We start from the raw sequence: 54186 nt of genomic DNA, 5'->3' as shown, positions 1-54186 counted from the left end.
TAGTTTCGGTTGCAGCGTCGCTGATCCCGTTCCTGGAACACGATGACGCCAACCGTGCGTTGATGGGTTCCAACATGCAGCGTCAAGCTGTACCGACCCTGCGTGCTGACAAGCCGCTGGTAGGTACCGGCATGGAGCGTAACGTAGCCCGTGACTCCGGCGTTTGTGTCGTGGCTCGTCGTGGCGGTGTTATCGACTCTGTTGATGCCAGCCGTATCGTGGTTCGTGTTGCTGATGACGAAGTTGAAACTGGCGAAGCCGGTGTCGACATCTACAACCTGACCAAGTACACCCGCTCCAACCAGAACACCTGCATCAACCAGCGTCCGCTGGTGAGCAAGGGTGATCGGGTTCAGCGCAGCGACATTATGGCCGATGGTCCGTCCACCGACATGGGTGAGCTGGCGCTGGGTCAGAACATGCGTATCGCGTTCATGGCCTGGAACGGTTACAACTTCGAAGACTCCATCTGCCTGTCCGAGCGTGTTGTTCAGGAAGACCGCTTCACCACGATCCACATTCAGGAACTGACCTGTGTGGCACGTGACACCAAGCTTGGGCCAGAGGAAATCACTGCAGACATCCCGAACGTGGGTGAAGCTGCACTGAACAAGCTGGACGAAGCCGGTATCGTTTACGTAGGTGCTGAGGTTGGCGCAGGCGACATCCTGGTTGGTAAGGTCACTCCGAAAGGCGAGACTCAACTGACTCCGGAAGAGAAGCTGTTGCGTGCCATCTTCGGTGAAAAAGCCAGCGACGTTAAAGACACCTCCCTGCGCGTACCTACCGGTACCAAGGGTACTGTCATCGACGTACAGGTCTTCACCCGTGACGGTGTTGAGCGTGATGCTCGTGCACTGTCCATCGAGAAGACCCAACTCGACGAGATCCGCAAGGATCTGAATGAAGAGTTCCGTATCGTTGAAGGCGCGACCTTCGAACGTCTGCGTTCCGCCCTGGTAGGCCGTAAGGCTGAAGGCGGCGCCGGCCTGAAGAAAGGTCAGGAGATCAGCGACGAAGTACTCGACGGTCTTGAGCACGGCCAGTGGTTCAAACTGCGCATGGCTGAAGATGCTCTGAACGAGCAGCTCGAGAAGGCTCAGGCCTACATCGTTGATCGTCGCCGTCTGCTGGACGACAAGTTCGAAGACAAGAAGCGCAAACTGCAGCAGGGCGATGACCTGGCTCCAGGCGTGCTGAAAATCGTCAAGGTTTACCTGGCAATCCGTCGCCGTATCCAGCCTGGCGACAAGATGGCCGGTCGTCACGGTAACAAAGGTGTGGTCTCCGTGATCATGCCGGTTGAAGACATGCCGCACGATGCCAATGGCACCCCGGTCGACGTCGTCCTCAACCCGTTGGGCGTACCTTCGCGTATGAACGTTGGTCAGATCCTTGAAACCCACCTGGGCCTCGCGGCCAAAGGTTTGGGCGAGAAGATCAATCGTATGATCGAAGAGCAGCGCAAGGTTGCTGACCTGCGCAAGTTCCTGCACGAGATCTACAACGAGATCGGCGGTCGCAACGAAGCGCTGGACACCTTCACCGACCAGGAAATCCTGGATCTGGCGAAGAACCTGCGCGGCGGTGTTCCAATGGCTACGCCGGTGTTCGACGGTGCCAAGGAAAGCGAAATCAAGGCCATGCTGAAACTAGCAGACCTGCCAGAAAGCGGCCAGATGCAGCTGTTCGACGGCCGTACCGGCAACAAGTTTGAGCGCCCGGTTACTGTTGGCTACATGTACATGCTGAAGCTGAACCACTTGGTAGACGATAAGATGCACGCTCGTTCTACCGGTTCGTACAGCCTGGTTACCCAGCAGCCGTTGGGTGGTAAGGCTCAGTTCGGTGGTCAGCGCTTCGGGGAGATGGAGGTCTGGGCACTGGAAGCATACGGTGCTGCATACACTCTGCAAGAAATGCTCACAGTGAAGTCGGATGATGTGAACGGCCGGACCAAGATGTACAAAAACATCGTGGACGGCGATCACCGTATGGAGCCGGGCATGCCCGAGTCCTTCAACGTGTTGATCAAAGAAATTCGTTCCCTCGGCATCGATATCGATCTGGAAACCGAATAACACGTGACGCGAATCGAGAGCGGGGCTGTTTAGCCCGCTCTCTGCTCCGCCAGGAGGAAAGGCCTTGAAAGACCTACTGAATTTGCTGAAAAACCAGGGTCAAGTCGAAGAGTTCGACGCCATCCGTATTGGGTTGGCATCGCCTGAGATGATCCGTTCGTGGTCGTTCGGTGAAGTTAAAAAACCGGAAACCATCAACTACCGTACGTTCAAACCTGAGCGTGACGGCCTGTTCTGCGCCAAGATCTTTGGCCCGGTAAAGGATTACGAGTGCCTGTGCGGTAAGTACAAGCGCTTGAAGCACCGTGGTGTGATCTGCGAGAAGTGCGGCGTTGAAGTCGCACTGGCCAAGGTTCGTCGTGAGCGCATGGCGCACATCGAACTGGCTTCGCCGGTTGCTCACATCTGGTTCCTGAAATCGCTGCCGTCCCGTATCGGCTTGCTGATGGACATGACCCTGCGTGATATCGAACGCGTTCTCTACTTCGAGAGCTACGTTGTTATCGATCCAGGCATGACCACCCTTGAAAAGGGTCAGTTGCTCAACGACGAACAGTACTTCGAAGCGCTGGAAGAGTTCGGCGACGATTTCGATGCCCGCATGGGTGCTGAAGCTGTCCGTGAACTGCTGCACGCTATCGACCTAGAGCACGAGATTGGCCGCCTGCGTGAAGAAATTCCGCAAACCAACTCCGAAACCAAGATCAAGAAGCTGTCCAAGCGTCTGAAGTTGATGGAAGCCTTCCTGGGTTCCGGCAACTTGCCAGAGTGGATGGTGCTGACCGTTCTTCCGGTTTTGCCGCCAGACTTGCGTCCACTGGTACCTTTGGATGGCGGTCGCTTCGCGACTTCCGACCTTAACGACCTGTACCGTCGCGTGATCAACCGTAACAACCGCTTGAAGCGCCTGCTTGATCTGTCCGCTCCGGACATCATCGTGCGCAACGAAAAGCGTATGTTGCAGGAAGCTGTCGATGCCTTGCTCGACAACGGTCGTCGTGGCCGCGCTATCACAGGTTCCAACAAGCGTCCTCTGAAATCCCTGGCTGACATGATCAAGGGTAAGCAGGGTCGTTTCCGTCAGAACTTGCTCGGTAAGCGTGTTGACTACTCCGGTCGTTCGGTAATTACCGTAGGCCCGACCCTGCGTCTGCACCAGTGCGGTCTGCCGAAGAAGATGGCTCTCGAGCTGTTCAAACCGTTCATTTTTGGCAAGCTGGAAATGCGCGGTCTCGCGACCACCATCAAAGCGGCCAAGAAAATGGTCGAGCGCGAGCTGCCAGAAGTTTGGGACGTTCTCGCTGAAGTGATTCGCGAACACCCGGTTCTCCTCAACCGTGCACCGACCCTTCACCGTCTGGGTATCCAGGCGTTTGAACCGGTACTGATCGAAGGTAAGGCTATCCAGCTGCACCCGTTGGTCTGTGCTGCGTACAACGCCGACTTCGACGGCGACCAAATGGCCGTGCACGTGCCGCTGACGCTGGAAGCCCAGCTGGAAGCGCGTGCGTTGATGATGTCGACCAACAACATTCTGTCGCCAGCCAACGGTGAGCCAATCATCGTTCCGTCGCAGGACGTTGTATTGGGTCTGTACTACATGACTCGTGAAGCGATCAACGCCAAGGGCGAAGGTCGTGTGTTCGCGGATCTGCAGGAAGTTGACCGTGTGTTCCGTGCCGGCGAAGCCGCTCTGCACGCCAAGGTCAAGGTCCGCATCCACGAAACCGTCAACGATCGTGATGGTGGCAGCGTCAAGAACACCCGTATCGTCGACACTACCGTCGGCCGTGCGCTGTTGTTCCAGGTTGTTCCACCTGGCCTGTCGTACGACGTGGTCAACCAGCCAATGAAGAAAAAGGCGATCTCCAAGCTGATCAACCAGTGCTACCGCGTGGTTGGTTTGAAAGAGACCGTTATCTTCGCTGACCAGTTGATGTACACCGGTTTTGCTTATTCGACCATTTCCGGCGTTTCCATCGGTGTTAACGACTTCGTTATCCCGGACGAGAAAGCCGCCATCATCAGTGCTGCTACCGATGAAGTGAAAGAGATCGAAAGCCAGTACGCCTCTGGCCTGGTAACCCAGGGCGAGAAGTACAACAAAGTGATCGACCTTTGGTCCAAGGCCAACGACGAAGTGTCGAAGGCGATGATGTCGAACCTCTCGAAAGAGCGTGTTATCGACCGTCATGGCGTAGAAGTCGATCAAGAGTCGTTCAACTCGATGTACATGATGGCCGACTCGGGCGCACGGGGTTCTGCTGCGCAGATCCGTCAGCTCGCCGGTATGCGTGGCCTGATGGCCAAGCCGGACGGTTCCATCATCGAAACGCCAATTACTGCGAACTTCCGTGAAGGTTTGAGTGTACTTCAGTACTTCATCTCTACTCACGGTGCACGTAAAGGTCTGGCTGATACCGCGTTGAAAACCGCTAACTCCGGTTACCTGACTCGTCGTCTGGTAGACGTTGCGCAAGACTTGGTTGTGACTGAAGTCGACTGCGGTACCGAACGCGGTCTGCTGATGACTCCGCACATCGAAGGCGGCGACGTTGTAGAACCGTTGGGTGAGCGCGTACTGGGTCGAGTAATCGCCCGTGACGTATTCAAGCCAGGTACCGAGGAAGTTATCGTTCCTGCCGGCACTCTGGTTGACGAGAAATGGGTTGAATTCATCGAACTCAACAGCATCGACGAAGTGATTGTACGTTCGCCGATCAGTTGCGAAACCCGTTATGGTATTTGCGCCAAGTGCTACGGCCGTGACTTGGCTCGTGGTCATCAGGTGAACATCGGTGAAGCGGTCGGCGTTATCGCTGCCCAGTCCATCGGTGAGCCGGGTACCCAGCTGACCATGCGTACGTTCCACATCGGTGGTGCGGCAAGCCGGACCTCCGCTGCGGACAGCGTTCAGGTGAAGAATGGCGGTACCGTTCGTCTGCACAACTTGAAGCACGTTGAGCGAGTGGATGGCTGCCTGGTTGCTGTGTCCCGCTCCGGTGAGCTGGCAATCGCTGATGACTACGGTCGTGAGCGTGAGCGTTACAAACTGCCGTACGGTGCTGTGATTTCGGTCAAAGAAGGTGACAAGGTCGACGCTGGCGCAATCGTGGCCAAGTGGGATCCGCACACTCACCCAATCGTTACCGAAATGAAAGGGACCGTGACCTACGTGGGCATGGAAGAAGGCATCACGATCAAGCGTCAGACTGACGAATTGACCGGTATGACCAACATTGAAGTACTCGACGCCAAAGACCGTCCAGCTGCCGGTAAAGATATCCGTCCTGCTGTGAAGATGGTTGATGACAACGGCAAGGATCTCTTGCTGCCAGGTACCGACGTAATTGCCCAGTACTTCCTGCCTGCCAACGCCCTTGTCGGTGTGGCGGATGGTGCGAAAATCGCGATCGGTGATGTTATCGCTCGTATTCCGCAAGAAACTTCGAAAACTCGTGACATCACCGGTGGTCTGCCGCGTGTTGCCGACTTGTTCGAAGCTCGTCGTCCGAAGGAAGCATCGATTCTGGCTGAAGTCAGCGGCACCATCGCGTTCGGTAAAGAGACCAAAGGCAAGCGCCGTCTGGTCATTACCCCGAACGACGGTACCGATCTGTACGAAGAGCTGATTCCGAAGTGGCGTCACCTGAACGTCTTCGAAGGCGAACAGGTAAACCGCGGCGAAGTTATCTCTGACGGCCCGAGCGATCCACACGACATCCTGCGTTTGCTGGGTGTGAGTGCGCTCGCCAAGTACATCGTTAACGAGATCCAGGACGTTTACCGCCTGCAAGGCGTGAAGATCAACGATAAGCACATCGAGACCATCCTGCGTCAGATGCTGCGTAAAGTTGAGATCGCTGAATCCGGCGATTCGACTTTCATCAAGGGCGACCAGATGGAGTTGACTCACGTACTGGTAGAAAACGAGCGTCTGGCTGGCGACGAGAAATTCGTTTCCAAGTTCACTCGGGTACTGCTGGGTATTACCAAGGCGTCGTTGTCCACTGAGTCGTTCATCTCGGCGGCCTCCTTCCAGGAGACCACTCGCGTACTGACCGAAGCAGCGGTAACCGGCAAGCGCGATTACCTGCGCGGCCTGAAAGAAAACGTGGTTGTGGGTCGTCTGATCCCAGCCGGTACCGGCTTGGCTTACCACAGCGAGCGCAAGCGCCGCCGTGAGCTTGACAAACCGCTGCGCGTAAGCGCCAGTGAAGTGGAAGCTGCACTGACCGAAGCGCTGAACTCAAGCGGTAACTGAGTTCTGCGATAAATAAGTCCGGGCCCTGGCAGCCCCGTTCGTCGGATCGAGATAGTTTTATCCCGGTTCGATGGAAGGGGAGGTCGGGGCCTTGCCTTGACTGGGGGCAAGATCCTCTTTAGACTCTTGTACCCCTAAATTTGGCTGGAATTCGTTCCTGCCATTTTGCTTTTCTTGCAAGACAATAGCGTCGCAAGACAACAGTGGAGCTAGTAGATGGCAACTATCAACCAGCTGGTACGTCAGCCGCGTAAGCGTATCGTCGAGAAATCCGACGTGCCTGCGCTGCAGAACTGCCCGCAACGTCGTGGCGTATGCACTCGCGTGTATACCACTACGCCGAAAAAACCTAACTCGGCACTGCGTAAAGTATGCCGTGTGCGTCTGACCAACGGTTTCGAGGTTTCCTCGTACATCGGCGGTGAAGGCCACAACCTGCAAGAACACAGCGTGGTACTGATCCGTGGCGGTCGTGTAAAAGACTTGCCAGGTGTTCGTTACCACACCGTGCGCGGCTCCTTGGATACCTCCGGCGTTAAAGGTCGTAACCAGGGTCGTTCGAAGTACGGTACCAAGAAGCCTAAGTAGTAGTGGCTTTTTGTAAAACTGAATCATCTTATTTTCTGAGTCGATAAGAGTAAGGTCGGAGGCGTCCCGCAAGGGCACCGATTCCGAGCGAACCTGAAGACCGTTTGAGGGCTTATCCATGCCAAGAAGACGCGTAGCAGCCAAGCGCGAAGTGCTTGACGATCCAAAATACGGAAGCCAAATTCTGGCCAAGTTCATGAACCACGTGATGGAAAGCGGCAAAAAAGCCGTTGCCGAACGTATCGTTTATGGCGCGCTGGAAAAGGTTAAAGAACGCAAGAACAGCGACCCCCTGGAAATCTTCGAGAAAGCTCTCGACGCCATCGCTCCGCTGGTCGAAGTGAAGTCGCGCCGTGTAGGCGGTGCTACTTACCAGGTTCCGGTCGAAGTTCGCCCGTCCCGTCGTAACGCCCTGGCAATGCGCTGGTTGGTAGACTTCGCCCGTAAGCGCGGCGAGAAGTCTATGGCTCTGCGTTTGGCTGGCGAGCTGTTGGATGCTGCCGAAGGTAAAGGTGCTGCTGTTAAGAAGCGTGAAGACGTGCACCGTATGGCTGAAGCCAACAAGGCTTTCTCGCACTACCGCTTCTAATTTCAGCTTCACTAATTTTGCGAGGGCTTTATGGCTCGTACTACTCCGATTAGTCGCTACCGTAACATCGGTATCGTCGCTCACGTGGATGCTGGTAAAACCACCACCACCGAGCGCGTCCTTTTTTACACTGGCAAAAGTCACAAGATGGGCGAGGTGCATGACGGCGCCGCGACCACCGACTGGATGGTGCAAGAGCAGGAGCGTGGTATTACCATTACTTCTGCTGCTATTACCACCTTCTGGAAGGGCTCTGAGAAGCAATACGCGGACAATCACCGCTTTAACGTCATCGACACCCCGGGCCACGTTGACTTCACTATTGAAGTTGAGCGTTCCCTGCGTGTACTCGATGGCGCGGTAGTTGTGTTCTGTGGTACCTCAGGTGTTGAGCCGCAGTCGGAAACCGTATGGCGTCAAGCCAACAAATACGGTGTTCCGCGTCTTGTTTACGTGAACAAGATGGACCGTGCTGGCGCGAACTTCCTGCGCGTGATCGAACAGATCAAAAAGCGTCTGGGTCACACTCCGGTGCCGATCCAGCTGGCTATCGGTTCCGAAGACAACTTCCAGGGTCAGGTCGACCTGATGCGTATGGAAGCTGTGTATTGGAACGATGCGGACAAGGGTACTGTTCCTCGTCGCGAGGCTATTCCTGCGGACTTGCAGGCGCTGGCTGAAGAGTGGCGTGACAACATGGTGCAGGCTGCGGCCGAATCCAGTGACGAACTGATGAACAAGTACCTTGAAGGTGAAGAACTCACCATCGAGGAAATCAAGGCCGGTCTGCGTCAGCGTACTATCGCTGGCGAAATCGTCTTGGCTGTTTGCGGTTCTTCATTCAAGAACAAGGGTGTTCCCTTGGTTCTCGATGCTGTTATCGACTACCTGCCGGCCCCAGTCGACATTCCTGCCATCAAGGGTACTGACCCGGATGACGAGACTATCGAACTGGAGCGTCATGCAGACGACAGCGAGCCGTTCTCGGCGCTGGCGTTCAAGATCGCTACTGACCCATTCGTGGGTACTTTGACCTTCGTTCGAGTTTACTCGGGCGTGTTGAGCTCCGGCGACGGCGTGATCAACTCGGTTAAAGGCAAGAAAGAGCGCGTGGGTCGTATGGTGCAAATGCACGCAAACGCCCGTGAAGAGATCAAGGAAGTGCGCGCTGGTGACATCGCGGCCTTGATCGGCATGAAGGACGTCACCACTGGTGAGACTTTGTGCACCGCTGACAAGCCAATCATCCTGGTTCGCATGGACTTCCCGGAGCCGGTTATTTCGGTTGCCGTTGAGCCAAAGACCAAGGATGACCAGGAAAAAATGGGTGTCGCTCTGGGCAAGCTTGCTCAGGAAGATCCATCTTTCCGCGTCAAAACTGATGAAGAGACTGGTCAAACGATCATCTCTGGCATGGGCGAGTTGCACCTGGACATCCTGGTTGACCGGATGCGCCGTGAGTTCAACGTCGAAGCCAACATCGGTAAGCCTCAGGTTTCCTATCGTGAGCGCATCACGAAGAGCTGTGAGATCGAAGGCAAGTTCGTTCGTCAATCCGGTGGTCGTGGCCAGTTTGGTCATTGCTGGATTCGTTTTGCTCCGGCTGATGAAGGTCAGGAAGGTCTGCAATTCGTGAACGAAGTCGTGGGTGGTGTGGTTCCTAAGGAATACATCCCGGCGATCCAGAAGGGTATCGAAGAGCAGATGAAAAACGGCGTTGTTGCCGGTTATCCGCTGATCGGCCTGAAGGCAACCGTTTTTGATGGTTCTTACCACGACGTCGACTCCAACGAGATGGCGTTTAAGGTGGCTGCCTCTATGGCAACCAAGCAGCTGGCCCAGAAGGGCGGTGGTGAGTTGCTTGAGCCAATCATGGCGGTAGAAGTTGTTACGCCTGAAGACTATATGGGTGATGTCATGGGCGACCTTAACCGTCGTCGCGGCATGATCTTGGGTATGGAAGATACGGTTTCCGGCAAAGTGATTCGTGCTGAGGTTCCGTTGGGCGAGATGTTTGGTTACGCAACCGACGTTCGCTCCATGTCCCAGGGTCGCGCAAGCTACTCTATGGAATTCAAAAAATACAATACAGCTCCGTCGCATATCGTCGAAACTGTTACCAAAAAACAAGGCTGATTCAGTCCTTTAGGCAAGGAGTTAATTGTCGTGGCTAAAGAAAAATTTGTACGTGACCTCCCGCACGTCAACGTTGGCACTATCGGTCACGTTGACCATGGTAAAACCACGCTGACTGCAGCTCTGACTCGCGTCTGCTCCGAAATTTTCGGTTCGGCCGTTGTTGCTTTCGACAAAATCGACAGCGCTCCGGAAGAAAAGGCTCGTGGTATCACCATCAACACTGCGCACGTTGAATACAACTCGCTGGTGCGTCACTACGCTCACGTTGACTGCCCAGGTCACGCTGACTATGTGAAGAACATGATCACCGGTGCTGCCCAGATGGACGGCGCGATCCTGGTTTGCTCGGCCGCTGATGGTCCGATGCCACAGACCCGCGAACACATCCTGCTGTCCCGTCAGGTAGGCGTTCCGTACATCGTTGTCTTCCTGAACAAGGCTGACATGGTTGACGACGCTGAGCTGTTGGAACTGGTTGAGATGGAAGTGCGCGATCTGCTGAGCACTTACGACTTCCCGGGCGACGACACTCCGATCATCATCGGTTCCGCTCTGATGGCTCTGAACGGCCAAGATGACAACGAAATGGGCACCACTGCCGTTCGTAAGCTGGTTGAGACTCTGGACAGCTACATTCCAGATCCAGTTCGTGTTATCGACAAGCCGTTCCTGATGCCAATCGAAGACGTATTCTCGATCTCGGGTCGCGGTACTGTTGTGACTGGTCGTATCGAGCGCGGTATCGTTAAGGTTCAGGATTCGCTGGAAATCGTAGGTCTGCGTGACACTGTTGTCACCACCTGCACTGGCGTTGAAATGTTCCGTAAGCTGCTCGACGAAGGTCGTGCTGGCGAGAACTGCGGTGTTCTGTTGCGCGGTACCAAGCGTGACGACGTTGAGCGTGGCCAGGTTCTGGTCAAGCCAGGTTCGGTCAAGCCGCACACTACCTTCGAAGCTGAAGTGTATGTGTTGAGCAAAGAAGAAGGCGGTCGTCACACTCCGTTCTTCAAAGGCTACCGTCCACAGTTCTACTTCCGGACCACTGACGTGACCGGTAACTGCGAACTGCCGGAAGGCGTTGAAATGGTAATGCCAGGCGACAACATCAAAATGGTTGTCACCCTGATCAAAACCATCGCAATGGAAGATGGTCTGCGTTTCGCTATCCGTGAAGGCGGTCGTACCGTCGGCGCTGGCGTCGTAGCCAAAATCATCGCTTAATAAGCGATGACTTGAAAAAGCCCCCGCTTAGCGGGGGCTTTTTTATTGGGTTGACACTGTGGTGGCCCGTCTATAGAATTGCGCCTCCTTTTAACGGGCGTATTGCGTCCGGTGGGAATAGCAATCTGGAGTCTGAAATCCAATGCAAAATCAGCAAATCCGTATCAGGTTGAAGGCTTTTGACCATCGCCTGATCGACCAATCCACCCAGGAAATCGTGGAAACCGCGAAACGTACTGGTGCTCAAGTGCGTGGTCCAATTCCACTGCCTACCCGTAAAGAGCGGTTCACCGTTCTGGTCTCCCCGCACGTCAACAAAGACGCGCGTGACCAGTACGAGATCCGTACTCATAAGCGCGTACTGGACATCGTCCAGCCAACGGATAAAACCGTTGATGCACTTATGAAGCTTGATCTGGCGGCCGGTGTGGAAGTGCAGATCAGCCTCGGCTAAGACTTGGGTCTTAGTCGTGTAACGCTCTGAAATGGGCGGCCATAGCGGGTGAAAGCCCCGTACACTCATGAGGTTTACAACATGACTATTGGTGTAGTCGGTCGTAAATGCGGTATGACCCGTATTTTCACCGAAGAAGGTGTCTCCATTCCGGTTACGGTCATTGAGATCGAGCCGAATCGCGTCACCCAGTTTAAAACTGAAGAAACCGATGGCTATCGTGCAGTGCAAGTCACTGTCGGCGTGCGTCGTGCTTCGCGTGTGACTGCTGCTCAAGCAGGTCACTTCGCTAAAGCAAACGTTGCAGCTGGTCGTACTGTCATGGAGTTCCGTCTTGAAGATGGCGACTACCAGGCTGGCGATCTGATCAACGCTGAAATCTTCGCCGCTGGTCAACTGGTTGATGTAACCGGTCAGTCCAAGGGTAAAGGCTTCCAGGGTACGATCAAGCGTTGGAATTTCCGTGGCCAAGACAACACTCACGGTAACTCCGTTTCCCACCGCGTCCCGGGCTCTATTGGCCAGTGCCAGACTCCTGGTCGTGTATTCAAGGGCAAAAAAATGTCCGGTCATATGGGCGCTGAGCGCGTGACCGTGCAGTCCCTCGAAGTAGTGCGCGTCGACGCTGAACGCAATCTGTTGTTGGTCAAGGGTGCTGTTCCTGGCGCTACTGGCGGCAACCTGGTTGTACGTCCAGCGGCCAAGGCTCGCGGTTAAGGGGAAGCTGACATGCAATTAAATGTAAATGACGCTCAAGCGATCGAAGTTTCCGAACTGACATTTGGCGGCGAATTCAACGAGACGCTTGTTCACCAAGCAGTCGTGGCCTACATGGCTGGCGGCCGTCAAGGTAGCAAGCAGCAAAAGACCCGTTCCGACGTTCGTGGTGGCGGTAAGCGCCCTTGGCGTCAGAAAGGTACTGGCCGTGCTCGTGCCGGTACTATCCGTAGCCCAATCTGGCGTGGCGGCGGTACCACTTTCGCAGCTCGTCCGCAGGATCACACTCAGAAGCTCAACAAGAAGATGTATCGCGCAGCACTGCGCTCCATCCTTGCTGAACTCGTGCGTACTGATCGTCTGGTCGTGGTTCAGGACTTCGTAGTTGAAGCGCCGAAAACCAAAGATCTGCTGAACAAGCTGAATGGCATGGGTCTGACTGATGTCCTGATCGTGTCCGAAGCTGTTGATCAGAACCTGTACCTGGCTGCTCGCAACCTGCCACACGTCGATGTCCGTGACGTGCAAGGTTCCGATCCAGTTAGTCTGATCGCATACGACAAGGTGTTGATCACCGTGTCGGCCGTGAAGAAATTCGAGGAGCTGCTGGGATGAACCAGGAACGCGTATTTAAAGTTCTGCTCGGCCCGCACGTTTCCGAAAAGGCTACGGTTCTGGCTGACAAGAAAGGTCAGTTCGTTTTCAAGGTTGCTACTGACGCAACCAAGCTGGAAATCAAGAAGGCCGTCGAAAGCCTGTTCAGCGTGAAAGTAGAGCGTGTTACTACCCTGAATGTTCTGGGTAAGAGCAAGCGCACTGCTCGCGGTCTGGGCAAGCGTAATGACTGGAAGAAGGCAGTTATCTCCCTTCAACCAGGCCAAGATCTCGATTTCAGCAGCAGTGCTGAGTAAGGAAGGGGTGCATCATGGCAATCGTTAAATGCAAACCGACTTCCCCTGGCCGCCGTTTTGTGGTCAAGGTGGTCAACCAGGAGCTGCATAAAGGCGCTCCTCACGCACCGCTGCTCGAGAAGAAATCGAAGACTGGTGGTCGTAACAACAATGGTCGCATTACCACTCGTCACATCGGTGGTGGCCATAAGCAGCATTATCGTTTGGTCGATTTCCGTCGCAATGACAAAGATGGCATCTCCGCCACTGTCGAGCGTATCGAATACGATCCAAACCGTACTGCTCACATCGCTCTGCTGCTGTACGCAGATGGCGAGCGTCGCTACATTATCGCCCCTAAAGGCGTGAGTGCTGGTGACCAGCTGATCGCAGGTGCTCTGGCGCCGATCAAGCCGGGCAACGCTCTGCAACTGCGTAACATTCCAGTTGGTAGCACCGTACACGGCATCGAATTGAAGCCAGGTAAAGGCGCGCAAATCGCTCGTTCCGCTGGTGCTTCGGCTCAGCTGATCGCTCGTGAAGGTGTCTACGTGACCCTGCGTCTGCGTTCTGGTGAGATGCGTAAAGTATTGGCTGAATGCCGTGCGACCCTGGGCGAAGTCTCGAACTCCGAGCATAGCCTGCGTTCGCTGGGTAAAGCTGGTGCCAAACGCTGGCGTGGCGTTCGCCCAACCGTTCGTGGTGTTGCCATGAACCCGGTTGACCACCCACATGGTGGTGGTGAAGGTCGTACCTCTGGTGGTCGTCATCCGGTATCGCCGTGGGGCTTCCCGACTAAGGGCGCGAAGACTCGTGGTAATAAGCGTACCGACAAAATGATCGTCCGTCGTCGCAAGTAAATAGAGGGATACGACAGTGCCACGTTCTCTGAAAAAAGGTCCTTTTATTGATCTTCACCTACTGAAGAAGATCGAAGTGGCGGCGGAAAAGAACGATCGCAAACCAGTGAAAACCTGGTCGCGCCGTTCGATGATCCTGCCACAAATGGTCGGTTTGACCATTGCTGTGCATAACGGTCGTCTGCATGTCCCAGTTCTTGTGAACGAAGACATGGTCGGCCACAAACTAGGCGAGTTTGCCGCTACCCGCACTTATCGTGGGCATGTGGCAGACAAGAAAGCCAAGCGTTAAGGGGTAAGGAATGATGGAAGTAGCCGCTAAGTTGTCGGGCGCTCGAATCTCCGCCCAGAAAGCCCGCTTGGTCGCCGACCAGATCCGCGGGAAGAAGGTGGGCGAAGCGCTCAACCTGTTGGCTTTCAGCAGTAAGAAAGCCGCCGAGATCATCAAGAAAGTGCTGGAGTCGGCCGTAGCCAACGCCGAGCATAACGAAGGCGCAGACGTTGATGACCTTAAGGTCAGCACCGTTTTCGTCAACGAAGGGCGTTCGCTGAAGCGCATCATGCCTCGTGCCAAAGGCCGGGCTGATCGCATCGTCAAGCGGTCTTGCCATATCACTGTCAAGGTTGCTGACAAGTAACGGAGTCGAAGAGATGGGTCAGAAAGTACATCCCATTGGCATTCGCCTGGGAATCGTCAAGGAGCACACCTCCGTCTGGTACGCAGACGGTCGGACTTATGCGGACTATTTGTTCGCTGATCTGAAGGTGCGCGAGTATCTCCAAGACAAACTAAAAAGCGCGTCCGTAAGCCGTATCGATATCCATCGTCCGGCCCAAACTGCACGTATCACCATCCACACTGCTCGTCCAGGTATCGTTATCGGGAAGAAAGGTGAAGATGTTGAGAAACTGCGTCAGGACCTGACCAAGCAAATGGGTGTGCCTGTGCACATCAATATCGAAGAGATCCGCAAGCCGGAGCTCGACGGTATGCTGGTTGCGCAGAGCGTAGCTCAGCAGCTGGAGCGTCGTGTAATGTTCCGTCGCGCTATGAAGCGCGCTGTACAGAACGCCATGCGCATTGGTGCCAAAGGCATCAAAATCCAAGTGAGCGGTCGTCTCGGCGGTGCTGAAATCGCACGTACTGAATGGTATCGCGAAGGTCGTGTGCCACTGCACACCCTGCGTGCCGACATCGACTATGCCAACTACGAAGCTCACACCACTTATGGTGTGATCGGTGTAAAGGTTTGGATCTTCAAAGGCGAAGTAATTGGTGGTCGCCAAGAAGAGCTGAAACCACAAGCACCAGCGCCTCGTAAAAAAGCTGCTAAGTAAGGGGTACGCCAAATGTTGCAACCAAAGCGTACGAAGTTCCGCAAGCAGATGACAGGCCACAACCGTGGTCTGGCTCAGCGCGGTAGCAAAGTCAGCTTCGGCGAGTTCGCGCTGAAGTCTGTAGCTCGTGGTCGTCTCACCGCTCGTCAGATCGAGTCAGCGCGTCGTGCACTGACCCGTCACGTTAAACGTGGCGGCAAGATCTGGATCCGTGTATTCCCGGACAAGCCTGTAACCAAGAAGCCACTCGAAGTTCGGATGGGTAAAGGTAAGGGTAACGTGGAATATTGGGTTGCCCAGATTCAGCCAGGCAAAGTCCTGTATGAAATCGAGGGTGTTACTGAAGAGCTGGCGCGTGAGGCTTTCGCCCTGGCTGCTGCAAAGCTGCCGCTCGCCACCTCCTTTGTTAAACGGACGGTGATGTGATGAAAGCGAATGAACTTCGTGAAAAATCCGCACAGCAGCTGAACGAGCAACTGCTCGGCCTGCTGCGCGACCAGTTCAATCTGCGTATGCAGAAAGCAACTGGCCAGTTGGGGCAGTCTCATCTGCTCTCGCAAGTTAAGCGTGACATTGCTCGCGTGAAGACTGTGCTCAACCAGCAGGCAGGTAAGTGATCATGGCTGAAGCCGAAAAAACTGTCCGTACGCTGACTGGCCGTGTTGTCAGCGACAAGATGGACAAAACCATCACCGTTCTGATCGAGCGCCGCGTTAAGCACCCGATCTACGGTAAATACGTTAAGCGTTCGACTAAGCTGCACGCGCACGACGAAACCAATCAGTGCCACATCGGCGACAAGGTCACTATTCGTGAAACTCGTCCCCTGGCCAAGACTAAGTCTTGGGCACTGGTTGATGTTCTCGAACGCGCTGTGGAAGTCTAAGGACTAGGGGTCGGAGAAATTATATGATTCAGACTCAATCCATGCTCGATGTGGCCGATAACAGCGGCGCTCGCCGCGTTATGTGCATCAAGGTGCTGGGTGGCTCCCATCGTCGTTACGCTGGTATCGGTGACATCATCAAAGTTACCGTGAAGGAAGCAATTCCTCGCGGTAAGGTGAAAAAGGGCCAAGTGATGACTGCTGTTGTAGTCCGCACTCGTCACGGCGTACGCCGTGCAGATGGCTCCATTATCCGCTTTGATGGCAACGCTGCTGTTCTTTTGAACAACAAGCAAGAGCCGATCGGCACCCGTATCTTTGGGCCAGTGACCCGTGAACTTCGTACTGAGAAGTTCATGAAGATCGTCTCGCTCGCCCCAGAAGTGCTGTAAGGAGATCCGACATGCAAAAGATTCGTCGTGACGACGAGATCATCGTGATCGCCGGCAAAGACAAAGGTAAGCGCGGTAAGGTGCTTAAGGTTCTCGCTGATGATCGTCTGGTCATCGGTGGTTTGAACCTGGTTAAGCGTCATACCAAGCCTAACCCCGCGTCGGGCGTACAAGGCGGTATCGTCGAGAAAGAAGCGCCACTGCACGCTTCTAACGTCGCCATTTTCAACGGCGAAACCAACAAGGCTGACCGCGTTGGTTTCAAAGTAGAAGACGGCAAGAAAATTCGTGTCTTCAAGTCGACCCAAAAAGCGGTTGATGCTTGAACACTGCTAGGTAGAAGACCATGGCACGACTAAAAGAGATTTACCGGAAGGAAATCGCACCGAAACTTAAGGAAGAACTTAAGCTTTCGAATGTGATGGAAGTTCCGCGCGTTACCAAAATCACCCTGAACATGGGTCTGGGCGAAGCGATCGGCGACAAAAAAGTCATCGAGCACGCTGTTGCTGACCTGGAAAAGATCACCGGTCAAAAAGTCGTTGTGACTTACGCTCGGAAATCCATCGCTGGCTTTAAAGTCCGTGAAGGTTGGCCGATCGGCGTCAAAGTGACTCTGCGCCGTGAGCGTATGTACGAATTCCTGGATCGTCTGCTGTCGATCTCCCTGCCTCGGGTACGCGACTTCCGCGGCCTGAATGCCAAGTCCTTCGATGGTCGTGGTAACTACAGCATGGGCGTTAAAGAGCAGATCATCTTCCCGGAAATCGACTACGACAAGATCGATGCTCTCCGCGGTCTGGACATTACCCTGACCACCACTGCTCGGACGGATGATGAAGGTCGCGCACTGCTGCGCGCTTTCAAATTCCCGTTCCGCAACTGATTGGAGTAGGACCATGGCCAAGATGAGCATGAAAAACCGCGAGCTGAAACGTCAGCTCACGGTTGCCAAGTACGCCAAGAAGCGTGCAGCACTGAAAGCTATCATCGTTGATCTGAACGCAAGTCCAGAAGCGCGTTGGGAAGCTACAGTAGCCCTGCAGAAGCAGCCACGTGACGCAAGCGCTTCGCGCATGCGTAACCGCTGCCGCCTGACCGGTCGTCCACACGGCGTTTACCGCAAGTTCGGCCTCGGCCGTAACAAACTGCGTGAAGCGGCAATGCGTGGTGACGTACCAGGTCTGGTTAAAGCCAGCTGGTAAGTACTTTCGAAGTCTCGATGGTCAGAATCGCAAGATACTGACCGTCGGTGGCCTTGAATCTGAATCAAGCCCCTTTTGGGGCTTGATTCATTTCCGGGGTGTGTCTAAAATACGCGGCTCGCCTGAGCCCGTGTGTTTTATGCTCGGAGATTCTCGGCGACACGTAGTAGCCGCAAGGCTAATTTTTTTGTATTAGGAGCGTCTAGCCCATGAGTATGCAGGACCCGTTAGCGGACATGCTAACTCGAATCCGTAATGCCCAGATGGCTGAAAAGTCCGTCGTAAGCATGCCATCTTCCACGTTGAAGGTTGCTGTTGCCAAAGTCCTGAAAGACGAAGGCTACATTGCGGGTTATCAGATCAGCAGCGAAATCAAACCACTGCTGTCTATCGAGCTGAAGTACTTCGAAGGCCGTCCGGTCATCGAGGAAGTGAAGCGCGTTAGCCGTCCAGGCCTGCGTCAGTACAAGTCCGTCGAAGATCTGCCGAAAGTTCGTGGCGGTCTCGGTGTGTCTATCGTCTCCACCAATAAAGGTGTGATGACGGATCGTGCTGCGCGCGCTGCCGGTGTCGGCGGCGAAGTTCTTTGCACAGTGTTCTAAGGGGGGATAAGCATGTCACGCGTCGCTAAGAACCCCGTTAAGCTGCCAGCCGGTGTCGAAGTCAAATTCGCAGGTGGTCAGCTTTCGGTGAAGGGTGCCAAGGGCACTCTAGAACTGAACATCCATTCGTCCGTTGAGGTCGTTGAAGAAGCCGGTGAGCTGCGTTTTGCTGCTCGCAATGGCGATCAACAAACTCGCGCAATGGCCGGTACCACTCGTGCGTTGGTAAACAACATGGTCCAAGGCGTAAGCCAAGGCTTCGAGCGTAAGCTCCAGCTGGTCGGTGTTGGTTACAAAGCGCAAGCAAAAGGCACGGTTTTGAACCTGGCCCTTGGCTTCTCGCACCCAGTGGATTACGAACTGCCGGAAGGCATCACCGCTGAGACCCCTAGCCAAACCGATATCCTGATCAAGGGTATCGATAAGCAGCTGGTAGGTCAGGTGGCCGCTGAGATCCGCGACTTCCGTCCACCTGAGCCGTACAAAGGCAAAGGTGTGCGCTACGCGGACGAAGTCGTCCGTCGTAAAGAAGCCAAGAAGAAGTAGGGCATAGCAAATGACCGACAAAAAAGTTACTCGACTGCGTCGCGCTCGCAAAGCACGCCTGAAAATGCACGAACTCGAAGTCGTGCGTCTCTGCGTGTTCCGCTCGTCGCAGCACATTTACGCCCAGGTCATCTCGGCCGACGGCAACCAGGTCCTGGCAAGCGCCTCGACTTTGGATAAAGAACTGCGTGATGGCGCCACTGGCAACATCGACGCGGCCACTAAGGTTGGCCAGCTGGTCGCTACGCGTGCAAAAGCCGCTGGCGTCTCGCAGGTGGCTTTCGACCGCTCTGGCTTCAAGTATCACGGTCGCGTCAAGGCGCTGGCTGATGCTGCTCGTGAAGCTGGGCTGGAGTTCTAAGTTATGTCAAATAACGACCAAAAGCGCGACGAAGGCTACATTGAGAAGCTGGTTCAAGTTAACCGCGTAGCCAAAACCGTTAAAGGCGGCCGTATCTTCACTTTCACCGCGTTGACCGTGGTTGGTGATGGTAAAGGGCGCGTTGGCTTCGGCCGTGGCAAGTCACGTGAAGTGCCTGCTGCGATCCAGAAGGCAATGGAAGCTGCTCGTCGCAACATGATCCAAGTTGATCTGAACGGCACCACGCTGCAGTACGCAATGAAGTCCGCTCATGGTGCTTCGAAGGTGTACATGCAGCCTGCTTCTGAAGGTACTGGTATCATCGCTGGCGGCGCTATGCGTGCTGTCCTCGAAGTTGCCGGCGTTCAGAACGTTCTGGCCAAGTGCTACGGCTCGACTAACCCGGTAAACGTGGTTCACGCTACGTTCAAGGGTTTGAAAGCAATGCAGTCTCCTGAATCTATTGCCGCCAAGCGTGGCAAAAGCGTCAAGGAGATCTTCTGATCATGGCTACCGTTAAAGTAACGCTGATCAAAAGCATGACCGGTCGCATCCCTAACCACAAATTGTGTGTTAAGGGTTTGGGTCTGCGTCGCATCGGTCACACTGTAGAAGTACTTGATACTCCCGAGAATCGCGGGATGATCAACAAGGCTTACTACATGCTGCGTGTCGAGGGTTAATCGATGAAACTCAATGATCTGAGTCCAGCGCCGGGTTCCCGTCGTGAAAAGCATCGTCCGGGCCGTGGTATCGGTAGTGGTTTGGGCAAGACCGGTGGCCGTGGCCACAAAGGTCAGTCCTCCCGCTCCGGTGGCACTATTGCTCCAGGCTTTGAAGGCGGTCAACAGCCGCTGCATCGTCGCCTGCCGAAATTCGGTTTCGTTTCCCTGAAAGCCATGGATCGCGCAGAAGTGCGTCTGTCCGAGCTGGCCAAAGTGGAAGGCGACATCGTTACCGTGCAGACCCTGAAAGATGCCAACGTGATCAACGTCAACGTACAGCGTGTGAAAATCATGCTGTCCGGTGAAGTGACTCGCGCTGTCACTATCGGCAAGGGAATCGGCGCCACCAAAGGTGCGCGTTCGGCTATCGAAGCAGCTGGCGGCAAGTTCGAGGAATAAATGGCTAAGCAAGGTGCTCTCTCAGCGCTCGGCAAAGGCGGTATGTCTGAACTTTGGGCTCGTCTGCGTTTTCTGTTCCTGGCGATTATCGTCTACCGAATAGGCGCACACATCCCGGTTCCAGGTATCAATCCGGACCGACTCGCAGACCTGTTTCGACAGAATGAGGGGACCATTCTTAGCTTGTTCAACATGTTTTCCGGCGGCGCGCTGGAACGGATGAGCATCTTTGCACTGGGGATCATGCCGTACATCTCGGCATCGATCATCATGCAGCTGATGACCGCCGTCAGCCCGCAGCTGGAGCAGTTGAAGAAGGAAGGTGAAGCTGGCCGTCGCAAGATTAGCCAGTACACCCGCTACGGCACTGTCATTCTCGCCTTGGTCCAAGCTATCGGCATGTCCGTTGGCCTGGCCGGGCAGGGTGTTGCGTTCACTGGTGACTTTGGCTTCCATTTCGTTGCGGTATCCACATTTGTGGCTGGTGCGATGTTCATGATGTGGCTGGGTGAGCAGATTACTGAGCGCGGTGTTGGTAACGGTATCTCGATGTTGATTTTCGCAGGTATCGTCGCCGGTCTTCCGAGAGCAATTGGGCAGTCTTTCGAGTCTGCGCGTCAGGGTGATATCAATATCTTCGCCCTGGTTGCCATCGGTTTGCTGGCAGTAGCGATTATCGGTTTTGTGGTGTTCATTGAGCGTGGTCAGCGTCGTATTGCTGTTCACTACGCCAAGCGTCAGCAGGGCCGCAAGGTTTTTGCTGCGCAGACCAGCCACTTGCCGCTGAAAGTGAATATGGCCGGGGTAATTCCTGCTATCTTCGCGAGCAGCATTTTGCTGTTTCCGGCTTCGTTGGGTGCCTGGTTTGGTCAGTCTGAAGGTATGGGCTGGTTGCAGGACATCTCGCAGTCGATCGCTCCTGGTCAGCCGTTGAATATTCTGCTGTTTAGTGCAGGGATTATTTTCTTCTGCTTCTTCTATACGGCGTTGATGTTCAATCCGAAAGACGTAGCGGAAAACCTGAAGAAGTCCGGTGCCTTTATTCCGGGCATCCGTCCAGGTGAGCAGTCTGCGCGCTACATTGATGGCGTTCTGACTCGCTTGACCATGTTCGGTGCTCTATATATGACGGCCGTGTGTCTGCTGCCCCAGTTCCTGGTGGTTGCGGCAAACGTTCCGTTCTACCTTGGGGGGACCTCGTTGCTGATCGTGGTCGTGGTTGTGATGGACTTCATGTCTCAAGTACAATCGCACCTCGTTTCGCACCAGTACGAATCCCTGATGAAGAAAGCCAACCTGAAGGGTTACGGCAGCGGCATGTTGCGCTGAGTACCCATAAGGTTCGAGGAGTTGGTGATGAAAGTTCGTGCATCGGTGAAAAAGCTGTGCCGTAACTGCAAAATTATTCGCCGCGAAGGTGTTGTTCGAGTAATTTGCAGCGCGGAACCGCGTCACAAACAGCGCCAAGGCTGAGTGTGATCCGCTTGAAGCCCGGCAGCTAGTGCGCTGCCGGGTTGATTATTTGTTATTACAGCGATATTATCTCGCGCCCTATTTCTTGGCTTCCGGGGCGTAGGTAGCTGTCAATTGGAGTCCCACTGAATGGCCCGTATTGCAGGCGTTAACATTCCAGATAACAAGCACACTGTTATCTCGCTGACCTACATCTATGGTGTTGGTCGCACTACTGCGCAGAAAATTTGCGCAGTGACTGGGGTAAACCCAGCCGCAAAGATCAAAGATCTGAGCGACGAGCAGATTGAACAGCTGCGTGGCGAAGTGGCGAAGTTCACCACTGAAGGTGACCTGCGTCGCGAAATCAACATGAAAATCAAGCGTTTGATGGACCTCGGTTGCTATCGCGGTCTGCGTCATCGTCGTGGTCTTCCAGTACGCGGTCAGCGTACCAAGACTAACGCGCGTACCCGTAAAGGTCCGCGTAAGCCGATCCGCAAGTAATCGCCCCAGCGAATCGACAGGAAATTAATCATGGCAAAACCTGCTGCTCGTCCTCGTAAAAAAGTTAAAAAGACAGTGGTTGATGGCATCGCCCACATCCATGCTTCTTTTAACAACACCATCGTGACCATTACCGACCGTCAGGGTAACGCGCTTTCTTGGGCTACCTCCGGTGGTTCGGGTTTCCGCGGTTCTCGCAAGTCCACCCCGTTCGCTGCTCAAGTAGCTGCTGAACGTGCTGGTCAAGCTGCGCTGGAATATGGCCTGAAAAACCTCGACGTTAACGTCAAAGGTCCAGGTCCAGGTCGTGAGTCTGCTGTCCGTGCATTGAACGGCTGTGGCTATAAGATCGCCAGCATCACCGACGTGACGCCAATCCCGCACAACGGGTGCCGTCCGCCGAAGAAGCGCCGCGTGTAATCCAGGAGATTGTAAAGAATGGCTCGTTACATTGGTCCAAAATGCAAACTCGCTCGTCGCGAAGGCACCGATCTCTTTCTGAAGAGCGGCGTGCGCGCGATCGAATCGAAGTGCAACATTGAAGCAGCACCTGGTATCCACGGCCAACGCCGCGGTCGCCAGTCCGATTACGGCACCCAACTGCGTGAAAAGCAGAAGGTCCGTCGTATCTACGGCGTTCTCGAGCGTCAATTCAGCGGCTACTACAAAGAAGCTGCTGGCAAGAAAGGTGCAACCGGTGAAAACCTGCTGCAACTGCTCGAATGCCGTCTGGACAACGTTGTATACCGTATGGGCTTTGGTTCGACTCGTGCCGAATCCCGTCAGCTGGTATCGCACAAATCCGTCAGCGTAAACGGCCAAACCGTTAACGTCCCGTCCTACCAGATTCGTGCTGGTGACGTGGTCGCGATTCGCGAGAAAGCAAAAAACCAACTTCGCATTGTCCAAGCTCTCGATCTGTGTGCCCAACGTGGCCGCGTAGAATGGGTAGAAGTAGACACTGAGAAGAAGTCGGGCGTTTTCAAGAACGTTCCTGCTCGCAGTGATCTGTCCGCCGACATCAACGAAAGCCTGATTGTCGAGCTCTACTCCAAGTAAGGGCTAGAAAATAGGTGCATCCATGCAGATTTCGGTAAATGAGTTCCTGACACCCCGTCACATTGATGTGCAGGTTGTCAGTCCAACCCGCGCCAAGATCACTCTCGAGCCTCTCGAGCGTGGTTTTGGCCACACCCTGGGCAACGCGCTGCGCCGCATCCTGTTGTCCTCAATGCCCGGCTGTGCAGTAGTCGAGGCCGAGATTGACGGTGTGCTCCACGAGTACAGCGCCATCGAAGGTGTACAGGAAGACGTAATTGAAATCCTGTTGAACCTTAAAGGTCTGGCTATCAAGCTGCATGGCCGTGACGAAGTTACGCTGACCTTGTCGAAGAAGGGTTCGGGGGTGGTTACCGCTGCCGATATTCAGCTGGATCATGATGTCGAGATCGTTAATCCCGATCACGTAATCGCTAACCTGGCGTCTAACGGCGCCCTGAACATGAAGCTCACCGTAGCTCGTGGTCGTGGTTATGAACCGGCCGACTCGCGTCAGAGCGATGAAGACGAAAGCCGCAGCATTGGTCGCTTGCAGCTTGACTCTTCGTTCAGCCCGGTTCGCCGTATCGCATACGTGGTGGAAAACGCCCGTGTCGAGCAGCGTACTAACCTGGACAAGCTGGTTATTGATCTGGAAACCAACGGTACTCTAGATCCTGAAGAGGCTATCCGCCGCGCTGCAACCATTCTGCAACAGCAGTTGGCTGCGTTCGTCGACCTCAAAGGTGATAGTGAGCCAGTGGTAATCGAGCAAGAAGACGAGATCGATCCGATCCTGCTTCGCCCGGTTGACGATCTGGAACTGACTGTACGTTCGGCTAACTGCCTTAAGGCGGAAAACATTTACTACATCGGCGACCTGATTCAGCGTACCGAAGTAGAACTGTTGAAGACTCCGAACCTGGGCAAGAAATCCTTGACTGAAATCAAGGACGTTCTGGCCTCCCGCGGTCTGTCCCTCGGCATGCGCCTCGACAACTGGCCGCCTGCAAGTCTTAAGAAGGACGACAAGGCGACTGCCTGATCGTCGTAATCACCGAACGTGAGTTTGGTAAGGAATGAACCATGCGTCATCGTAAAAGTGGTCGTCACCTGAGCCGTACCAGCTCGCACCGCAAGGCCATGTTTCAAAACATGGCGGTGTCGCTGTTTGAGCACGAGCTGATCAAAACTACACTGCCGAAAGCTAAAGAACTGCGTCGCGTTGCTGAGCCGCTGATCACTTTGGCCAAGACAGACAGCCTGGCTAACCGCCGTTTGGTTTTCGACCGTACTCGTTCGAAAGTTATCGTTGGTAAGCTCTTCAACGACCTGGGCAAGCGTTATGCTACCCGTGAGGGTGGCTACCTGCGCATCCTCAAGTGCGGTTTCCGCTCTGGTGACAACGCGCCTATGGCGTACGTTGAGCTGATCGATCGTCCAGTTGGCGGTGAAGCTGTATCCGCTGAGTAAGACGTCAGTCTGTAACGAAGAACCGGGCCTAGGGCCCGGTTTTTTGTGCCTGGAAAAAAGGCGTCTATATTTTTGAGTCACTGCCACCTCCACAATCAAGGCAATAGCTATGTGCACTGACGGATCGTTAGTTATTTTCTATCAAAGACCATAATTTAATGAATTTGATGGTGTCACCCTGATGGTCAATACTCCCTCCCAGCCGATTAGCCGGCAGTTCCAAGACTGACCTGAGGAAGATTGAGCATGAGCCAGACTAAAGTCCTTACCACCGCCAGCGGCGCGCCCGTTGCGGACAATCAGAATTCCCGTTCCGCAGGCCCCCGTGGCCCGCTGCTGCTCGACGACTTTCACCTGATCGAGAAGCTTGCGCACTTCAACCGTGAAAACATCCCGGAGCGTCGCGTACACGCCAAAGGCTCGGGTGCCTACGGTACCTTCACCGTCACTCAAGACATTACGCAGTACTCCAGCGCCAAGCTGTTCGAGACTGTGGGTAAACAAACGCCGACCTTTCTGCGCTTCTCCACCGTTGGCGGCGAACGCGGTTCGGCTGACACCGAGCGCGACCCGCGTGGTTTCGCCTTGAAGTTCTACACCGAAGAAGGCAACTGGGACATCGTCGGCAACAACACTCCGGTGTTCTTCATCCGTGATCCATTGAAATTCCCTGACTTTATCCACACTCAAAAACGTCTGCCGCAAAGCAATTTGAAGAGTGGGCAGATGATGTGGGACTTCTGGTCCCACTCCCCTGAGGCGCTGCACCAGGTCACCATCCTGTTTTCGGACCGAGGCATCCCGGACGGCTACCGTCACATGCACGGCTTCGGCAGCCACACCTATAGCCTCATCAGCGCCACGGGTGAACGGCACTGGGTGAAGTGGCACTACAAGACCAAACAGGGCATCAAGAACCTCGCGCCTGCTGACGCAGCACGGCTGGCCGGTACCGATCCTGATTACGCCCAACGCGACCTGTTCGGAGCTATTGAGCGCGGTGATTTCCCGAAATGGCGCGTCTGCATCCAGATCATGACCGAAGCTCAGGCGAATACTCACTATGAGAACCCCTTCGACGTGACCAAGACTTGGTCGCAAAAAGAGTTCCCTCTGATCGAAGTGGGTGAGCTGGAGCTGAATCGTAACCCGCAGAACTACTTTGCTGAAGTGGAGCAGGCCGCGTTTGGTCCAAGCAATATGGTCCCAGGTGTAGGCCTGTCGCCAGACCGTATGCTGCAAGGCCGTGTGTTCGCTTACGCTGATGCTCACCGCTACCGTATCGGCACCAATCACCAGCACCTGCCGGTGAATGCACCACGCAGTCCGGTCAACAGCTACCAACGAGACGGTTCAATGGCGTTCGGTAGCAACGGCGGCGCGGCTCCCAACTACGAGCCAAACAGCTACGCCGACGCGCCGAAGCAAGCTGCGCAGTTCGCCGAGCCTGCCCTGGCCCTGAGCGGTGCGGCTGACCGTTACGATCACCGTGAAGACACTGACTACTATAGCCACGCTGGTGCGCTGTTCCGCCTGATGAACGATGAGCAGAAAACCCTGCTGATCAACAACATCGCCGGGGCTATGGCTGGAGTTTCCAGCGATGTAGTCCAGCGCCAATTGCAGCATTTCTTCAGGGCAGACTCTGCTTATGCAGAAGGTGTCGCATCTGCACTGGGTGTATCGCTTAACTAACTCTAAGTGATAAGCAGAACCGCCCTCATTTGGGCGGTTTTTGCGTTATTTCAGCTGATTTTCTCTGAATATCATCGCTTTTCTGCCGTTGGTCCCGTGACCTGCAGGTCATCATGGTTCAAACTACAGTCTTTCAAGCAGGGAGATGTAGGGCGATGCAAGGTCACCCCGACGTAATCGATTACCTCAACACGTTGCTGACGGGCGAACTGGCAGCTCGTGACCAATATTTCATTCACTCGCGGATGTACGAAGACTGGGGCTTTACTGAGCTCTACGAACGTATCAACCACGAAATGGAAGAAGAGGCACAGCACGCCGACGCGCTAATGCGCCGCATCCTGATGCTCGAAGGCACGCCACGTATGCGTCCCGACGATCTGGATACCGGCACCACGGTGCCTGACATGCTCGCCAGCGACTTGCGCCTTGAGTACAAGGTCCGTGCTGCACTGTGCAAGGGCATTGAGCTCTGCGAGCAGCACAGCGACTATGTCACCCGGGAAATCCTGCGGGTGCAGTTGAATGACACTGAAGAAGATCACACTTACTGGCTTGAGAAACAGTTGGGTCTGATCAAGTTGATCGGTCTGGAAAACTACCTGCAATCGCAGTTCTGATTCCGCCGGCATCAAAAAAGCCCCTGTCACCTCAACGGTGACAGGGGCTTTTTCATAAGCCTGGATCAGGCCTTGTCGCGAGCCAACAATGCCTTGAGATAGAAGCCAGTGTGAGACTGCGTCATCTCCGACACTTGTTCCGGTGTACCGACGGCAATGATCTGCCCACCTTTGGAGCCGCCCTCAGGGCCGAGATCCACCAGCCAGTCGGCAGTCTTGATCACGTCCAGGTTATGCTCAATCACGACCACTGTATTGCCGTGGTCGCGCAAGCGATGCAGCACGTCCAGCAACTGCTGGATATCAGCGAAGTGCAGACCGGTGGTCGGCTCATCAAGGATATACAGGGTCTTGCCGGTATCGCGTTTGGACAGCTCACGAGACAGTTTCACCCGCTGTGCCTCGCCACCGGACAAGGTAGTCGCCGATTGCCCCAGCTTGATGTACGACAGGCCGACATCCATCAGCGTCTGCAGCTTGCGCGCCAGTGCCGGGACCGCATCAAAGAACACTCGCGCTTCTTCAATCGTCATTTCCAGCGTTTCGTGGATGTTCTTGCCCTTGTACTTGATCTCCAGGGTTTCACGGTTGTAGCGCTTGCTCTTGCATACATCGCACGGCACGTAGATGTCCGGCAAAAAATGCATCTCTACCTTGATCAGGCCATCGCCCTGGCAAGCCTCACAGCGTCCACCCTTGACGTTGAAGGAGAAACGCCCTGGGCCGTAACCACGGGAGCGGGACTCCGGTACGCCAGCGAACAGCTCGCGAATCGGCGTGAACAGCCCTGTGTAGGTCGCCGGGTTGGAGCGCGGTGTACGCCCAATCGGGCTCTGGTCAATATCGACCACCTTGTCCAGATGCTCCAGGCCCTTGATGCTGTCGTGAGCCGCGGCCTCCAGGGTGGTCGCGCCGTTCAGTGCGGTAGCGCTCAAGGGGTACAGCGTGTTGTTGATCAGTGTCGACTTGCCAGAGCCGGACACGCCGGTCACGCACGTCAGCAGGCCCAGCGGAATCTCCAGGTCGACATTGCGCAGATTGTTGCCACGTGCCCCCTTGAGGTGCAGCGCCATCTTCTTGTTGCGTGGGGTGCGTTCGGCTGGCACGGCAATCTTCACCCGACCTGACAGGTACTTGCCGGTCAACGAGTCAGGATGCGCCATGACTTGCGCTGGCGTGCCCTCGGCAACAATATGCCCACCATGCACGCCCGCGCCGGGACCGATGTCGACGACATAGTCGGCCAGGCGAATGGCATCCTCGTCATGCTCGACCACGATCACGGTATTACCGATGTCCCGCAGGTGCTTTAGCGTACCGAGCAAACGGTCGTTGTCGCGCTGATGCAAGCCGATGGACGGCTCATCGAGGATGTACAGCACTCCTACCAGGCCGGCGCCAATCTGACTCGCCAAGCGAATCCGCTGCGCTTCACCACCGGAAAGGGTGTCGGCGCTGCGGTCCAGTGACAGATAATCCAGGCCAACGTTGACCAGGAATTGCAGGCGCTCACGAATTTCCTTGAGGATCTTGTCGGCAATTTCCCCGCGGCGACCGGTCAGTTTTAGCGTGCCAAAGTATTCGCAGGCATCGCCAATCGGCAAGTTGGTCACTGCCGGCAACGTCTTCTCGCCAACCCACACATGCCGCGCCTCGCGGCGCAGCCGGGTGCCCCGGCAATCCGGGCACGATTGGGTGCTGAGGAACTTGGCCAGTTCCTCGCGCACACTGGCCGACTCGGTCTCGCGGTAGCGCCGTTCCAGGTTCGGCACGATCCCTTCGAACGGATGGGAGCGTTTGACGATGTCGCCCCGGTCGTTCAGGTACTTGAAGTCGACGTTCTGCGAACCGCTGCCATGCAGGATGACTTTCTGCTGCTCGGCCGGCAGTTCGTTGAACGGCACTTCCAGGCTGAACTTATAGTGCGAGGCCAATGAGCCGAGCATCTGGAAGTAATAGACGTTACGCCTGTCCCAGCCGCGTATCGCACCCTCCGCCAACGTCAGGTCACCGTTGACCAGACGCTTGATGTCGAAGAATTGCTTAATCCCCAGGCCATCACAGGTCGGGCAAGCGCCGGCCGGGTTGTTGAAGGAAAACAGCTTGGGTTCCAGCTCGCTGATGGCATGGCCGCAGATCGGGCAGGCAAAGCGCGCGGAGAAGATGATCTCTTCGCCGGGCTCGTCGTCCATCGGCGCCACTAGGGCGATACCGTCCGCCAGTTTCAGCGCGGTCTCGAACGACTCAGCCAGGCGCTGTTGCAGATCGGCACGCACCTTGAAGCGGTCGACGACCACATCAATGGAGTGCTTCTTCTGTTTATCCAGCTTGGGCAGCTCGTCCAACTCACAGAGCTTGCCGTTGACCCGCGCCCGGACGAAACCCTGGGCGCGCAACTCTTCGAACACTGAAAGGTGTTCACCCTTGCGCTCGCGAATCACCGGTGCCAGCAGCATCAGCTTGGCGCCTTCCGGCCGGGCCAGTACCAGGTCGACCATTTGGCTGACGGTCTGGGCTTCCAGCGGGATGTCGTGATCCGGGCAGCGCGGAATACCGACGCGGGCATATAGCAGGCGCAGGTAATCGTAGATTTCGGTAATGGTGCCCACGGTGGAGCGCGGGTTATGGGAAGTCGACTTCTGTTCGATGGAGATCGCCGGCGACAGGCCTTCGATGGTGTCGACGTCTGGTTTTTCCATCATCGACAAAAACTGCCGGGCATAGGCCGACAGCGATTCCACATAGCGACGCTGGCCTTCGGCATACAGCGTGTCGAACGCCAGGGACGACTTGCCGGACCCGGACAGGCCGGTAATAACGATCAGTTTGTCCCGGGGCAGGGTCAGGTCGATGTTCTTCAAGTTGTGGGTTCGAGCCCCACGAATCACGATCTTGTCCAAAGTGGCCTCGCACGGCGGGCGTAAACGCAGGAGTATACGGTTAAATACTGGATGAATACACACTATCAAATCACCCGGCGCAGCCTTACATGAAAGCTGCGCGGCAAAGCGCCGCATATACCCTCTCAAACGATGGGACTGATAGAATCGCCGCCGGTTCACACGAGGTTTTTCCATGCACGATCCCCACAGCGAACGCATGAGTGGCAGCGAGACCCGCGCGGCAAGCGGTCTGGCCCTGGTGTTCGCCTTCCGTATGCTTGGCATGTTTATGGTGTTGCCGGTCCTGGCGACCTATGGAATGGACCTCGCAGGCGCGACCCCGGCCCTCATCGGCCTGGCAATTGGGGCCTATGGCCTGACCCAGGCGATTTTTCAGATTCCGTTTGGGTTCATTTCCGACCGCATCGGCCGCCGGCCGGTGATTTACCTCGGACTGATCGTTTTCGCCCTCGGTAGCGTGCTGGCGGCCAATGCCGATTCGATCTGGGGCGTGATCGCCGGACGCGTCCTGCAAGGTGCCGGGGCGATTTCTGCTGCCGTCATGGCGCTACTCTCTGACCTGACCCGCGAACAGCACCGTACCAAAGCCATGGCCATGATCGGCATGACCATCGGGCTGTCATTCGCCGTGGCCATGGTGGTCGGCCCGTTGCTGACCCGTGCCTTCGGCTTGTCGGGGTTGTTCCTGGCCACGGGCGGCATGGCCCTGGTGGGCATCCTGATCGTTGCCTTCATGGTTCCGCGTTCAGCCGGCCCGTTGCAGCACCGCGAGTCAGGCGTCGCCCGCGAGGCGTTGTTGCCCACACTCAAGCACCCGGACCTGCTGCGCCTGGATTTAGGTATCTTCGTATTACACGCAATGCTGATGTGCAGCTTCGTAGCCTTGCCCCTGGCCCTGGTAGAAAAAGCCGGGCTGCCCAAGGAGCAGCACTGGTGGGTTTACCTCACCGCGCTGCTGATTTCATTCTTCGCCATGATCCCGTTCATCATCTATGGCGAGAAGAAACGCAAAATGAAACGAGTTCTACTGGGCTCCGTCGCGACATTGATGCTCACTGAGCTATTCTTCTGGCAGTTCGGCGACAGCCTGCGGGCGTTGGTGATTGGCACGGTGGTGTTCTTTACCGCGTTCAACCTGCTGGAGGCTTCATTGCCTTCGCTGATCAGTAAAGTTTCACCGGCCGGCGGCAAGGGCACGGCAATGGGGGTGTATTCCACCAGTCAGTTCCTCGGTTCGGCCCTCGGCGGGATCATGGGCGGCTGGATGTACCAGCATGGCGGTTTGTCGGTTGTGTTCCTTGGATGCGCCGGGCTGGCTGCACTTTGGCTGGTCTTTGCTGTTACCATGCGCGAACCTCCATACGTCACAAGCCTGCGCCTGCCGTTATCGCCCGAAGCGATTCGTGACGCCGGTCTGGTAGAGCGCCTGAAGGCCGTCGTCGGAGTAACGGATGCAGTCGTGGTGGCTGAAGAAGCCGCCATTTACATCAAATTGGACACCGAATTATTGGATCGCGCGACGCTTGAGCAACTGGTCAATCCAGTGCCGACAGCGCGCCCAGCTTAGGAGAACGTTATGGCCCGTGGGGTTAACAAAGTCATATTGGTCGGTACATGCGGCCAGGATCCCGAAGTTCGCTACTTGCCTAACGGTAACGCCGTGACCAACCTGAGTCTGGCGACCAGCGAACAGTGGACCGACAAGCAAACTGGCCAGAAGGTCGAGAAAACCGAATGGCACCGTGTGTCGATGTTCGGCAAGGTCGCAGAGATCGCCGGTGAATACCTGCGCAAAGGTTCGCAGGTCTACATCGAAGGCAAACTGCAGACCCGCGAGTGGGAAAAAGACGGTATTAAGCGTTACACCACTGAAATCGTGGTCGACATGCAAGGCACCATGCAACTGCTGGGCGGCCGTCCACAGGGCGACCAACAGGGCCAGGGTGGCATGTCCAACTCGGCGCCACGTCCACAGCAGTCCCGTCCGCAGCCAAGCCAGCAGCCTCAGCAGCCTCAGCGTGAGTCGCGTCCAGCGCCACAGCAGGCCGCCCCGCAACCAGCAGCTGACTTCGACAGCTTTGATGACGATATTCCGTTCTAGCGGTCTCTTGAGACCAGGATTATCGAGCAACACCCAAAACCCCCGCAGCCATCGGCTTCGGGGGTTTTTTATTGGGCGCCAGCATTTGTCCTCATGGCTCACAAGATTTAGGCTATCTGCGCCCCCATCAAAGATGAAGGAAAGCCCATGACCTGGTCAGCCAAGCAGTATTCGATGTTCGAACAACAGCGCACACGTCCCGTCCGTGACCTGGTCGCAGCCATTGCGGATGCTGACGTGCGCACGGCTGTCGATCTGGGATGCGGCCCGGGCAACTCCACTGAAGTGCTGGCCGAGCGTTTTCCCGCCGCAGTGGTCACCGGCATGGACAGCTCTGATGACATGCTGGTCAACGCCCGTGAGCGGTTGCCCGCGCTGAACTTCGAGCTGGCGGACATTGGCGCATGGAGCCCGAACCAGCAATACGATGTGATCCTCGCCAATGCCTCGCTGCAATGGCTGGCGGACCACGCCGCGCTTTACCCACATCTGGTGAACCAACTGACACCCGTAGGCACCCTGGCGGTGCAGACCCCGGACAACCTCGATGAGCCGGCCCATCGCCTTGCCCGTGAAGTAGCCGCGGATGGTCCATGGGCAGGCAAGATCGGCACGGTCAAGCACAACGAGCGCCATACGGCGAGCTTCTATTACGAGCTGCTTAGCAAGCATTGCAGCACCGTCGATGTGTGGCGCACCACCTATCACCACCCGTTGGCCGGCGGTCATGGCGCCGTGGTGGAGTGGTTCAAAGCGTCGGCGCTGCGTCCGTTCCTGGCGCCGTTGGACGAGACTGAGAAAAGCGCTTTCCTCGATGCTTACCTGGCGCGGATCACTCAAGCGTATCCGGCCTTGGCCGATGGCACCGTATTGCTGCCCTTTCCGCGGCTGTTCATCATCGCCACTCGGTAAGTATTCAAGCGATCAAGTGGCGGTCACGCTGGCGCTTGAGCTTGCAAGAATTCATCTGTCGACACCACGCTGGCATACGCAAACCCCAATGATGACATGAAGGCAGCATGCACCTGAGCCGCTGGCACGGTCATACCGTTGAACTCCAGATCGCGGGTGGCGCAGGCGTCGTGGATCACTGTCACGCTGTAGCCAAAATCCGCTGCTGCACGCACCACGCCATCGATGCACATATGGCTCATGCTGCCGACCACCACCAACTCGGTGATGCTGCGCTGCTCCAGCAGTGTCCTCAGGTTGGTTTCGCGAAAGGAATTGACGAAGTGCTTGAGCACGACAGGTTCGCCGGCCTGATTCAGCACCTTGGGATGCAGATGCGCGCCTTCGGAACCCGGTGTGAAGAAGGGCGCATCTTCGTTGGTGAACTCGTGACGAATATGGATTACCGGCTTACCGGCCTGGCGAAACGCCTCAAGCACCTGCGCCGCCTTGTCTGCCGCCGCTTCAACGCCGCTCAGTGGCCACTTGCCTTGGGGGAAGTAGTCGTTCTGGATATCGACTAGGATGAGCGCTTGCTGGGTCATGGTTGTTTCCTCGTGAATAACTGTGGCGTCCAGTATCGTGGCTGGCGAGCCGTCCGGGGATTGGCCGCACCGACAATAGCAGGGGGAAAACTGACAATGGCTTTGGAACGCACGGTCGTCGAGGTGGGCGTCCTGATCTATAGCGGTGCGCAAATGGCTGCCGTACATGGCTTGACTGACCTGTTTGGCGTGGCCAACCGTATCGCCGCCGAGCATCAGTCCGAGCAGTTGCCATTACTGCGCGTCAGCCATTGGCGGGCCGATGCCAGCGAGGTGCCAAACCGGGTGTTCGACAGCTTGCCGGGCCCAGGCCAGCACTTGATGGCGGTGTTGATCCCTCCCTCGATTGGCGAGTTTTCCGAAGAGCAGGGGCCGCCGCAACTGCTTGATTGGCTCCGCCAGCAACATGCTGGCGGGACGATCCTGGGTGGTGTGTGCATCGGCTCGATTCTGTTGGCTAAAAGCGGTTTACTGGACGGTCGTAGCGCGACCACCCATTGGTCTTCGGCCAAGTCCTTTGCCGCCCGTTACCCGGCGATTCGCCTGGAAGCCGACAAACCCATCGTCGACGACGGCGACATGATTACCACCGCCGGGTTGATGGCCTGGTCCGAATTGGGCTTGCGCCTGGTGGACCGCCTGCTCGGCCCGAGTATTGCCGCCAGCACTGCGCGTTTCCTGGTGATCGAGCACAGCGACAGCGCCAGCCAGTGCGGCAGCAACTTTGCGCCGATCCTCAGCCATGGTGATGGGGCGATTCTCAAGGTGCAGCATTGGTTGCAGGCCAGTGGTGCGGTGGATGTTTCTTTAGCGGCGATGGCGCAAGAGGCTGGCCTGGAGGAGCGTACGTTCCTGCGGCGATTTCGCAGCGCCACTGGTTTGAAACCCACCGAATACTGCCAGCACCTGCGGGTCGGCAAGGCGCGGCAGATGCTGGAATTCACCAACGGTACCCTCGACCACATCGCCTGGACCGTGGGCTATCAAGACCCCAGCACCTTTCGTGCCCTCTTCAAGAAAATCACCGGATTGGCGCCCAGCGATTACCGCAACCGCTTTGGTGTGAACCCCACCAGCGTCAGGGTTTGATTAAGCGTTGTTGTCGATCACGCCACGGCAGATGGAGAGGTTGCCGGTCTTGGTGCAGACCTTGCTGCTGAATCGGATAAACCGGGCAGGTTCGAAGCGCTTTTTCGACCATCCTCAGTAACAGTACTCGTGCAAAATGCGCGGCGCAAAATCTGCGATCGTGCAAAATAAACGCCGCCAAACCCATTCGTCTGCCGCGAATGGGCGGCTTGCCCGGTTGGCGCGATCCCTGCACCTTCGAGTCCATTGCAGGACTCACCGAAGGGGAGAGCCATGACCCGAAACAGCCCGGCAAAACTGGTGGTCGCCCACTCAACGCGTCCCTCGGCGCCCCAGCACGAGGTCGAGACCAATAAGGCCCTGGCCCGCTGGCTGGCGCAGATACTGGGATGGGAGTTCGGCGGCAGCTATGACCCCGCGCGTCACAGCGAGCGCAACCTGTACCTCGTACCGACGCAAACTCTGGTGGGGCCTGCCCAGGCGCTGAAATTGGGCATCAAAGGCCCCGAAGACTTGTGGGGTGGTTATGTCGACCACGACTTCATTTGCACCAAGGCCATCAGCCACGGCCTGCGCAGCAAGGACGCATTTACCCCTGAAGGCTGGTCGCAGTTGTTCTCGGAGCGCGTTCGCACCGCGGTATTGGAGGGCCTGAGCGTATTTGCCCTGGCTGACGCGCGACCAGCCGCCGCCCACTTGCTGTGCAGCGGCCCGGTTCGTCTCAAACCGGTGCACGCCTGCGCCGGTCGCGGCCAGGAAGTGATCGAGAACATCGACCAATTCGACGCGATTCTGGCCCGGCCCAATGCAGCGAAGCTGTTTACCGAAGGCGTAGTACTGGAGCAGGACTTGCGCGATGTGATCACCCACAGTGTCGGCCAGAGTTTTATCGGCGATCACGTCTTCAGTTACTGCGGCGATCAATACTTGACCGAGGACGGGCAGGGCGAAGCGGTCTACGGCGGCTCCAACCTGCTGGTGGTCCAGGGCTATTACGAAGACTTGCTCGCACTCGACCTGCCCGATGACATGCGCCTAGCCATCGAGCAGGCGCAAACCTTCGATAATGCCGCAGACGAGGCCTATCCCGGTTTTTATGCCTCGCGGCGTAATTACGACATCGCCCAGGGGCTGGACAGCGAAGGTAAACAACGCAGCGGTGTGCTGGAACAATCCTGGCGTATGGGCGGGGCCAGCAGCGCGGAAGTTGCGGCGCTGCAAAGCTTTATCAAACACCCCTACCTGCGGGTGATTCGTGTGTCATCCGTGGAAACCTACACGGATCAAGTGCTACCCGCCGATGCCATCGAGGTCTATCGCGGGCCGGCGGAAAACAGCGACTTTCTTCTCAAGTACGTAACGGTCAAATCATATGACGGCTAGAAGCGAAACCATTGGGATCGATATCGACGACGAACAGATGAGCGGGACATTCCTCAGTCCCAAATCGAAAGTACCGGGGGTGTTGTTTGTCCACGGTTGGGGCGGCAGCCAGGAGCGAGACCTGGAGCGGGCCAAAGGCATCGCCGGCCTCGGTTGCGTGTGCCTGACCTTTGATCTGCGCGGGCACGCCGGTAACGGCATTCCATTATCGCGGGTCACCCGTGAAGACAACCTGCGCGACCTACTGGCAGCCTACGACCGGTTGTTGGCGCACCCGGCCATCGACACCTCGGCAGTGGCGGTGGTGGGCACCAGCTATGGCGGCTACCTGGCCGCGATTCTCACCTCGCTGCGCCCGGTGCGCTGGCTGGCGCTGCGGGTGCCGGCGCTGTACCGCGACGAGGAATGGCTGATGCCCAAGCGCGACCTGGACAAGGCCGACTTGTTGGATTACCGCAGCGCCCTGGTGCACGCCCAGACCAACCGCGCCCTGCATGCCTGCGCGGCGTTTACCGGTGATGTGCTGATTGTCGAGTCGGAAACCGATGACCATGTGCCCCACGCCACCATCATGAGCTACCGGGCGGCCTGCCAGCAGACTCACTCGCTGACCCACCGGATTATCGACGGTGCCGACCATTCGTTGAGCGATCCGGTATCGCAGCAGGCCTACACCTCAATCCTGGTGGACTGGATTACCGAGATGGTGGTGGGTGAGCGGCTCAGCATCATTCAGTCCCGATGACTTCATGGGGGCGTCTTCTTCACCCGCAATGCCTTGGCCTTTGCCTCCACACCGAGGTACATCACCAGGGCCACCAGCAGCGGCAAAATAAAATAGATCGCCCGGTAGGCTATCAACCCAGCCAGCAAGCTGCCTCGCGACGCTTCATGCTGCAACAACGCGATAAACACCGCTTCGAGCACCCCAAGCCCGGCTGGGATGTGCGTCACTACCCCGGCAATGCTGCTGATCAATAACACGCCGAGTACCACCGGATACTCCAGTTGCTTGGGCAACAAGGTAAAAATAACCGCCGCCATCAGCGACCAGTTCAACGTGCCGAGTGCCAGTTGCAACAGCGCCATGCGCAGCGACGGCAGGTTGATTTCAATCCCCCGCACCGACCACGCCCGCCGCTGGGAAAACCGGCACGCCGCCAGGTAACCCGCACTCATCAGCAACAGCAGCACGCCCACCCCTTGCAGCGCACCGCTGCTGAGTTTCCACCCCGGCGGCAACGTCACCAGCCCGCTGCTGAACACCACGCCGGCCAGTGCCATGTAGCCGAACCAATTGGTCGCCAAGCTCAAGCCGAGGATTTTCGCGATATTGCCGTTGCTCACCCCAAGCCGCGAATACAGCCGATAACGCATGGCGATACCGCCGACCCAGGCGCTGAGGTTGAGGTTGAACGCGTAGCTGATGATTCCCACCGGCAGGATCTGTTTCCAGCGCAACGGCTGGCGGATGTAGGTGCGGCCGATCAGGTCGAAGCAGGCATACACCAGGAAACTGCACAGGGTCAGCCCGGCCGCAATCAATAAGGTGCGCAGCTTGAAATCGCCTAATGTGTCGAACACTTCGCTCCAGTCGATGCGCCGGGCGAGCAGGGTAAACAGCACGATCAGCAGCAGGAAAAACACCACCGTCAGTGGCTTCTTCCAACGCTTGAAACCGTGTCGGCCGGTATCAGCCGCGTGGGCTTGAGTCATGGTCCTGGCTCCCGGTGTGTTCATGGACGAAAGGTTTCAAGCGTGGCTTGTGAGCCGGCAGCGAGCCGATCCACACCGGGAAATGGCGCAGCACGTGAAACACCACAAAACCCACCGTCACCCGCCATAGCCAGCCGCGCGGCGTACGGTTTTCCGGCATGGTCGTGCAGTGATTTTTGCTCAGCACTTGCAGGCGCTCGAACAGCTGTTGATTGAACACTCGATCACGAATCAGCACATTGGCTTCCAGATTCAGCGACAGGCTCAGCGGATCAAGATTGCTTGAACCCACGGTGCTCCATTGCTCGTCCACCAGCGCCACCTTGCCGTGCAGCGGGCGGTCGCAATACTCGTGGATCACCACGCCATCCTTGAGCAAGTAGTCATAGAGCATGCGTGCTGCCAGCTTGGCCATCAGCACATCCGGCTGGCCCTGCATGATCAGTTGCACCTGCACCCCGCGCCGGGCGGCGTTGCGGATTTCCCGCAGCAGGCGGTAGCCGGGAAAGAAGTAGGCGTTGGCGATCACCACCCGCCGCTGGGCCTTGCGCAGAGCGTGCAGGTAGGCCTCTTCAATGTCCGAACGGTGTTGCAGATTGTCGCGGTAGATCAGCCGCACCATGCCGTCTGCGACTCCCGATTCCCACGACGAAGGCTGTTGTTCGCGCCGGCGCCAGCCTCGTCGGGTGCGCACTTGGCGACCGCTTTGCGCCAAGGCGAAGTGATGCAGGTCGGCCACCGCCGGGCCGATCACTTGCACCGAGTAATCCTGCTTGGCCTCGGGGCCGAAATCCCCCAGGTGATCGGCCGAAAAATTGATCCCGCCGATAAACGCCACGGTAGCGTCCACCACCACGATCTTGCGGTGCAGGCGACGAAACCAATTAGTGCGAAAACCCAGAGTCTTGGACGCTGGGTCGAATATTTGCACGGTTACGCCAGCCTCGGCCAGCTCGCTGAGAAACGCCGCACTCAGCTCGCCGCAACCAAAACCATCAAGGCTGACCACCACCTTGACCCCGCGCTGCGCCGCCTCGATCAGGATGCCTTGTAGCTCATGGCCGACCTTGTCTTCGAAGAGGATAAAGGTCTCCAGCAGAATCTCCCGCTGGGCCTGGCGCAACGCGTCGAAGACCTTGGGGAAATAGGCCTCGCCGTTTTCCAGCAGCTCAACCTGGTTGCCACGCTGCCAGCCATAGTCCAGATCCCTGGCCGCCGAATCGTCCGGCGGTTGGTCGGTAGCGATGTGTTGCACCGCGACTTTTTCCACCGGGGCGCTGCTCATAGCTCGATCTCCACCGACAGCGGGGCGTGATCTGACAGATGGGACCAGGGCCGGGTGCTCAGCACCTGAGGTTGGTGAGCCTTCATATTGCGCACATAGATGCGGTCTAGCCGTAGCAACGGCAGGCGCGCCGGGAAAGTGCGGGCCAGTTTGCCGTGGGCTTCGACGAACACTTCCCGCAGCCCGCTTTGGCTGAGATCGGCTTGCTGGCGCCAGTCATTGAAATCTCCAGCGACGATCAGCGGTGCGTCGGCGGGAATCTCGGCGATACGGTGCGCCAATAGCCTCAACTGCTGTTGGCGATGAACCTCGCGCAAGCCGAGGTGGACGCAGATTGCGTGTACGTCCTGGGCGTTGCCGGGCAGTCGCAACACGCAATGCAACAACCCGCGGCTTTCGTGGCCGCTCTGGGAAATGTCGAGGTTGTCGTAGCGGATGATCTGAAATTTTGACAGCAAGGCATTGCCGTGATCGCCATAGGGGTACACCGCGTTGCGACCGTAGGCGAATTGCGGCCAGATGCTGTCGGCGAGGAATTCGTACTGAGGCATGGTTGGCCAGTTGCTGTAGCGCTTGGGATGGCGCTCGTGGGTGCCGTGGACTTCCTGGAGGAACACCACGTCGGCGGCAACGCTGCGCACCGCCTCGCGCAACTCAGGCAGGATGAAGCGCCGATTGAGGGCGGTGAAACCCTTGTGGGTGTTGACCGTCAGCACTGTGAAGCGAGTGATGGCGGCGGCGGGCGTGACGGGTACCCCTTCTGGAATCGCGGCCATGGTTGCTCCCGTGCGTGCGTGATGTTTTTGATGACCTCCGTTCTAGGGTGACTGTGATTTTCCAGAGAAAGTTTCGACGGGCCTACAGACGGCACACATCCAATGTGTGCTGTCGATGATGATTCAGTGCCCGCCCACCACCCGTGTCGAGGTTTGGCTTATGCGGAAAAATAGAGGTATTGGCATTTGATATTTGCCTGGCGAGCAAAGATCGTTCCCACGACGAACTCGGAGTGGGAACGATCAGGCCCAAAACCCGTCAGTTCCTTACAGACCTTTGTGAAGGAGTCCGGTGTTTTGTTGAATTTTAAGACTGCACTTCTGCTTGGCGCGTTGCTGTTTTGCGGCAGTGGCGCACTGCAAGCCGCCGATCCAGCGCCTGAGTCCGAGGCACCGGCCAAGCCGGAGTTGCTGGTCGAAGGCGGCCTGCTCGGCGCCATCAGCTCCAGTATTGACGAGGTGCAGGAGACGCTCGACCTCAACCAAAACCTCGTAGACGCATGGCGCCTGCGCACTGACCGCGCGGCAGATGAGGTGGGGCGTCTGCTCAACCAGCCTTCCGAGCGATCACCGTGGAGCGTGGCCGGGGATTTCCTGATGTTGTCCGGCGTGTGGGTCGGCGCCTTTGTGCTGTTGACCCTGCTGGGCCGGTTGATTGTCAGTCGCCTTAGCCATCACCGCCTTATCCAACCTCGGCAGCGGCTCCAGGCTCTGCTCGGTTACCTGATTCCCTACACGATCCCGGCGTTGATCTGCCTGCCGCTGACTCTTTACGCCAGCCATTTCCTGCCGACCTCCGTAGGCCGCGCGCTGGCGCTGTGTTTTGCCTACGCCACCAGCAGCGGTATTTTCTCCACGTCGGTGCTGTTGGGCGTAATCGTGATGTTCAACGTCGGCCACAAGCGCCCGGCGGTACAGATTATTCGCGACTACTGCCCCAAGCCGCTGTTTCTGATTGGCTTCCTCGCCGCCCTCAGCGATGCCCTGACCAGCCCGCAGATCGCCCGCCAACTGGGCGGCAACATCACCAGCAGCCTCGCGGTATTTGCCGGGCTGTTTGCCTCGGTAATTTTCGGCCTGCTGGTGATTCGCCTGCGCCGCCCGGTGGCGCATTTGATCCGTAACCGCCCCCTGACGCAGCGCCTGAAGCATCCAGCCTTGCAGCAATCGTTGCGAATTTTTTCCGGGCTGTGGTTCTGGCCAATCCTACTGATGGTGCTGGTCTCGGCGATTAATCTGATCGGTGCCGGCGAAGACAGCCAGAAAGCCCTGCGTTGCGCCTTGTTCACCACGATTCTGCTGATTGGCACGGTGTTTCTCAGTACCGTGCTGCAACACCTGTTCAAATCTCGCAGCACCGTGGCCATCCAGCGCAGCAGCGCCTACAAGGAGCGTTTCCTTAGCTTGTTGCATGCGGTATTGCGCATTGCCATGGCCATCGCTTTTATCGAAGTCCTCGGACGGATCTGGGGCGTGTCGCTGTTCGAGTTCGCTCAGCGCAACGCCGTAGGCCGGGCTATCAGCGATTCGTTGAGCAGCATCGGCTTGATCCTGCTGATGACTTGGCTGTTTTGGGTGGTGCTCGACACGGCGATCCAGGAAGCATTGAAACCGCCGGTCAACAAGCGCTCCAGCCGCCAGCCCAGCACGCGGGTGAAAACCATCCTGCCGCTGCTGCGCAATGCGGTGAAGATCATCCTGGTGGTGATCTGTGCGATTACCACCATGGCCAACCTGGGCATAAACGTCGCGCCGCTGCTGGCCGGTGCCGGGGTGGTTGGTCTGGCCATCGGTTTTGGTTCCCAGCAACTGGTGCAGGACGTGATCACCGGGCTGTTCATCATCATCGAAGACACCCTGTCCATCGGCGATTGGGTGGTGCTTGACTCCGGTCACGCCGGCACCGTCGAAGGCCTGACCATCCGCACCCTGCGCCTGCGGGACGGCAAGGGTTTTGTGCACTCGGTGCCGTTCGGCCAGATCAAGGCGGTCACCAACCAGTCGCGGCAATTTGCCTATGCGTTCTTCTCGGTGCAGTTCACCTACGACACCGATGTCGACCAGGCCGTGGAGCTGATCCGCGAGGCCGGGCAGTCGATTCGCGACGACGTATTCCTCAAATACAACCTGCAAGGGCCGCTGGAGGTGTTTGGCGTCGAGAAAATGGACCTCAACGGCGTGGTGCTGACGGCGCAGTTCCGCACTGTGTCGGGTGGGCAATACGCGGTCAGCCGGGCGTTTAACCAGCGGCTGAAAAAGCTTGTGGATAACTGCGCGTGGGTGCACTTCGCACAAACTTACCCACAGCAGGTGATGGTGCCTCAGCGAGTTGCCCAGGTGGATGAACCGGAAGATGACGGGACGCCGCCGGTGCTGACGGAGCAGCCGCGAACCCAATGACTATGCAGGTTATGCCAGGCCCATTGCAGGGCAGCGCACTTTATAAGTGACGGTTGCGCTACAAACCCGCAAAATGCAACGATTCTGGCAAATGCCAGCGACATGGCTACCAAGCCTGTCGATAATAGCCATCGTTCCAAACAGACCGGGCCTGCTTAATCTATGCGAATGCGCCTTATGTTACTGGGCGGCGGGAATGCCCTCGGGCAGGCGCTGATTCGCCTCGGTGCGGAGGAAGACGTCGGTTTCCTCGCCCCGCGTCCGCCCCAAGACGGCTGGGATGCCGCGAGCCTCACCCAATTGCTCGACGACACCCGTCCCGATGCCTTGATCAACCTTGCCTACTATTTCGACTGGTTTCAGGCGGACACGGTTAGCGAGGCTCGCTTGGCCGGGCAGGAATTTGCCATCGAGCGGCTGGCCGAATTGTGTCAGCACCACAACATCACCCTGTTGCAGCCTTCCAGCTATCGGGTGTTCGACGGCTCCCGTGCCACCGCCTACAGCGAAAAAGACGAACCCGTGCCGTTGGGTCTGCGGGGCCAGGCCTTGTGGCGAATTGAACAGAGCGTGCGCGCCACCTGCCCGCAACATGTGCTGCTGCGTTTTGGCTGGCTGTTGGATGACAGCATGGATGGCACCCTCGGGCGCTTTCTGGGCCGAGCCGAAAAACCTGAAGAGTTGCTGATGGCCGACGACCGGCGCGGCAATCCGACGCCGGTGGACGATGCGGCGCGGGTGATTATTTCCGTGCTCAAGCAACTCGATTGCTCCGCGCCGTTGTGGGGCACTTACCACTACGCCGGGCACGAGGCGACCACGCCGCTGGCACTGGGGCAGGCGATCCTTACCGAAGCGCGTAATTTCCATACGCTGGCCGTCGAAGCCCCCACCGCCCAGGCCCACGCGGCACGGCCGGATGCCGCTGATGAGCCGCAGCATGCGGTATTGGCCTGCAAGAAAATCCTTCATACCTTCGGTATCAAACCCCGCGCCTGGCGTGCCGGGTTGCCGGCGTTGCTGGATCGGTTTTACCGACATAGCTGAGCATAAAAAAAGGCGCCTGAAACAGGCGCCTTTTTTATGTGTGGCCGCTTGGGCTTAGAACTTGTAGCCAATGCCGACCATGTAAACCATTGGGTCGACATCCACGTTGACCTTGGCGCGAGTGCCGGCAGCCAGAGCGTTGTTGTCGACGGTGGCTTTGGTGCTGATGTCGATGTAGCGCACCTGGCCGTTGATCATCCACTTGTCGTTGATCATGTAGTCGGCGCCGATCTGCGCGGCCCAGCCCCAGGAGTTTTCGGCCTTGAAGTTGCTGAAGCCGGCATCGCTGGCGCGCCCGCCGACGTGTTCGTCGTAGATCCAGGTGTAGTTGATACCGGCACCGACATACGGTTGGAACGCCGACTTGCTGTCCAGCGGGTAGTACACAACGCTCAGGGTCGGTGGCAGGTGTTTCAGGCTGCCGAGCTTGCCGTTGGCGGCGCCCAGGGCGGTGTTCTTGATCTTCACGTCATGTTCGAACGGCGTGGCCGCCAGCAGCTCGATACCGATGTGGTTGGTTATCATGTAAGCGAAGTTCAAACCCAGTTGGGTGTCACTGCTCATGGTCGCCTTGCCGCCCAGGTTGGCACCGGCCAACGGGCCCTGATCAACCTTTACACTGCCGCTGTCGGCCTTTGGGTTGACAGTGATGGCACCGGCGCGAATGAGGATGTCACCCGCTTCGTGTGCGTGGGCGAGTGGTGCGGCGAGTGCAAGCGCGAAGAGGGAAGCGCTGAGCAGGGACTTGTGCATGAGAGGCTCCAAAGGACATTTTTTAGTTGGCTGTGTCCAATGGTAAAGATCGCACCGCTCGAGCCTTTGACTCAGCTCAATGAAACGGCTCTCACAGAGCGCCTACAAAACAGCTATTGCGGCAACTCATACACATAAATCTTCTCGGCATCCATCTGATAGCCCGCATCCGCCAGCTCACTGGTGGACGGCTTGACCTGCATCTGGCCCTCGATCCAGTACGGCTGGTACAACTCTTCCAGTTTCACGCCTATCTCGCTTTTAACGTGGACGATCTGGTTTGACGGCGGTGGCGGCACATGGATGCAGGCACCGAAGTACGGCACCAGCAGAAACTCAATGGTCCGACCTTCCTCGTTGACTTCCAGCGGCACGATATAGCCCGGTAGGCGGATGTGCTGGCCGTCGAGCTTCTGCACCACCGGCGCATCGGGCAAGTCCTGCCTGGCCGCCGGTGCTGCCTGCGCCGATAGCGCATCGGCCATGTTCGACAGGTTGTGCAGCGGTTTCATGTTGGGAATTTCCGGCGGCGCGTCCGGTGGAATCATTTCCTGCCACGACAGATCCTTGGGCTCGGCGGCCCAGGAGGGCAGGGCCACCAGCAATAACATAAGGGCAGCGGCAAGTTGCAAGCCACAAGCTGCAAGTGAACGCCGATTGGTTTGTAATTTGAGGCTTGAAGCTCGCAGCTTGCAGCTCATAAGCGTACCGCCAGGCCATCGGCCAGTGATTGTCGATAGGCGCGCCACGCCGGCACGCTGCCCATCAGCAGCGCCGCGACGAGAATACCGCCCAACAGGGTCCACTCATATTGGCTTGGCCAGGACAGCGGCAGATCCAAACCGTAGTTGGCCTGCAGATACCCGCGTGAGGCGGCGATGCACACATACAGCAGCGCCGTGCCTGCGACCACTCCGGACAATGCCAGGGCGAATGCTTCGAAAATCAGCAGCGTCGCAATGTGCCAGGGCCGCGCGCCCACCGAACGCAGGATCGCCATTTCCCGGCGGCGCTCGTTGAGGCTGGTGAGGATCGCCGTGAGCATGCCGATCAAGCCGGTCAGCACCACGAACAGCGAAATCACGAACAGCGCCTTTTCGGCGGTGCCCATCATGCTCCAGAGTTCTTGCAAGGCCACACCCGGCAGAATCGCCAGCATCGGTTCACCACGGAATTCGTTGATCTGCCGTTGCAGGGCAAATGTGGAGATCTTGTTGTTCAGGCCCAGCATGAACGCGGTGATGGCCTGGGGCGAGAGGTCCATGTTGCGCGCCTGATCGGCGCTGATCCGGCCTTTTCCTTGGGCGGGCACGCCGTTGTGCCAATCGACATGGATCGCCTCCATGCCGCCGAGGCTGATGTGCAGCGTGCGGTCCACCGGGGTGCCGGTGCGCTTGAGAATTCCGACGACGGTAAACGGCTTGTCATCGTGCTTGACCAGGCTGACCACCGCCACGCCGTGGGCCAGCACTAGCTTGTCGCCGAGTTTGTAATGCAGCGCAGCGGCCACCTCGGCGCCGAGCACCACTTCGAAAGGGTCGGTGGCGAAGGCGCGACCGCTGGCCAGTTCCAGGTTCTGTTTGCGGCCGTATTGATAGTGTTCGAAATAGGTTTCGTTGGTGCCCATCACCCGGTAGCCGCGATGAGAGTCACCGAGGGAGATCGGGATCGCCCATTTCACCTGGGGGCTGGCGGCGAAGTGCTCGAAGCTGTCCCAGCGGATGTTGTTGGTGGCATTACCGATGCGAAACACCGAATACAGCAGCAGGTTGACCGAGCCGGAACGGGCGCCGACGATCAGGTCGGTACCGCTGATGGTGCTGGCAAAGCTGGCGCGGGCTTCGATGCGCACCCGTTCCACCGCTAACAACAGGCACACGGAAAGGGCGATGGCAAAGGCGGTGAGGATCGCGGTAAAGCGGCGGTTAGCCAGGCTGGCCATGGCTAGACGAAACAAATACATCTCAAACCTCTGCGGGCGTGGCGGCGCGATTGAGTTCGGCCAGCGACAGGTTGCGGTCGAATAGCGGCGCCAGGCTCTGGTCATGGCTGACGAACAACAGGCTGGCGCCTGCTTCGCGGCATTCGGCGAACAACAGCCGGATGAAAGCTTCCCGGGCGTCGTAGTCCAGTGCTGATGTGGGTTCGTCGGCGATCACCAGTTCCGGCTGGCCGATCAGCGCGCGGGCGGCGGCCACCCGTTGTTGCTGGCCGATGGACAGGGAGTCGGCGCGGCGCTCCAGCAAGTCCTTGTCCTTTAAACCCAAGTGGGCGAGCAGGGTAGTGGCGGCCTGGTCGACACTGCCGTGGCGCTGCACTGCCCGTTGGGCACGCAGTTTGGAGAAGTGGCAAGGCAGTTCAACGTTCTCGCGCACCGAAAGAAACGGCAGCAGGTTGAACTGCTGGAAAATGTAGCCGGTGTGATTGACGCGAAAGCGGTCACGGGCACCGGCCGACAGCTCGGTCAGTTCCTGGCCCAGCAGGCGAATGCTGCCGCGACTGGGCTTTTGCACGCCGCCCAACAGGCCCAGCAGCGTGGTCTTGCCGCTGCCGCTGGGGCCCTTGAGGAACAGGGTTTCGCCGGGTTCCAGGCGAAACGCCGGGATGTCCAGCAACGGTGGGTGACCGGGCCAGTTAAAGCCCAGGTCAGTCAGTTCGATAAGTGCTTGGGTCATGTGAACTCAGAATCTCAAGGTGGCTGCTGCGGCTGTCGCTTCAACACCTTGCTGGCCGCCCGGGCCAATGAGTTGTACCTGAATTTTCTGGGTGGAGGGGAAGGTCTTGAAGATCTGCGTCAGGTCGAGGTTCTTCAGTGCGGTCGGCGTGGCGCAGGTGAACTGGTAGTGGGCGTGGATTTCGCTGTGGTCATGATGATGCTCGTGGGCGGCAGCGCCTTTGCCGTCGGTGGCGTGGCTGTCATCGTCGTCATCATGATCGGCTTCGGGCTTGTCGCCGAACAGTGGGCTGTTCAGTTCCTGGGTGCTGACCACACAACCGGCGCCCTTTGGCAGGCTGAACAGTACCAGCGGCTGTTCCAACTGTTTGCGGGCGGCGGCGACCTTGGCCTTGTCGGCATCGGTGGTGGCCAGGTGTTCGAAACCCACCAGATTCATCGCCGGGCTTTCCAGCTCCAGCTCCAGGGATTGACCGTCGAGCACCGCGTTGAGGCGGCCGACGCCATGCTCGTGGGCGCCAAGGCTGCCGTGTTCATGGTCATGTTCTTGGGTATGGGCGTGCTCGTCAGCGGCCTGGGCGATGGTCAGTGGCAACAGGGTAAACGGCAAAGCGAGCAACAGGCGGCGCATGGCGAACTCCGGGGCAAGATGAATATTTTGTTATGTGATCTTATAACAATGGCGCCGGGAGTTTGACCGCCCGCTTGGCGTTGCGCAAGACGCATGGGAGCATGCTGGTCGGAAAAGTGCGGGAGTGAGAGCAATGTTGCGAATTCGTGGAACCATCGGCGACCTGCCGGTTGACCTGACACTGGAGATGGATGACGGCGATTGGGCGCAACTGGGCGCGCAATTGCAGACGGTCAAACCGTCGAGTGCCGAACCTGTTGCTCCGGCGGCGGCCGTCAATCAGGACGACACGCTGTGGCAGAGCGCCCAGGACCTGCTGCGCAAGGCCGGGCAGATGAGTGGCCTTGAGTTGGCGGATCAGCTTGAAGGATTGGCCGGCAGCGCCTCGGCGGGCAAGCGCCTGTTGGTGCGCCTGCGCCATTGCGCCAAGGTCAAGGTGAGCAGCGGCGGCGATACGCCGCTGTACAGTTGGGTCGAATAACCGATCAATACAACGCGGTGTACAACTTGCGCCGATAGACCGTGACCAGCGGGTGATCACTGCCCAGCAACTCAAACACCTGCAGTAGGGTTTTGTGGGGCAGGCCTTCGCTGTAGCTGCGATTACGGATAAACAGCTTGAGCAAGCCATCCAGCGCGGCATCGTATTGCTGGCGAGCCAGTTGCTGTACGGCCAGTTGATAGACCGCTTCGTCATCCTGAGGGTTTTGCGCCAGGCGGGCTTTCAGTTCGGCGGCGTCCGGTAGGTCAGCGGCCTGGCGCAGGAAGGTGATTTGCGCTTTGGCGCCGGCCAGTGCGGCCTTGTGATCGTCGCTTTTTACTGCGTCGAGCACGGTCTGCGCTTCGCCCAGTTCACCGCGTTCGGCGAGGCAGCGCGCGTAGAGAATCAGCGCGGCGGCGTTGGTGTTGTCTTCGCCCAGCAAAGTGACCAGCACCGCTTCGGCATCGCTGATGCGACCTTCGGCAAACAGCGCCTCGGCCTGCACCAGCGGATCAGCCGCGGCGGGGGGCGGCATTTGCACATGCGGCTCAAGCATCGCTCGCACCGCTGACTCCGGCTGCGCTCCGGAGAAACCATCCACCGGCTGGCCGTCCTTGAACAACACCACCGTTGGCAGGCTGCGAATGCCAAAGCGTGAGACCACGTCTGGCTCGGCATCGCAATCAACCTTGGCCAGCAGCAACTCGCCCTGATAACTCTCGGTAACCTGCGCCAGCATCGGCATCAACGCCTTGCACGGCGCGCACCACTCGGCCCAGAAGTCCACCAGCACGGGTTTGTGGAACGAGTTCTCGATCACCGCCTGGTCGAAAGTGGCAGTGGTGGCGTCGAAGATGTACGGGGTGGGCTCACTCATGGGGTATCTCGAACAAAGCGTGGGATGGGGGCAACTATAAGGGCTGGCGGGATTGGCTGGAAGCGCGCCGCGAATGGTACAGGCTCACCTTGCGAAACTCCCAAGGCTCGGCCAGGTCGGGCAAGGTCAGGGCATCCAGGATTTCCAGGCGCTGATAATCCGGGTGCTGGAAGTCGCGAACCCGTGAGTCCGCCACCAATGCCTCCCGGCCGCGGGTGAGGAATTGATCCAGCAGCGGCAAGTTCGCCCGGTCATACAACACATCCGCCACCAGGATCAGATCAAAACGATCCGCCTCGGCGAAAAAGTCTGCTGAATAACCCAGCGTAACGCCATTGAGTTCGGCATTTGCCCGGCACGCCGCCAGGGCCAGTGGGTCGAGATCGCAGGCCAGCACTTCCAGCGCCCCAGCTTTGGCGGCAGCAATTGCGGCCACCCCTGAACCAGCGCCAAAATCCAGCACCCGCTTGCCTGCGACCCATCCAGGATTGGCTGCGAGATACCGTGCCAGCGCCAAACCGCTGGCCCAGCAAAAACTCCAGTACGGCGGTTCATGGAGGATGCGCTGGGTTTCTTCCGGGCTGAAGGCGCGCTCCATGTTGTCAGCGTCCAGCAGCCACAGTGACAGCTCGGTGCCTGGCAGCGGGGAGGGCACCAGTTGCGCATCGCCAATCAGCTCACTCAAGGCCCGCTGCAGGTCCAGCGGTGGTCTCATGGCGCCTTGACGAGTTGCAGGGGGCCAGTGGTCTGGGTGATCGCTTGTTCGATGCGCACCGCAGGCAAGTGCAGGATCAATTGGCCGGACTGGCTGGCGCGACCGCGCAATTCAACGCGCGCCCCGGCTGGGAATGCCTGGGGGTTGAAGCGCAAGCGGAACGCCAACGGCTTGTTGTTACCGATCAATATGCTGCTGGCCAACAATTGCTGTGGGCGGCTGCGGTCATCGATCACCAGCAGCGCCAACTCGACTTCAGCACCAGCCGGCACGCCATTGAGGGTGCCGCTCACTTCACGCTGATAGGCCGGCAGCGGGCCGAGCTCTTCCACACCGGGGATCTTTTTCTGTTGTTGTGGCGTCGGTTGCGGGGCGGCCGGTTTTGGCGCTTCGCTGCTGCAGGCCACCAGGAAACTGAACAAAGTGAGCAAAACGAGTGGTCGTAGAGGCATGTACGGCTCCAAAAAAGGCGAAAATCCGTGATTTAAAGATAAGAAACATAATAGTCAGCCTATATACCGTAAAGGCTATGGCTTGTCTTGCCACGGGGATGCGCTACCATGGCCCTCCCATTTTTTGTTGCCTGCCACCATGCACTGTCCCTTCTGCGGTGCCAACGACACCAAGGTCATTGACTCGCGTCTGGTCGCCGAGGGCGAACAGGTGCGTCGCCGGCGTGAATGCCTGGCCTCTGGCTGCGGTGAACGTTTCACCACTTTCGAAACCGCCGAACTGGTATTGCCACGTCTGATCAAGACCGACGGCAGCCGCCAGCCCTTCGACGAAGAAAAACTGCGCGCTGGTATGCAGCGCGCCCTGGAAAAACGCCCGGTGAGTGTCGAACGGCTGGAAGCTGCGCTGGCGCATATCAAGCACAAGCTGCGGGCGACCGGCGAGCGCGAGGTCAAGTCCCTGGTGGTTGGAGAACTGGTGATGGGCGAGCTGCAAAAGCTCGACGAAGTTGCCTACATCCGTTTCGCTTCGGTGTATCGACGCTTCCAGGACCTCAATGAGTTCCGCGAAGAGATCGACCGCCTGGCCCGTGAGCCGATCAAAGAATGAACCCACCGTCAGTAGAGCAAACCATCCTCGACGCCCATTACATGGCTCGCGCCGTGGAACTGGCACGCAAAGGCCTGTACACCACCCATCCCAACCCCCGGGTCGGGTGCGTGATTGTCCGTGATGGGCAGGTGGTCGGCGAAGGCTGGCACGTGCGCACAGGCGAACCCCATGCCGAAGTCCACGCCCTGCGCGCAGCCGGCACTCAGGCGCGGGGCGCCACCGTCTATGTGACGCTGGAGCCTTGTAGTCATCACGGCCATACGCCGCCCTGCGCCGATGCGTTGATCAACGCCGGCGTAGGCCGGGTGGTCGCCGCCATGCAGGACCCCAACCCCGAAGTCGCCGGCCGTGGCCTGCAGCGCCTGGCCCAGGCCGGGATCGCGGTTCACTGCGGTGTGCTTGAAGCGGATGCGCGGGCCCTCAATCAGGGGTTCCTCAAGCGCATGGAGCACGGTTTGCCATTCGTGCGAGTCAAGCTGGCGATGAGCCTGGATGGGCGCACGGCGATGGCCAGCGGCGAAAGCCAATGGATCACCGGGCCGGCGGCGCGCGCCAATGTGCAGCGGTTACGTGCCCAGGCCAGTGTGGTGCTGACCGGCGCCGACACGGTGCTGGCCGACGGCGCGCGCCTGACCGTGCGCGCTGCCGAGCTGGGCCTGGATAAAGAAACCACCGCCCTGGCCATGTCTCGGCCGCCGCTGCGGGTGTTGATCGACGGTCGCCTGCGGGTGCCGCTGGATGCGCCGTTCTTTAAGGCTGGCCCGGCGCTGGTCATCACTTGCGTGACGCCGGAAAACCAGTACCCCACCGGCCCCGAGTGCCTGGTAGTGCCGGGTGTCGAAGGTCAGGTCGACCTGCGTTCGGCGCTGGTGGCGCTGGCGGCCCGTGGCGTCAACGAGGTGCTGGTGGAAGCCGGCCCGAGCCTGGCCGGTGCCTTCGCCCAGCAGGGCTTGGTGGACGAGTACGTGATTTTCGTCGCCGGCAAGTTCCTCGGTTCAGCCGCCCGGCCGTTGCTGGACTGGCCTCTGGCGAAGCTGGCCGACGCACCCCAACTCAAGATCATTGAAATGCGTGCTGTAGGCGACGACTGGCGAGTCACTGCCATTCCCGTCCCCCCAGCAAGCGTATAATTCCCGGCCTGCGCCAAGCCCCCAGGAGGACTCCATGTTTACCGGCATTATCGAATCCATCGGCAGCATCCGTGCACTGACCCCAAAAGGCGGTGACGTGCGGGTGCTGGTTGAAACCGGCAAGCTCGACCTGAGCGACGTCAAGCTGGGCGACAGCATCGCCGTCAATGGCGTGTGCCTGACCGCCGTCGAGTTGCCTGGCAATGGCTTTGCCGCCGACGTCAGCCGGGAAACCCTGGACTGCACCGCGATGAACGACCTCAAGGCCGGCAGCCCGGTCAACCTGGAAAAAGCCCTGACCCCGACCACTCGCCTGGGTGGGCATCTGGTCAGCGGTCACGTCGACGGCGTCGGCGAAGTGGTAGCGCGCAGCGAAAATGCCCGCGCCGTGGAGTTCCGCATCCGCGCGCCCAAAGAGCTGGCCAAGTACATCGCCCATAAAGGCTCGATTACCGTCGACGGCACCAGCCTCACCGTGAACGCCGTCAATGGCGCTGAATTTGAACTGACCATCATTCCCCACACCCTGAGCGAAACCATCATGGCGTCGTACCAGCCAGGTCGCCGGGTGAACCTGGAAGTCGACTTGCTTGCCCGTTACCTGGAACGCCTGTTGTTGGGCGACAAGGCCGCAGAGCCTGCTGCAGGGAACATCACCGAAAGTTTTCTAGCCGCCAATGGCTATCTCAAATCCTGACCAAGGGGGTGCCACGTGGCGCTCAATAGCATCGAAGAACTGGTTGAAGACATCCGCCAAGGCAAGATGGTCATCCTCATGGATGACGAAGACCGTGAGAACGAAGGAGACCTGATCATGGCCGCCGAACTGTGCCGGCCTGAACACATCAACTTCATGGCCAAGCACGCCCGTGGTCTGATCTGCATGCCCATGAGCCGCGAACGCTGCGAACTGCTCAAGCTGCCGCTGATGGCGCCGCGCAATGGTTCGGGTTTTGGCACCAAGTTCACTGTGTCGATTGAAGCGACCACCGGCGTGACCACCGGCATCTCCGCCGCTGACCGCGCCCGCACCGTGCAAGCGGCTGCTGCAAAAGACGCCAAGGCCGAAGACATCGTCAGCCCCGGCCATATCTTCCCGCTGATGGCCCAGCCCGGCGGTACCCTGGCCCGTGCCGGCCATACCGAGGCTGCTTGCGACCTGGCGCGCATGGCCGGTTTCGAACCGAGCGGGGTGATCTGCGAAGTAATGAACGACGACGGCACCATGGCCCGTCGCCCAGAACTGGAAGTTTTTGCCGCCGAACACGGCATCAAGATCGGTACTATCGCCGACCTGATTCACTATCGGATGATCCACGAACGTACCGTTCAGCGGATTACCGAGCAGCCTCTGGACAGCGAGTTGGGCCAGTTCAATCTGGTGACCTATCGTGACTCGGTGGAAGGCGACGTGCACATGGCCCTGACCCTGGGCAACATCTGCGCTGAAAATCCGACCCTGGTTCGCGTGCACAACATGGACCCGCTGCGGGACCTGTTGATGGTCAAGCAGCCGGGCCGCTGGAGCCTGCGGGCCGCGATGGCTGCGGTGTCCGAGGCCGGTAGCGGTGTGGTGTTGCTGCTTGGCAACCCGGTGGATGGTGACGTGTTGCTGACGAATATTCGCGAAACCGCCGAGCAAACCCCGGTCAAAACGCCGACCACCTACAGCATCGTCGGTGCCGGTTCGCAGATTTTGCGTGATCTGGGCGTGCGCAAAATGCGCCTGATGAGTGCGCCAATGAAATTTAATGCGATATCCGGTTTCGACCTGGAAGTTGTAGAATACGTGCCCTCCGAATAAAGGCTGGCGTTTTTCGCCCCTTGTTCGCGGTTCAAATATCACTGAGGGGCGCGTAATGAACGCGTCCCGGCTCTTTAAGAGATTTGTCGAATGACCCTGAAGACCATCGAAGGTACCTTCATCGCCCCCCAAGGCCGCTATGCTCTGGTGGTTGGCCGCTTCAACAGCTTCGTCGTTGAAAGCCTGGTAAGCGGTGCCGTGGATGCCCTGGTTCGCCACGGTGTGAGCGAAAGCAACATCACTATTATCCGCGCCCCTGGCGCCTTCGAGATTCCACTGGTTGCGCAGAAAGTTGCCCAACAAGGCGAATACGCGGCGATCATCGCCTTGGGCGCGGTCATTCGTGGCGGTACTCCACACTTCGAATATGTGGCTGGCGAATGCACCAAGGGCTTGTCCCAAGTGTCCATGGAGTTCGGCGTTCCCGTCGCGTTTGGCGTGCTGACCGTTGATTCCATCGAGCAAGCCATCGAACGTTCCGGTACCAAGGCCGGTAACAAAGGTGCCGAAGCTGCCCTGTCTGCCCTGGAAATGGTTAGCCTGCTGGCACAGTTGGAGGCCAAGTGATTAGCGACGAAAGCGATCGTTTCAACCCCCGTGACCCGCGCCCTGCGGACGCCGGCAAACCTTCCAAGAGCGTCAAGCGTCGGGAGGCCCGTCAGCTCGCGACCCAGGCGCTGTACCAGCGGCATATGGCCAAGCAATCACTGAACGAAATCGAAGCGCAGTTTCGCGTCGACAACGATTTCAGTGATGTCGATGCCAGCTACTTCCACGACATCCTGCACGGTGTCCCGGCCAACCTGACCGAAATCGAC

General features: G+C 57.9%; 64 protein-coding genes (2 of these 64 cut by a window edge). 51 read left to right on the top strand and 13 right to left on the bottom strand.

The features are described 5' to 3' along the window. The 36 genes from rpoB to bfr all read left to right on the top strand — a co-directional run. Nucleotides 1-2081 carry the 3' portion of a DNA-directed RNA polymerase subunit beta gene (rpoB, locus tag AAEZ06_RS02965; RefSeq protein ID WP_149413632.1) on the top strand. It extends 1993 nt beyond the left edge of the window, so 2081 of the gene's 4074 nt are visible here — the last part of the coding sequence; its start codon lies beyond the left edge, outside the window; its stop codon occupies nucleotides 2079-2081. Nucleotides 2082-2145: 64 nt separating this feature from the next. Beyond that, nucleotides 2146-6345, top strand: coding sequence for a DNA-directed RNA polymerase subunit beta' (gene rpoC / locus AAEZ06_RS02960; protein WP_133103483.1), 4200 nt, complete (start codon nucleotides 2146-2148; stop codon nucleotides 6343-6345). 216 nt (nucleotides 6346-6561) lie between these two features. Further along, nucleotides 6562-6933, top strand: a complete 372-nt coding sequence (gene rpsL, locus AAEZ06_RS02955) for a 30S ribosomal protein S12 (RefSeq protein WP_002555494.1) — start codon at nucleotides 6562-6564, stop codon at nucleotides 6931-6933. A gap of 118 nt (nucleotides 6934-7051) precedes the next feature. Further along, nucleotides 7052-7522 carry a 30S ribosomal protein S7 gene (gene rpsG / locus AAEZ06_RS02950; RefSeq protein WP_002555493.1) on the top strand — a complete coding sequence of 157 codons (471 nt, stop codon included), beginning with the start codon at nucleotides 7052-7054 and terminating at the stop codon, nucleotides 7520-7522. Between the two features lie 30 nt (nucleotides 7523-7552). Continuing rightward, complete coding sequence (gene fusA / locus AAEZ06_RS02945) at nucleotides 7553-9658, top strand: elongation factor G (protein ID WP_149413631.1); 2106 nt, start codon at nucleotides 7553-7555, stop codon at nucleotides 9656-9658. Nucleotides 9659-9688: 30 nt separating this feature from the next. After that, the gene (gene tuf, locus AAEZ06_RS02940) at nucleotides 9689-10882 is read left to right on the top strand and encodes an elongation factor Tu (RefSeq protein WP_133103481.1); all 1194 of its coding nucleotides are present in this window, start codon (nucleotides 9689-9691) and stop codon (nucleotides 10880-10882) included. Nucleotides 10883-11024: 142 nt separating this feature from the next. Next, nucleotides 11025-11336: a 30S ribosomal protein S10 gene (rpsJ, locus tag AAEZ06_RS02935; protein WP_003186070.1), complete on the top strand. Its 312-nt coding sequence runs from the start codon at nucleotides 11025-11027 to the stop codon at nucleotides 11334-11336. Nucleotides 11337-11417: 81 nt separating this feature from the next. Continuing rightward, nucleotides 11418-12053: a 50S ribosomal protein L3 gene (gene rplC, locus AAEZ06_RS02930; RefSeq protein ID WP_133103480.1), complete on the top strand. Its 636-nt coding sequence runs from the start codon at nucleotides 11418-11420 to the stop codon at nucleotides 12051-12053. A gap of 12 nt (nucleotides 12054-12065) precedes the next feature. Then, entirely contained in the window at nucleotides 12066-12668 is a 603-nt protein-coding gene (gene rplD / locus AAEZ06_RS02925; RefSeq protein WP_149413630.1) for a 50S ribosomal protein L4, read from the top strand. Next, complete coding sequence (rplW, locus tag AAEZ06_RS02920) at nucleotides 12665-12964, top strand: 50S ribosomal protein L23 (RefSeq protein ID WP_002555488.1); 300 nt, start codon at nucleotides 12665-12667, stop codon at nucleotides 12962-12964. Before rplD ends, rplW begins: the two co-directional genes overlap by 4 nt. A 14-nt stretch (nucleotides 12965-12978) precedes the next feature. After that, nucleotides 12979-13803, top strand: coding sequence for a 50S ribosomal protein L2 (rplB, locus tag AAEZ06_RS02915; protein WP_003176423.1), 825 nt, complete (start codon nucleotides 12979-12981; stop codon nucleotides 13801-13803). Nucleotides 13804-13819: 16 nt separating this feature from the next. Then, nucleotides 13820-14095, top strand: coding sequence for a 30S ribosomal protein S19 (rpsS, locus tag AAEZ06_RS02910; protein ID WP_133103478.1), 276 nt, complete (start codon nucleotides 13820-13822; stop codon nucleotides 14093-14095). A 13-nt stretch (nucleotides 14096-14108) separates the two neighbouring features. After that, the gene (gene rplV / locus AAEZ06_RS02905; RefSeq protein ID WP_003210077.1) at nucleotides 14109-14441 is read left to right on the top strand and encodes a 50S ribosomal protein L22; all 333 of its coding nucleotides are present in this window, start codon (nucleotides 14109-14111) and stop codon (nucleotides 14439-14441) included. Nucleotides 14442-14454: 13 nt separating this feature from the next. Next, nucleotides 14455-15141, top strand: a complete 687-nt coding sequence (gene rpsC, locus AAEZ06_RS02900) for a 30S ribosomal protein S3 (RefSeq protein ID WP_003176422.1) — start codon at nucleotides 14455-14457, stop codon at nucleotides 15139-15141. A gap of 12 nt (nucleotides 15142-15153) precedes the next feature. Continuing rightward, a complete protein-coding gene (rplP, locus tag AAEZ06_RS02895) occupies nucleotides 15154-15567 on the top strand; it encodes a 50S ribosomal protein L16 (RefSeq protein WP_133103477.1) in 414 nt (137 codons plus the stop codon). Beyond that, the gene (rpmC, locus tag AAEZ06_RS02890; RefSeq protein WP_002555481.1) at nucleotides 15567-15758 is read left to right on the top strand and encodes a 50S ribosomal protein L29; all 192 of its coding nucleotides are present in this window, start codon (nucleotides 15567-15569) and stop codon (nucleotides 15756-15758) included. The genes rplP and rpmC overlap by 1 nt, the downstream gene beginning before the upstream one ends. 2 nt (nucleotides 15759-15760) lie before the next feature. After that, nucleotides 15761-16027: a 30S ribosomal protein S17 gene (gene rpsQ / locus AAEZ06_RS02885; protein WP_003176419.1), complete on the top strand. Its 267-nt coding sequence runs from the start codon at nucleotides 15761-15763 to the stop codon at nucleotides 16025-16027. A gap of 23 nt (nucleotides 16028-16050) precedes the next feature. Beyond that, nucleotides 16051-16419 (top strand): 50S ribosomal protein L14, encoded by a 369-nt coding sequence (gene rplN / locus AAEZ06_RS02880; protein ID WP_002555479.1) that lies wholly within the window; start codon nucleotides 16051-16053, stop codon nucleotides 16417-16419. Nucleotides 16420-16430: 11 nt separating this feature from the next. After that, nucleotides 16431-16745, top strand: a complete 315-nt coding sequence (rplX, locus tag AAEZ06_RS02875; protein WP_029299388.1) for a 50S ribosomal protein L24 — start codon at nucleotides 16431-16433, stop codon at nucleotides 16743-16745. Between the two features lie 20 nt (nucleotides 16746-16765). Continuing rightward, nucleotides 16766-17305, top strand: coding sequence for a 50S ribosomal protein L5 (rplE, locus tag AAEZ06_RS02870; protein ID WP_003186044.1), 540 nt, complete (start codon nucleotides 16766-16768; stop codon nucleotides 17303-17305). Between the two features lie 13 nt (nucleotides 17306-17318). Continuing rightward, entirely contained in the window at nucleotides 17319-17624 is a 306-nt protein-coding gene (gene rpsN / locus AAEZ06_RS02865; protein ID WP_003176414.1) for a 30S ribosomal protein S14, read from the top strand. 209 nt (nucleotides 17625-17833) lie between these two features. Then, nucleotides 17834-18226 (top strand): 30S ribosomal protein S8, encoded by a 393-nt coding sequence (gene rpsH, locus AAEZ06_RS02860; RefSeq protein WP_017848802.1) that lies wholly within the window; start codon nucleotides 17834-17836, stop codon nucleotides 18224-18226. Nucleotides 18227-18238: 12 nt separating this feature from the next. After that, nucleotides 18239-18772: a 50S ribosomal protein L6 gene (gene rplF / locus AAEZ06_RS02855; RefSeq protein ID WP_010174584.1), complete on the top strand. Its 534-nt coding sequence runs from the start codon at nucleotides 18239-18241 to the stop codon at nucleotides 18770-18772. Nucleotides 18773-18782: 10 nt separating this feature from the next. Then, nucleotides 18783-19133, top strand: a complete 351-nt coding sequence (gene rplR, locus AAEZ06_RS02850; protein WP_122486025.1) for a 50S ribosomal protein L18 — start codon at nucleotides 18783-18785, stop codon at nucleotides 19131-19133. A 3-nt stretch (nucleotides 19134-19136) separates the two neighbouring features. Next, on the top strand, nucleotides 19137-19637 hold the full coding sequence (gene rpsE, locus AAEZ06_RS02845) for a 30S ribosomal protein S5 (protein ID WP_003186035.1): 501 nt from the start codon (nucleotides 19137-19139) through the stop codon (nucleotides 19635-19637). A 2-nt stretch (nucleotides 19638-19639) separates the two neighbouring features. Further along, the gene (gene rpmD, locus AAEZ06_RS02840; protein WP_003186033.1) at nucleotides 19640-19816 is read left to right on the top strand and encodes a 50S ribosomal protein L30; all 177 of its coding nucleotides are present in this window, start codon (nucleotides 19640-19642) and stop codon (nucleotides 19814-19816) included. Between the two features lie 3 nt (nucleotides 19817-19819). Continuing rightward, on the top strand, nucleotides 19820-20257 hold the full coding sequence (gene rplO, locus AAEZ06_RS02835) for a 50S ribosomal protein L15 (RefSeq protein WP_003210066.1): 438 nt from the start codon (nucleotides 19820-19822) through the stop codon (nucleotides 20255-20257). Further along, on the top strand, nucleotides 20258-21586 hold the full coding sequence (secY, locus tag AAEZ06_RS02830) for a preprotein translocase subunit SecY (protein ID WP_003210064.1): 1329 nt from the start codon (nucleotides 20258-20260) through the stop codon (nucleotides 21584-21586). 27 nt (nucleotides 21587-21613) lie between these two features. Continuing rightward, nucleotides 21614-21730, top strand: coding sequence for a 50S ribosomal protein L36 (gene rpmJ, locus AAEZ06_RS02825; protein ID WP_002555468.1), 117 nt, complete (start codon nucleotides 21614-21616; stop codon nucleotides 21728-21730). 129 nt (nucleotides 21731-21859) lie between these two features. Further along, a complete protein-coding gene (rpsM, locus tag AAEZ06_RS02820; protein ID WP_003186020.1) occupies nucleotides 21860-22216 on the top strand; it encodes a 30S ribosomal protein S13 in 357 nt (118 codons plus the stop codon). A 30-nt stretch (nucleotides 22217-22246) separates the two neighbouring features. After that, entirely contained in the window at nucleotides 22247-22636 is a 390-nt protein-coding gene (gene rpsK, locus AAEZ06_RS02815) for a 30S ribosomal protein S11 (RefSeq protein WP_002555466.1), read from the top strand. 18 nt (nucleotides 22637-22654) lie between these two features. After that, nucleotides 22655-23275: a 30S ribosomal protein S4 gene (rpsD, locus tag AAEZ06_RS02810; protein WP_133103474.1), complete on the top strand. Its 621-nt coding sequence runs from the start codon at nucleotides 22655-22657 to the stop codon at nucleotides 23273-23275. 22 nt (nucleotides 23276-23297) lie between these two features. Then, entirely contained in the window at nucleotides 23298-24299 is a 1002-nt protein-coding gene (locus tag AAEZ06_RS02805; RefSeq protein WP_003176403.1) for a DNA-directed RNA polymerase subunit alpha, read from the top strand. Nucleotides 24300-24340: 41 nt separating this feature from the next. After that, nucleotides 24341-24727, top strand: coding sequence for a 50S ribosomal protein L17 (gene rplQ, locus AAEZ06_RS02800; RefSeq protein WP_133103473.1), 387 nt, complete (start codon nucleotides 24341-24343; stop codon nucleotides 24725-24727). A 246-nt stretch (nucleotides 24728-24973) separates the two neighbouring features. Then, nucleotides 24974-26422, top strand: coding sequence for a catalase (locus AAEZ06_RS02795; RefSeq protein ID WP_350612742.1), 1449 nt, complete (start codon nucleotides 24974-24976; stop codon nucleotides 26420-26422). Nucleotides 26423-26577: 155 nt separating this feature from the next. Further along, nucleotides 26578-27042, top strand: coding sequence for a bacterioferritin (gene bfr / locus AAEZ06_RS02790; RefSeq protein WP_350612740.1), 465 nt, complete (start codon nucleotides 26578-26580; stop codon nucleotides 27040-27042). Nucleotides 27043-27107: 65 nt separating this feature from the next. Here the strand turns inward: bfr and uvrA are convergent, their stop codons facing one another. After that, the gene (uvrA, locus tag AAEZ06_RS02785; protein WP_149413627.1) at nucleotides 27108-29942 is read right to left on the bottom strand and encodes an excinuclease ABC subunit UvrA; all 2835 of its coding nucleotides are present in this window, start codon (nucleotides 29940-29942) and stop codon (nucleotides 27108-27110) included. Nucleotides 29943-30117: 175 nt separating this feature from the next. On the opposite strand from uvrA, the gene AAEZ06_RS02780 reads away from it, so the two are divergent. The 3 genes from AAEZ06_RS02780 (at nucleotide 30118) to tam (ending at nucleotide 32958) form a co-directional block, all read left to right on the top strand. Continuing rightward, entirely contained in the window at nucleotides 30118-31512 is a 1395-nt protein-coding gene (locus AAEZ06_RS02780; protein WP_149413626.1) for an MFS transporter, read from the top strand. A 9-nt stretch (nucleotides 31513-31521) separates the two neighbouring features. Then, on the top strand, nucleotides 31522-32046 hold the full coding sequence (locus AAEZ06_RS02775) for a single-stranded DNA-binding protein (RefSeq protein ID WP_133103468.1): 525 nt from the start codon (nucleotides 31522-31524) through the stop codon (nucleotides 32044-32046). A gap of 147 nt (nucleotides 32047-32193) precedes the next feature. Further along, complete coding sequence (gene tam / locus AAEZ06_RS02770) at nucleotides 32194-32958, top strand: trans-aconitate 2-methyltransferase (protein WP_149413625.1); 765 nt, start codon at nucleotides 32194-32196, stop codon at nucleotides 32956-32958. 23 nt (nucleotides 32959-32981) lie between these two features. Here tam and AAEZ06_RS02765 read toward each other — a convergent pair whose 3' ends face one another. Then, on the bottom strand, nucleotides 32982-33542 hold the full coding sequence (locus AAEZ06_RS02765) for a cysteine hydrolase family protein (RefSeq protein WP_149413624.1): 561 nt from the start codon (nucleotides 33540-33542) through the stop codon (nucleotides 32982-32984). A gap of 96 nt (nucleotides 33543-33638) precedes the next feature. Here AAEZ06_RS02765 and AAEZ06_RS02760 point away from each other — a divergent pair, with 96 nt between their 5' ends. The 3 genes from AAEZ06_RS02760 (at nucleotide 33639) to AAEZ06_RS02750 (ending at nucleotide 36759) form a co-directional block, all read left to right on the top strand. Beyond that, nucleotides 33639-34631 (top strand): GlxA family transcriptional regulator, encoded by a 993-nt coding sequence (locus AAEZ06_RS02760; RefSeq protein ID WP_149413623.1) that lies wholly within the window; start codon nucleotides 33639-33641, stop codon nucleotides 34629-34631. A gap of 273 nt (nucleotides 34632-34904) precedes the next feature. Further along, nucleotides 34905-36014, top strand: a complete 1110-nt coding sequence (locus tag AAEZ06_RS02755; protein WP_149413622.1) for a DUF3182 family protein — start codon at nucleotides 34905-34907, stop codon at nucleotides 36012-36014. Beyond that, complete coding sequence (locus tag AAEZ06_RS02750; RefSeq protein WP_149413621.1) at nucleotides 36004-36759, top strand: alpha/beta hydrolase family protein; 756 nt, start codon at nucleotides 36004-36006, stop codon at nucleotides 36757-36759. Before AAEZ06_RS02755 ends, AAEZ06_RS02750 begins: the two co-directional genes overlap by 11 nt. 2 nt (nucleotides 36760-36761) lie before the next feature. On the opposite strand, the gene AAEZ06_RS02745 is transcribed toward AAEZ06_RS02750, so the two are convergent. The 3 genes from AAEZ06_RS02745 to AAEZ06_RS02735 are packed head-to-tail and all read right to left on the bottom strand — an operon-like array spanning nucleotide 36762 to nucleotide 39791. Further along, on the bottom strand, nucleotides 36762-37730 hold the full coding sequence (locus tag AAEZ06_RS02745) for a lysylphosphatidylglycerol synthase domain-containing protein (RefSeq protein WP_149413620.1): 969 nt from the start codon (nucleotides 37728-37730) through the stop codon (nucleotides 36762-36764). Continuing rightward, nucleotides 37708-39015, bottom strand: a complete 1308-nt coding sequence (gene clsB, locus AAEZ06_RS02740) for a cardiolipin synthase ClsB (RefSeq protein ID WP_149413619.1) — start codon at nucleotides 39013-39015, stop codon at nucleotides 37708-37710. Before clsB ends, AAEZ06_RS02745 begins: the two co-directional genes overlap by 23 nt. Then, on the bottom strand, nucleotides 39012-39791 hold the full coding sequence (locus AAEZ06_RS02735; protein WP_149413618.1) for an endonuclease/exonuclease/phosphatase family protein: 780 nt from the start codon (nucleotides 39789-39791) through the stop codon (nucleotides 39012-39014). The genes clsB and AAEZ06_RS02735 overlap by 4 nt, the downstream gene beginning before the upstream one ends. Nucleotides 39792-40088: 297 nt before the next feature. On the opposite strand from AAEZ06_RS02735, the gene AAEZ06_RS02730 reads away from it, so the two are divergent. Both AAEZ06_RS02730 and AAEZ06_RS02725 read left to right on the top strand, forming a co-directional pair. After that, complete coding sequence (locus AAEZ06_RS02730) at nucleotides 40089-42191, top strand: mechanosensitive ion channel family protein (protein WP_149413617.1); 2103 nt, start codon at nucleotides 40089-40091, stop codon at nucleotides 42189-42191. A gap of 162 nt (nucleotides 42192-42353) precedes the next feature. Continuing rightward, entirely contained in the window at nucleotides 42354-43238 is an 885-nt protein-coding gene (locus tag AAEZ06_RS02725; protein ID WP_149413616.1) for a sugar nucleotide-binding protein, read from the top strand. Between the two features lie 54 nt (nucleotides 43239-43292). On the opposite strand, the gene AAEZ06_RS02720 is transcribed toward AAEZ06_RS02725, so the two are convergent. The 5 genes from AAEZ06_RS02720 to AAEZ06_RS02700 form a co-directional block, all read right to left on the bottom strand. Then, the gene (locus AAEZ06_RS02720; protein ID WP_149413615.1) at nucleotides 43293-43991 is read right to left on the bottom strand and encodes an OmpW/AlkL family protein; all 699 of its coding nucleotides are present in this window, start codon (nucleotides 43989-43991) and stop codon (nucleotides 43293-43295) included. Nucleotides 43992-44104: 113 nt separating this feature from the next. Further along, on the bottom strand, nucleotides 44105-44602 hold the full coding sequence (locus tag AAEZ06_RS02715; protein WP_350612764.1) for a DUF3299 domain-containing protein: 498 nt from the start codon (nucleotides 44600-44602) through the stop codon (nucleotides 44105-44107). Between the two features lie 86 nt (nucleotides 44603-44688). Next, on the bottom strand, nucleotides 44689-45954 hold the full coding sequence (locus tag AAEZ06_RS02710) for an ABC transporter permease (protein WP_350612732.1): 1266 nt from the start codon (nucleotides 45952-45954) through the stop codon (nucleotides 44689-44691). Between the two features lies 1 nt (nucleotide 45955). Next, the gene (locus AAEZ06_RS02705; RefSeq protein ID WP_149413613.1) at nucleotides 45956-46666 is read right to left on the bottom strand and encodes an ABC transporter ATP-binding protein; all 711 of its coding nucleotides are present in this window, start codon (nucleotides 46664-46666) and stop codon (nucleotides 45956-45958) included. A 6-nt stretch (nucleotides 46667-46672) separates the two neighbouring features. Beyond that, the gene (locus AAEZ06_RS02700) at nucleotides 46673-47296 is read right to left on the bottom strand and encodes a DUF2796 domain-containing protein (protein ID WP_350612730.1); all 624 of its coding nucleotides are present in this window, start codon (nucleotides 47294-47296) and stop codon (nucleotides 46673-46675) included. Between the two features lie 133 nt (nucleotides 47297-47429). Here AAEZ06_RS02700 and AAEZ06_RS02695 point away from each other — a divergent pair, with 133 nt between their 5' ends. Next, nucleotides 47430-47777 carry a hypothetical protein gene (locus tag AAEZ06_RS02695; RefSeq protein WP_149413611.1) on the top strand — a complete coding sequence of 116 codons (348 nt, stop codon included), beginning with the start codon at nucleotides 47430-47432 and terminating at the stop codon, nucleotides 47775-47777. A 4-nt stretch (nucleotides 47778-47781) separates the two neighbouring features. On the opposite strand, the gene trxA is transcribed toward AAEZ06_RS02695, so the two are convergent. The 3 genes from trxA to AAEZ06_RS02680 are packed head-to-tail and all read right to left on the bottom strand — an operon-like array spanning nucleotide 47782 to nucleotide 49821. After that, nucleotides 47782-48654, bottom strand: a complete 873-nt coding sequence (gene trxA / locus AAEZ06_RS02690; RefSeq protein WP_149413610.1) for a thioredoxin — start codon at nucleotides 48652-48654, stop codon at nucleotides 47782-47784. 34 nt (nucleotides 48655-48688) lie between these two features. Beyond that, nucleotides 48689-49369 (bottom strand): class I SAM-dependent methyltransferase, encoded by a 681-nt coding sequence (locus tag AAEZ06_RS02685; protein WP_149413609.1) that lies wholly within the window; start codon nucleotides 49367-49369, stop codon nucleotides 48689-48691. Further along, nucleotides 49366-49821: a YbaY family lipoprotein gene (locus AAEZ06_RS02680; RefSeq protein WP_149413608.1), complete on the bottom strand. Its 456-nt coding sequence runs from the start codon at nucleotides 49819-49821 to the stop codon at nucleotides 49366-49368. Before AAEZ06_RS02680 ends, AAEZ06_RS02685 begins: the two co-directional genes overlap by 4 nt. Nucleotides 49822-49960: 139 nt before the next feature. On the opposite strand from AAEZ06_RS02680, the gene nrdR reads away from it, so the two are divergent. The 6 genes from nrdR to nusB all read left to right on the top strand — a co-directional run. Continuing rightward, the gene (gene nrdR / locus AAEZ06_RS02675; protein WP_178114500.1) at nucleotides 49961-50431 is read left to right on the top strand and encodes a transcriptional regulator NrdR; all 471 of its coding nucleotides are present in this window, start codon (nucleotides 49961-49963) and stop codon (nucleotides 50429-50431) included. After that, nucleotides 50428-51564: a bifunctional diaminohydroxyphosphoribosylaminopyrimidine deaminase/5-amino-6-(5-phosphoribosylamino)uracil reductase RibD gene (ribD, locus tag AAEZ06_RS02670; protein ID WP_149413607.1), complete on the top strand. Its 1137-nt coding sequence runs from the start codon at nucleotides 50428-50430 to the stop codon at nucleotides 51562-51564. Before nrdR ends, ribD begins: the two co-directional genes overlap by 4 nt. 34 nt (nucleotides 51565-51598) lie before the next feature. After that, nucleotides 51599-52261, top strand: a complete 663-nt coding sequence (locus AAEZ06_RS02665) for a riboflavin synthase (RefSeq protein ID WP_133103446.1) — start codon at nucleotides 51599-51601, stop codon at nucleotides 52259-52261. Nucleotides 52262-52276: 15 nt separating this feature from the next. Further along, entirely contained in the window at nucleotides 52277-53368 is a 1092-nt protein-coding gene (gene ribBA, locus AAEZ06_RS02660; RefSeq protein WP_149413606.1) for a bifunctional 3,4-dihydroxy-2-butanone-4-phosphate synthase/GTP cyclohydrolase II, read from the top strand. 90 nt (nucleotides 53369-53458) lie between these two features. Then, nucleotides 53459-53935: a 6,7-dimethyl-8-ribityllumazine synthase gene (gene ribH, locus AAEZ06_RS02655; RefSeq protein ID WP_149413605.1), complete on the top strand. Its 477-nt coding sequence runs from the start codon at nucleotides 53459-53461 to the stop codon at nucleotides 53933-53935. Next, a protein-coding gene (gene nusB / locus AAEZ06_RS02650) for a transcription antitermination factor NusB (protein WP_149413604.1) crosses the window boundary here: on the top strand, nucleotides 53932-54186 show its 5' portion. The gene runs 246 nt beyond the window's last position; only the first 255 of its 501 coding nucleotides appear in the window; the start codon lies at nucleotides 53932-53934; its stop codon lies beyond the right edge, outside the window. The genes ribH and nusB overlap by 4 nt, the downstream gene beginning before the upstream one ends.

This window comes from Pseudomonas sp. HY7a-MNA-CIBAN-0227, assembly GCF_040310325.1.
Classification (GTDB): Bacteria; Pseudomonadota; Gammaproteobacteria; order Pseudomonadales; family Pseudomonadaceae; genus Aquipseudomonas.
The sequence above is the reverse complement of the archived record's forward strand: the minus strand, read 5'-3'. Positions and strand labels throughout refer to the sequence as shown.

Bases quoted from the DNA above. Each gene is read 5' to 3' on its own strand.
- rpsL (WP_002555494.1), top strand. From the start codon at position 6,562: ATGGCAACTATCAACCAGCTGGTACGTCAGCCGCGTAAGCGTATCGTC.
- rpsG (WP_002555493.1), top strand. From the start codon at position 7,052: ATGCCAAGAAGACGCGTAGCAGCCAAGCGCGAAGTGCTTGACGATCCA.
- fusA (WP_149413631.1), top strand. From the start codon at position 7,553: ATGGCTCGTACTACTCCGATTAGTCGCTACCGTAACATCGGTATCGTC.
- rpsJ (WP_003186070.1), top strand. From the start codon at position 11,025: ATGCAAAATCAGCAAATCCGTATCAGGTTGAAGGCTTTTGACCATCGC.
- rplC (WP_133103480.1), top strand. From the start codon at position 11,418: ATGACTATTGGTGTAGTCGGTCGTAAATGCGGTATGACCCGTATTTTC.
- rplD (WP_149413630.1), top strand. From the start codon at position 12,066: ATGCAATTAAATGTAAATGACGCTCAAGCGATCGAAGTTTCCGAACTG.
- rplW (WP_002555488.1), top strand. From the start codon at position 12,665: ATGAACCAGGAACGCGTATTTAAAGTTCTGCTCGGCCCGCACGTTTCC.
- rplB (WP_003176423.1), top strand. From the start codon at position 12,979: ATGGCAATCGTTAAATGCAAACCGACTTCCCCTGGCCGCCGTTTTGTG.
- rplV (WP_003210077.1), top strand. From the start codon at position 14,109: ATGGAAGTAGCCGCTAAGTTGTCGGGCGCTCGAATCTCCGCCCAGAAA.
- rpsC (WP_003176422.1), top strand. From the start codon at position 14,455: ATGGGTCAGAAAGTACATCCCATTGGCATTCGCCTGGGAATCGTCAAG.
- rplP (WP_133103477.1), top strand. From the start codon at position 15,154: ATGTTGCAACCAAAGCGTACGAAGTTCCGCAAGCAGATGACAGGCCAC.
- rpmC (WP_002555481.1), top strand. From the start codon at position 15,567: ATGAAAGCGAATGAACTTCGTGAAAAATCCGCACAGCAGCTGAACGAG.
- rpsQ (WP_003176419.1), top strand. From the start codon at position 15,761: ATGGCTGAAGCCGAAAAAACTGTCCGTACGCTGACTGGCCGTGTTGTC.
- rplN (WP_002555479.1), top strand. From the start codon at position 16,051: ATGATTCAGACTCAATCCATGCTCGATGTGGCCGATAACAGCGGCGCT.
- rplX (WP_029299388.1), top strand. From the start codon at position 16,431: ATGCAAAAGATTCGTCGTGACGACGAGATCATCGTGATCGCCGGCAAA.
- rplE (WP_003186044.1), top strand. From the start codon at position 16,766: ATGGCACGACTAAAAGAGATTTACCGGAAGGAAATCGCACCGAAACTT.
- rpsN (WP_003176414.1), top strand. From the start codon at position 17,319: ATGGCCAAGATGAGCATGAAAAACCGCGAGCTGAAACGTCAGCTCACG.
- rpsH (WP_017848802.1), top strand. From the start codon at position 17,834: ATGAGTATGCAGGACCCGTTAGCGGACATGCTAACTCGAATCCGTAAT.
- rplF (WP_010174584.1), top strand. From the start codon at position 18,239: ATGTCACGCGTCGCTAAGAACCCCGTTAAGCTGCCAGCCGGTGTCGAA.
- rplR (WP_122486025.1), top strand. From the start codon at position 18,783: ATGACCGACAAAAAAGTTACTCGACTGCGTCGCGCTCGCAAAGCACGC.
- rpsE (WP_003186035.1), top strand. From the start codon at position 19,137: ATGTCAAATAACGACCAAAAGCGCGACGAAGGCTACATTGAGAAGCTG.
- rpmD (WP_003186033.1), top strand. From the start codon at position 19,640: ATGGCTACCGTTAAAGTAACGCTGATCAAAAGCATGACCGGTCGCATC.
- rplO (WP_003210066.1), top strand. From the start codon at position 19,820: ATGAAACTCAATGATCTGAGTCCAGCGCCGGGTTCCCGTCGTGAAAAG.
- secY (WP_003210064.1), top strand. From the start codon at position 20,258: ATGGCTAAGCAAGGTGCTCTCTCAGCGCTCGGCAAAGGCGGTATGTCT.
- rpmJ (WP_002555468.1), top strand. From the start codon at position 21,614: ATGAAAGTTCGTGCATCGGTGAAAAAGCTGTGCCGTAACTGCAAAATT.
- rpsM (WP_003186020.1), top strand. From the start codon at position 21,860: ATGGCCCGTATTGCAGGCGTTAACATTCCAGATAACAAGCACACTGTT.
- rpsK (WP_002555466.1), top strand. From the start codon at position 22,247: ATGGCAAAACCTGCTGCTCGTCCTCGTAAAAAAGTTAAAAAGACAGTG.
- rpsD (WP_133103474.1), top strand. From the start codon at position 22,655: ATGGCTCGTTACATTGGTCCAAAATGCAAACTCGCTCGTCGCGAAGGC.
- AAEZ06_RS02805 (WP_003176403.1), top strand. From the start codon at position 23,298: ATGCAGATTTCGGTAAATGAGTTCCTGACACCCCGTCACATTGATGTG.
- rplQ (WP_133103473.1), top strand. From the start codon at position 24,341: ATGCGTCATCGTAAAAGTGGTCGTCACCTGAGCCGTACCAGCTCGCAC.
- AAEZ06_RS02795 (WP_350612742.1), top strand. From the start codon at position 24,974: ATGAGCCAGACTAAAGTCCTTACCACCGCCAGCGGCGCGCCCGTTGCG.
- bfr (WP_350612740.1), top strand. From the start codon at position 26,578: ATGCAAGGTCACCCCGACGTAATCGATTACCTCAACACGTTGCTGACG.
- AAEZ06_RS02780 (WP_149413626.1), top strand. From the start codon at position 30,118: ATGCACGATCCCCACAGCGAACGCATGAGTGGCAGCGAGACCCGCGCG.
- AAEZ06_RS02775 (WP_133103468.1), top strand. From the start codon at position 31,522: ATGGCCCGTGGGGTTAACAAAGTCATATTGGTCGGTACATGCGGCCAG.
- tam (WP_149413625.1), top strand. From the start codon at position 32,194: ATGACCTGGTCAGCCAAGCAGTATTCGATGTTCGAACAACAGCGCACA.
- AAEZ06_RS02765 (WP_149413624.1), bottom strand. From the start codon at position 33,542: ATGACCCAGCAAGCGCTCATCCTAGTCGATATCCAGAACGACTACTTC.
- AAEZ06_RS02760 (WP_149413623.1), top strand. From the start codon at position 33,639: ATGGCTTTGGAACGCACGGTCGTCGAGGTGGGCGTCCTGATCTATAGC.
- AAEZ06_RS02755 (WP_149413622.1), top strand. From the start codon at position 34,905: ATGACCCGAAACAGCCCGGCAAAACTGGTGGTCGCCCACTCAACGCGT.
- AAEZ06_RS02750 (WP_149413621.1), top strand. From the start codon at position 36,004: ATGACGGCTAGAAGCGAAACCATTGGGATCGATATCGACGACGAACAG.
- AAEZ06_RS02745 (WP_149413620.1), bottom strand. From the start codon at position 37,730: ATGACTCAAGCCCACGCGGCTGATACCGGCCGACACGGTTTCAAGCGT.
- clsB (WP_149413619.1), bottom strand. From the start codon at position 39,015: ATGAGCAGCGCCCCGGTGGAAAAAGTCGCGGTGCAACACATCGCTACC.
- AAEZ06_RS02735 (WP_149413618.1), bottom strand. From the start codon at position 39,791: ATGGCCGCGATTCCAGAAGGGGTACCCGTCACGCCCGCCGCCGCCATC.
- AAEZ06_RS02725 (WP_149413616.1), top strand. From the start codon at position 42,354: ATGCGAATGCGCCTTATGTTACTGGGCGGCGGGAATGCCCTCGGGCAG.
- AAEZ06_RS02720 (WP_149413615.1), bottom strand. From the start codon at position 43,991: ATGCACAAGTCCCTGCTCAGCGCTTCCCTCTTCGCGCTTGCACTCGCC.
- AAEZ06_RS02715 (WP_350612764.1), bottom strand. From the start codon at position 44,602: ATGTTATTGCTGGTGGCCCTGCCCTCCTGGGCCGCCGAGCCCAAGGAT.
- AAEZ06_RS02710 (WP_350612732.1), bottom strand. From the start codon at position 45,954: ATGTATTTGTTTCGTCTAGCCATGGCCAGCCTGGCTAACCGCCGCTTT.
- AAEZ06_RS02705 (WP_149413613.1), bottom strand. From the start codon at position 46,666: ATGACCCAAGCACTTATCGAACTGACTGACCTGGGCTTTAACTGGCCC.
- AAEZ06_RS02700 (WP_350612730.1), bottom strand. From the start codon at position 47,296: ATGCGCCGCCTGTTGCTCGCTTTGCCGTTTACCCTGTTGCCACTGACC.
- AAEZ06_RS02695 (WP_149413611.1), top strand. From the start codon at position 47,430: ATGTTGCGAATTCGTGGAACCATCGGCGACCTGCCGGTTGACCTGACA.
- trxA (WP_149413610.1), bottom strand. From the start codon at position 48,654: ATGAGTGAGCCCACCCCGTACATCTTCGACGCCACCACTGCCACTTTC.
- AAEZ06_RS02685 (WP_149413609.1), bottom strand. From the start codon at position 49,369: ATGAGACCACCGCTGGACCTGCAGCGGGCCTTGAGTGAGCTGATTGGC.
- AAEZ06_RS02680 (WP_149413608.1), bottom strand. From the start codon at position 49,821: ATGCCTCTACGACCACTCGTTTTGCTCACTTTGTTCAGTTTCCTGGTG.
- nrdR (WP_178114500.1), top strand. From the start codon at position 49,961: ATGCACTGTCCCTTCTGCGGTGCCAACGACACCAAGGTCATTGACTCG.
- ribD (WP_149413607.1), top strand. From the start codon at position 50,428: ATGAACCCACCGTCAGTAGAGCAAACCATCCTCGACGCCCATTACATG.
- AAEZ06_RS02665 (WP_133103446.1), top strand. From the start codon at position 51,599: ATGTTTACCGGCATTATCGAATCCATCGGCAGCATCCGTGCACTGACC.
- ribH (WP_149413605.1), top strand. From the start codon at position 53,459: ATGACCCTGAAGACCATCGAAGGTACCTTCATCGCCCCCCAAGGCCGC.